Genomic DNA, 55177 nt, shown 5'->3' with positions numbered 1-55177 from the left:
CCCGTGCGCTGCCGCGCGAGGTCTCCGAAGCGGTGGAGGACGTCGACGCCGCCGACGAGGGGCTGACATGGCGTCTGGGCGAGGCGGTGCGCGCCGTCGCCAAGTCCAGCCAGATCGGTGGCGAGGACAACGCCGAGATCGTCATCGCCGAAAACGGCTTTGGCATGGACAAGTCCGAACGCGCCGCATTTGATGCGATCCTGCAGGCGCTGACGATTGCAAAACCGCCGCGCGACCCTAAGTAGGGCAGAACCGATACGCTCGTGGACAGGCGAACGAGGGGGGTGCGTGCAACAGGGGCTGTAAATTCTGCCCTTTCCGGTTGCGAATCAGCCGCGTACAGCGTTGATTCGTTGCAACCGAATCACCCGCCCATCCGATTCGCCAGACACGCCGTCGCCCGCTGACACGAGGAGCCCCGAGACATGGCCGCCAAAGACAACGACGACCGCAAGGACGATAGCGACAGCGACATCAGCCTCGACATGAGCCAGGCCGCCGTCAAGAAGATGATCGCCGACGCGCGCGAGCGGGGCTACATCACCTATGACCAGCTGAACGCCGTCCTGCCCCCCGAACAGGTCTCCTCCGACCAGATCGAGGATGTGATGTCGATGCTCTCCGAGATGGGCATCCAAGTCACCGAAGAAGAAGAATCCGAGGAAAGCGAAGAGCCCGCCGGCAATACCGAGGTCGCCACGATCCAGGGTGGCCGCGACGTGGCGCTGGGCGGGGCAGAGGCTGAAAAGCTCGACCGCACCGACGACCCCGTCCGCATGTACCTGCGCGAGATGGGCAGCGTCGAACTGCTGTCCCGCGAAGGCGAAATCGCCATCGCCAAGCGGATCGAGGCCGGTCGCAACACGATGATCCTCGGGCTCTGCGAAAGCCCGCTGACCTTCCAGGCGATCACGATCTGGCGCGACGAACTTCTGTCCGAAGACATTCTGCTGCGCGACGTCATCGACCTTGAAACCACCTTCGGCAACCAGCTGGGCGACGACGACAGCGAAGAACCCGTCGTCACCGCCGGCGGCGACACCGGGTCCAAGGACGACGACGATAAGTCCGAACTCGACGCCGACGGCAACCCCATCGCCAAGGACGACGAGGAAGACGACGACGAGCAGGCCAACATGAGCCTCGCGGCCATGGAAGCCGCCCTGAAGCCGCGCGTGCTGGAAACCCTCGAAATCATCGCCAGCGACTTCGGCAAACTGTCGGAAATGCAGGACGCCCGCATGTCCGCCACCCTGAACGAGGACAGCAGCTTCTCGACCGGAGAGGAGGAGACCTACCAGTCCCTGCGCTCCGAGATCGTGGAACGCGTGAACTCGCTGCACCTGCACAACAACCGCATCGAAGCGCTGATCGACCAGCTTTACGGCATCAACCGCCGGATCATGCAGATCGACAGCGCGATGGTCAAACTCGCCGACCAGGCCCGCATCAACCGCCGCGAATTTATCGACGCCTACCGCGGTCGTGAACTCGACCCGAACTGGCTGGAAGACATCGCCGAAAAGGCCGGTCGCGGCTGGCAGGCGCTGATCGAACGCTCCACCGACAAGATCGAAGAACTGCGCGGCGACATGGCGCAGGTCGGCCAATATGTCGGCGTCGATATCACCGAATTCCGCCGCATCGTGTCACAGGTCCAGAAGGGCGAAAAAGAAGCCCGCCAGGCCAAGAAGGAAATGGTCGAGGCGAACCTCCGCCTCGTCATCTCCATCGCCAAAAAGTACACGAACCGCGGGCTGCAATTCCTTGATCTTATTCAGGAAGGCAACATCGGCCTAATGAAGGCCGTGGACAAGTTCGAATACCGCCGCGGCTACAAGTTCTCGACCTACGCGACATGGTGGATCCGTCAGGCGATCACGCGTTCGATCGCCGATCAGGCCCGCACGATCCGCATCCCGGTCCACATGATCGAGACGATCAACAAGCTGGTCCGCACGGGCCGCCAGATGCTGCACGAAATCGGCCGCGAACCGACACCAGAGGAACTGGCCGAAAAGCTCCAGATGCCGCTCGAAAAGGTTCGCAAGGTGATGAAGATCGCCAAGGAACCGATCTCGCTGGAAACGCCGATCGGCGACGAGGAAGACAGCCAGCTTGGCGACTTCATCGAAGACAAGAACGCAATCCTGCCGCTGGATTCCGCCATCCAGGAAAACCTGAAGGAAACCACGACCCGCGTTCTGGCCTCCCTCACACCGCGCGAGGAGCGCGTGCTGCGCATGCGCTTCGGCATCGGCATGAACACCGACCACACGCTGGAAGAGGTCGGCCAGCAGTTCAGCGTCACCCGCGAACGCATCCGCCAGATCGAGGCGAAGGCCCTGCGCAAGCTCAAGCACCCCAGCCGTTCGCGCAAGCTGCGCAGCTTCCTGGACCAGTAGGCGGGTGGCGTGGCTGTCGAAACTCTTCGGATCGAAACCTGCCGCTGACGCGCCCGCACAAGAGGGATTGTCAGAGGACTACAACGGCTTCACCATCACGCCCAACCCGATGCGCGAAGGTAGCACCTACCGCGTCGCCGCACGCATCACGGCCGATGTCGACGGCGTGGCCAAGGTCCACCAGCTGATCCGCGCCGACACGATGCAGGACCTCGACGACGCGCGCAAAGCCTCGCTGAACAAGGCTCGCCAGATGATCGACGAACAGGGCAAAGCCCTTTTCGACAGCTAGACCCGATCAGGCGTATCGCCCGAAAGGCCCGCCGCAGCGGGCCTTTCGCCGATTCAACCGGCGCCGGAAACCACCGTCACCCGGTCAGGCCAGATGCGTCTTGAAATGCGCCAGCGTCCGCTCCCACGACAGCTCTGCCGCCGCTGCGTCATAGCGTGGCGTGCTGTCGTTGTGGAACCCGTGGTTCACGTCCGGATAGATGAACGCCTCATAACTGGTCCCCGCAGCCTCCAGCGCCGCTTCATACGCGGGCCAGCCTTCGTTCACCCGCTCGTCCAGCCCGGCGTAATGGATCAGCAGCGCCGCCGCGATCTTGGGCACATCCGCCGCATCCGGCTGCCGGCCGTAGTAGGGGACAGCGGCCTTCAACTCCGGATAGGCCACCGCCGCCGCATTGGCGACACCGCCGCCATAGCAGAACCCGGTGATCCCGACGTTGCCCGTCGATCCCTCATGCGCCATCATGAACTCGACGGCCGCAAAGAAGTCGTTCATCAGCTTCTCCGGATCGACGCTGGCCTGCAGATCGCGCCCCTCCGCATCGTTGCCCGGATACCCGCCCACGGATGTCAGCCCGTCGGGGGCCAGCGCCATGAACCCCGCCTTGGCCAGCCGGCGCGCCACATCCTCGATGTAGGGGTTCAGTCCCCGGTTCTCGTGGACGACCACCACGGCAGGCAGAGGCCCCTCGACCCCCGCAGGCCGCACCAGATAGCCGCGCACCTCGCCATGCCCGTTGGGTGACGGATAGGTGATGTATTCCGGCGTAATGGCCTCGTCATTGAATGACACCTGCTCGGCCAGCGCATAATTTGGCGCCATCAGCCCCAGAATCCCCGCCGCCGTCATGCCGCCCACGGCGAACTTTGCGGCACCGTCCAGAAACTCGCGTTTCGTGATCATCCCGTGGGCATAGAAATCATAAAGCTCCAGCAGCTTGGGGTCGAAATCCTTGGCCGTCAGTCGCGTCATCGCGCAATCCTTCCTGTCAGGGCCGGAGATCATGCCCCGACACCCGGCAGCCTAACGCACCGTTCCCCTCTGCCAAGCGCCCATCCCACACCTCACGAACTGCTGATCGACGCGCGGCGCCCCCCCCCCTCTCTGTTTCAGAAATATCCCCGCCGGAGGCACCTGATTTTCACCGAAAATCAGGTCACCCCCCGCTGGCATCACCCGCGCGGCATCAGGAACACTTCGCGCACGTCGTTCAGCTCCGACGCATTCAGTGCCAGCATCACCGCATCGGCTACATCGTCGGGCTGCAGCTTGTCGGGCTTGCGTTCGTCAAAGAACCCGGTGTTCACCATCCCCGGTGCAACCACCGTGCAGCGCCCGCCCCACTCCTTCATCTCCTCGGCCAGATTGCCGGCATAGCCGTGCACGAACCACTTGGTGGCCCCATAGACGGACCCCGCAATATGCCGCCGCCCGGCGGCGGACCCGGTCATCACCATGTGACCCTTGTTCGGTTTCAGATAGGGCAGTGCGGCCTTCACCGTCTTCAGCATCCCCATGACGTTCAGGTCGACCATCCCCTGCCAGTCGTCGACCTCGCCCTTCTCGGCGCCGCCTTTGGACGTGCCGCGCCCGGCATTGGCAAAGGCCGCGTTCACCGTCCCGAATGTCTCGCTCAGCGTCTTCAGCGCCGCCGCCTGGTCGTCAAAGCTGGTCGCATCCCCCGGCAGCGCCAGCGCCCGGTCGCCCAGATCCGCCACCAGATCGCGCAGCTTGTCCTCCGACCGGGCGAACAGCCCGACGTTCCAGCCCGCGGCCACCGCCTTGCGCGCTGTCGCCGCGCCAATGCCGCTGGATGCGCCGGTGATGAAGAGTGTCTTGTCGGCCATGATGGTCTCCTTATGCTGTCTGTTGACACCCCAACGCGGCCCGCCAACCCGAGGTTCACCGATGCAGACGACTTTCACGATTCCGACGCGGGGGCAGGGCCTTTACGACTTCACCGATCAGGTCGCTGCCTGGGCCACCGGCACCGGCCTGCTCACGCTCTTCATCCGCCATACCTCCGCCAGCCTGCTGATTCAGGAAAACGCCGATCCAGAGGTGCAGAGCGACCTGCTGCACTACCTCGCCCGCCTCGTGCCGCCCGCGACCGACCCGGCCATGTCATACCTGACCCACACCTACGAAGGGCCCGACGACATGCCGGCCCACATCAAGGCCGCCCTGCTGCCGGTGTCCCTCTCGATCCCCGTGACCGCCGGTCATCTGGCGCTTGGCACATGGCAGGGGATCTACCTCTTCGAACATCGCAACGCCCCGCACAGTCGTCAGGTCGCGGCCCATCTGGGGTGACGTGCTACAAAAGACTCACTCACGACCCTCCAGATGCGGGGGGTGCGCGCAGCCCCTACCCAAAGGCTGGGGCGCCGCCTATAGTCGCTGTGGATAACTTGGGGGCCAACCCCAAGACGCGGACGAAAAGACAAGGACAGGCCCCATGCGTTGCCCCTTTTGCGGAAATGTCGATACTCAGGTCAAGGACTCCCGCCCGGCAGAGGATCACGTCGCGATCCGCAGGCGCCGCTTCTGCCCGGCCTGCGGCGGCCGCTTCACCACCTATGAACGCGTGCAATTGCGCGACCTCGTCGTGATCAAATCGAACGGCCGGCGCGAGGATTTCGACCGCGACAAGCTGGAACGCTCGATCCGCATCGCGCTCCAGAAACGCCCTGTCGAACCCGAACGCATGGACCAGATGATTTCCGGCATCGTGCGCCGGTTGGAGAGTATGGGAGAGACCGACATCCCCTCCGGCACCATCGGAGAGATCGTGATGGAAAGCCTCGCGCGGATTGACACGGTGGCCTATGTGCGTTTTGCATCGGTCTACAAGAACTTTCAGGCTGCCGATGATTTCGAGAAATTCATGAACGATCTGCGCCCGAACACCAAATCGGACCAATGACCGCCGCCGACACGCGGTTCATGACGCTGGCGCTGGCCTTGGGCCGGCGCGGCATGGGACAGGTCTGGCCGAACCCCGCCGTGGGCTGCGTCATCGTGCAGGGCGCCGTCATCGTCGGCCGCGGCACCACCCAGCGCTACGGCAGGCCCCATGCGGAACGTGTGGCCCTCGATCAGGCGGGCGATGCGGCCCGCGGCGCCACGGTCTATGTCACGCTTGAACCCTGCGCCCACACGGGCAAGACCCCGCCGTGCGCAGACGCGCTGATCGCCGCCGGCGTGGCCCGCGTCGTCGTGGCCACCGGCGACCCCGATCCGCGCACGGCGGGGCAGGGCATCGCCCGCCTGCAGGCGGCGGGCATCACGGTCGAGGTGGGCCTGCTGCGCCGCGCGGCAGAGCAGGATCACGCGGGCTTCCTCAAGCGGATCAATCACCAGCGCCCCTTCGTGACCCTGAAACTCGCCAGCAGCCTCGACGGGCGCATCGCCACCGCCAGCGGCGAAAGCCGCTGGATCACCGGCCCGCTGGCCCGCCGCGCCGTCCACGCCCTGCGCGCCCGCCATGACGCGGTGCTGGTCGGGGCCGGCACCGCCCGTGCCGACGACCCCATGCTCGACGTCCGCGATCTGGGCGAGGTGCGCCAACCCGTCCGCGTCGTGCTGTCGCGCGACCTGCACCTGCCGATCAACGGACGCCTCGCCCAGACCGCGCGGCAACAGCCCGTCTGGCTGTGCCACGGCCCGGACGCCAATACCCGCGACTGGCAACAGGCCGGGGTCGAGACACTTGAATGCGCCCTCTCGCACAATCAGGTCGACCCGCTCTCTGCCCTGCGCGCGCTGGCCGCCCGCGGCATCACCCGCGTGCTTTGCGAAGGCGGCGGCAGTTTGGCCGCCTCCCTGCTGCAGGCCCGTCTGGTCGATGAACTGGTCGTCATCAGCGCCGGCGTCGCCCTCGGCGCCGACGGCCTGCCTTCGCTCGCGGGCCTCGGCGTGCGCGATCTGGCGCAGGCCCCGCGCTTCCGCCTCGACCGCCTCTCACCCGTCGGCGGCGACATCCTGCAGGTCTGGCACCCGGTCTAGCGTCGCCACAGCCACGCCTGCGAGGCAAAAAGTCCCTGCGCCTTGGCCAGCAGCCGGTTGCCCCGCGACGGGGCCGGCACCGTGCCGTCGCGCAGACGCTCCACCACCACCTCGACCGGGCAGGGCAGGCCCGTCAGGGGATCGTGATAGCGCGGATAATCGATCAGCACCGCATGGACGAGGGCCGCGAGGTCGGGGTTGGCGGCCCGGCGCGGCACCGGCATCGCGCGATCCTCGGTCAGACCCCAGCCCGCATAGAACGGCATCCCCAGACAGGTCACGCGCTTGCCGCGCAGCAGCGCCTCGAACCCCAGCGTGCTGGTCATGGTCCAGACCTCGTCCACCAGATCCAGCGCGGTGATCGCGTCCATCCCCGTCAGCACCGCATCGGCAATCGCGGCGGCCTCCGGCACAGCCCCATCGCGTAGACCCGCCTCGACATCCGGATGCGGCTTGTAAAGGATCACCGCCGCCGGGTTCGCCGCCCGCGCCGCGCGCAACAGATCGCCATTGGTCGCGACGTCGCTGGCCCCCAGCCGGATCGAGGCGTCATCGGCCACCTGTCCCGGCACCAGAATCCGCCGCCCCACCGGCAGCCCGCGCAGCGGCTCCGTGGACCCGAGGTTGTATTTCGACAGCCGCCCCCGGCACAGCGCCCCGATCAGCGCCGTCGCCCGCGCGCGCGCGCAGTCGGGCAGGGCGCAAGCGGCCGCGATCATCTCTTCCAGCCGCGACGGCTGGGTCGGGTCGTAGTAGATCCCCAGATCGTCCAGCACCAGCGACAGCGGCGGGATCAGGTCCGCCCCCAACCCGCGAGAGCGCAGGAAGCCGTCCTCGATCCGCACCATTGCGGACCCCGGCGGCGCCTTCGACGCCCAGACCATGTGCCGCCGCCCGTCCGCCGCGGGCGCGGCGCCGTCCTTGGCGAACCGCATCGGCACCTGCGCGCCAAAGACCTGCTGCAACGGCCCGCGTTTCCACAGGCTGATCCGGTGCCCGGTCCATCCCTTATGATCGTCGCGCCACGCCCGCGTCTGCGCCGCCAGCGTCGTCACGGCCTCCTCGATCCCGCACAACCGGTCGCGGTAGGGATCGTACCACACCGGATAGAGCATCATCGCCCCCAGAAACAGCTGCGCCCGCGTCAGCCGCCGCTGGCGCCGGTCCAGCGGCTTGCGGTCATCGCTCAGCCCCCACCCGATGTAGAACGGCTGGCCAAAGACCACCGGCCGGTGCCCCGCGAGGATCGCCTCGAACCCCATCTGGGACGAGACCGTGTAGACCGCGACAGCCCCCGCCAGCAGGGCGTGCGGCGACACCGGGCCGTCGCACAAGCTGATCCGGTCGTCCGCATATTGGTCGGTGAAATAGCCGGGCCGGTGTCCCTCCACCGTCTCGGGGTGGGTCTTGATGACGATCCGCGCGGTGGGGTGATCGGTCTGGGCGTAGAACAGCATCTCGCGGAAGGTATTCGCATCCGCCCCGCTGGCCGTCACCGCCGCATCGCCCCGCGTCTGGTCGATCACCAGCACGTAGCCCGGATCGGGCACCGCCGCGCCCCGATCAAAGGCATTGTATTTCGACAGCCCCAGCCGCGCGATCTCTGCCATGGCGGCCTTCGCGCGGTTCAGGGCGGCCGTATCATCCAGCGGATCGTCGCGCAGGATGCATTCCAGATCGCTGGGCTGGGCAGGATCGTAGTGCATGCCGCGCCTGTCGATCACCAGCCCCAGCGGGGGTTCCCCGTCGCGTCCCGGCAGGACCGACCGCAGAAAGGCATCCTCTACCCGCACCACCGGGCTGGCCCGCCTGCGCGCCACCGCCTCGCCCCGCGGTGCGGTGGGGGAATGGCCCCAGACGCCCACCGTGTCGCCGTCCCCCGGCAGGCCCAGCCGGATGTCCCAGCCCGCCAGCGTCAGGATGCGCCGCACACGGCCCTGCGTGAGGAACCCGCCGTTGTAAACGAAAAGCTGCCGCAGGGTCTCCCCCGCGGCGGCGTCTGGCGCGTAAGGGCGCATGCCGGTTACAGACCGGTCGTGTTCTTGACGCTGTTGACCGTGTTCAGCGACCCGGTGGCAGCGGCAATGGTCTTGCTGAACTGGGCAAAGGGCGCCTCGGTCACATAGACGGTATCGCCGTCGCGGATGGCAAAGTCGCGGGCCATGAACATGCCGTTCGGGCGCGTCAGGTCCAGCACGTAGACCACCCGCTGCGTGCCCGTCAGATCCTGACCGACCAGCTGCTCTGCAATCTCCTCGGGTTCGTTGCGGAACACGAAGACGCCGGTGGGGTCGGCCGTGACCGACGACAGACCGCCGACCTGCGCCAGCGCCTCGATCGCGGAAATCGTGGGCGTCTCGAACTTGACCCGGTTCTGCGTGCCGGTGGCGCCAAGGGCGGTAAAGGTCCGGCTGTCGGCCTTGACCACGATGGCATCGCCGTCGCGCAGGGCGATATCGTTGCGCGCGTTGTTGTACAGATCGTCATAGAAGATCTCGGCCCGCTGGTTGCCGCGCACGACGGTCACGCGTGCTATTTCGGGGTTCAGGGCGATCCCGCCCGCCGCCGCCAGCATCGCGATCAGCGACCGGGTGGGGCGTTCGATCGGATAGACGCCCTGTGCATTCACCGCGCCAGAGACAGAGACCGTCGATCCGTTGCCTGCCAGACGGCGCACCTGCACCTGCGGGTCCGGGGTCTGGTCTGACAGCTTTTCGGTGATGATCCGGCGGATCGCCTCTGGCGTATTGCCCGCGGCCAGCACGCGACCGGCGTAGGGCACGAAGATATAGCCCTGACCGTCGACCTGCACCTCGTTCAGGATCGTGGCGTTCTGGCCCGTCGGCACCAGCAAGCCGTCGTCGACGTTTTCGAAGATCGTCAGGCCCAGCGTGTCGCCGGCGTTGATCGTATCGGGGCCGACCTGGCCCGCATTCAGGAACCCCGCGCTGAACCCCAGTGCGGGGGCCACGGCGGCGATCGCATTCACACGGTCGTCCACGGTCAGGATGTAGGCGTCGCCTTCCCGCAGGACAGAGCCTGAGAAGATCTCGGATTTGTTCGGTCCCACACGGGGCAGGGCGCAAGCGGCCAGAATACCCAGCGTGACAACGAGGGCGGCGCCCCGTGAAAGGCGCAATGTCAGGAATAGCACTGCTCGGTCTCCTCGACCTGTTATTGTTCTGCCTCGGTCGTCTTTTCTTTTTACGCTACGGGAAAGACGCGCGGAAAGATAGTTTGGCAGGCCATGACGCCCGGTGTGTCACAGGACACTGTTGCTTTCGTGCCGCTTTGCCAGAGATTTTGGCCGATGCAAACCGGCAAAACCTGCGTGCCGTCCGGTGCGGACTGACGCGCCGGCATGCTGCGATCAGGTCACGATCCGTAACGGCTGGCGGGGCGGCGTCTTGCCCAGCGCAAGGCTGTCGTAGGGGTCCGCCTCTGCCAGCATCATGTCCACGACCTGCCGCATCAGTTGCCTGCGCCCCTGCGACGAATAGAACCCGCCCGGTACCTGCGATGTTTCCAGCAGGAAACGGCGGTAATCCTTGTAGGCGCGCCCGTCCGGCCGGTCGGAGGAGGTGAAGAAGTCAGGCAGCGCCTGCGCCGACACGAACTCCGGTTTGTTATAGACCGCATCGCCGAAGACCTTCAGCGGGATGCCGCGCCACAGCACCTGATGCGCGGCGGTGGAATTGACGGTGACGGCGGTGCGCGCGTGATCCAGAAGCCGCGCCAGCTTGCCGCCGCGCACGTAATGCACCCGGCCGCTGACACCGGCCTTGGCCGCCAGCCGCTTGATGATCTGTTTCGTCGGGCTGCGGTCGTTGTCCAAGGGGTGCGCCTTGAACACCAGATGATGGTGCCGCGGCGTGGCGCTGGCAAAGCCGTCCATCACGACGGTCAGAAACTCCTCCATCCGGGTGAAGGGCGAATGTTTCTGGAAACTGGCGTCGTGTTCCAGTTGCAGCAGGACGAGGTGATAGGGAAAGCCGCCGTGGCGGATGCGCAGCGTGGCGATCCGCCGGTCCAGCGCGATCCAGGGCATCAGCAGCAGCCGTTTGGTGTAAAGCCAGGTCTCGACCGCGACGGGCAACTCGCGGTGCCGCTGGAAATTGCGGTACTGGCCGTTCCGGAACATCACGAACCAGTGGTAAAGTGCGCCGTAAAAGACGTGGTGCCGCATGTCGCCCCAGTGGGCGGGCGGCGTCGGCATTTCCAGATCCGACATCGCCAGGGCCGCGCGCATGTCCGCCACACTCATGTCCATCAGCCGCGAATGTCCGTTGGTGCCGCCCCGTTCGTAGGTGACCCAGTAGGGCCGCATGTAGCCTTCCTCGAAGACATGAATGCGCAGCCCCAGCGCGCGCGCGGCTGCAACCGCCTGCGCGTGGATCGGACGGGTGTCGCCGTAAAGCACGATATCGGTGATCGCGTGTTCCGCCACGATGGCGCGGAACGTGTCGGGCCAGGCGTCCTGCGGCGCGGTAAATGGGATATAGCCCGGCGCGCCGAACCAGAACGCCCGGTCGCCCGCGTTGAAGCCCACGCGCCAGACCTCGGCGCCCGCAGCCCGCAGCATCCGCGCCAGACGGTGCAGGAACGGCCCATGAGGGCCCTGCAGGAACAGAAAGCGGCGGGGGGCGGGATCGGTCACGGGGTCAATCTTTATCTCGGTCTGTATCGCGGTGTGGCGTCATCACGGCTCGGACGTCACGTTAACCATTTGTCGGGGCGAAATTAAGGCGTCTTCGGTGGCGGCGCGCAACCGGCCCCGCTTGTCTGCGGCGGTATGAGGGTTTACCTCGAAACAAACCATGAAGGAGCGTCTATGTTTACCGGAATCGTCACCGACGTTGGGCATGTGCTGCAAGTGGACCAGCGCGGCGACCTGCGCGCCCGCATCGCCACGGCCTATGACCCGGACGGCATCGACATCGGGGCCAGCATCGCGTGCGAAGGTGTCTGCCTGACAGTCGTCGCCCTTGGCCGCGATCCGCAGCCATGGTTCGACGTCGACATCAGCGCCGAGACGGTGAACGCCACCAGCCTTGGCCGGCACCGCTGGACGCCGGGCAAGCGGCTGAACCTCGAACGCGCGCTGAAGGTCGGGGACGAACTGGGCGGGCACATCGTCTCGGGTCACGTCGACGGCGTGGCAGAGGTCATCGCCATGCACGACGAAGGCGACAGCACCCGCTTCACCTTTCGCGCGCCAGAGGCTTTCGCCAAGTTCATCGCCCCCAAGGGGTCCGTCGCCCTCAACGGGACCTCGCTCACGGTGAACGCCGTGGACGGTCGCGACTTTGGCGTGAACATCATCCCGCATACCAAGGCGGTCACGACCTGGAACGAGACCCGCGTCGGCGACGCGATCAACCTCGAGGTCGACACCATGGCCCGCTACGTCGCCCGCCTGCGGGAGTATGACTGATGCCCGGGATCGGCCATAATTCCGGCCAAGTGGATGAGCCGGGCCACGCCTTCCGCACCTTCGCCTGGGCCAAGGCGCGCCGCGACCTGATGCCGACCCTGCCGATCGAGGTGGTGCGCCTGCGGGTGAAACGCGCGCAGGCGCTCGGGCTGCCCTACAAGACCTATGCGGGCATCCGCGCCAGCACCGGCCACGACCTGATCGGTTTCCTGTTTTCGTCCAACGCGTTGCGGGTACTGCGTGACGGCGACGACATTCCGGAAGACCGCGCGCTGCGGCTGGCCGCGGTGCAGGCGGACCGCGTGGGCGTGGCGCAACCGCGCGTCACACCCGCGATCCTGACCCGTCTGGCCGCGATCGACGCGGCCTTTGCCGCACCGCCCGTCACCCTGTCGTGGGCCGCCACCCGCGATCACCTGAAGGCCGCGATCCGCGCCCGTGGCGCCGCCGCCGACCGCTATGTGATCGTGGGCGAAACGGCGCTGGAATGCGACTGGGTCGCCGCCGCCGGGGCGGCCGGCTGGGTGCCTGGCGCGCGGTATTTCGACGCGGGCGCCTGAGCCGGGGCGGCGATCTTTTCAATCGCTCCCGTCTGGGCTATCTGCCGGGGCAACACGAACAAGGAATCCGCGATGACCTCTTCATTCGAAACCCCCGGTCCGGTCGAGATCGACTGGTCCGACGCGATCGCCCCGATCGAGGACATCATCGAGGATGCGCGCAACGGCCGCATGTTCATCCTTGTCGACCACGAAGACCGCGAGAACGAAGGCGACCTCGTGATCCCCGCCCAGATGGCGACGCCGGACGCGATCAACTTCATGGCGACCCACGGCCGCGGGTTGATATGCCTGACCCTGCCGGGCGCCCGCATCGACGCACTGGGCCTGCAGTTGATGAGCACCAACAACGCCTCTCGCCACGAGACGGCGTTCACGATTTCCATCGAGGCGCGTGAGGGTGTGACCACCGGCATCAGCGCCCACGACCGCGCCCGCACCGTGTCCGTCGCCATCGACGCCACCAAGGGGGCGGCCGACATCGCGACCCCCGGTCATGTCTTTCCGCTCCGCGCCAAGGACGGCGGCGTGCTGGTCCGCGCGGGCCATACCGAGGCCGCGACCGACATCAGCCGTCTGGCCGGGCTGAACCCGTCCGGCGTGATCTGCGAGATCATGAAGGACGACGGCCAAATGGCCCGCCTGCCGGACCTGGTCGCCTTTGCGCAGCTGCACAACCTCAAGATCGGGACGATTAGCGACCTGATCGCCTACCGCCGCCGCCACGACAACCTCGTGCGCGAACAGTCCAGCCAGACCATCACCAGCGAATTCGGCGGCGACTGGGACATGCGGATCTTCTCGGACGAAACACAAGGGGCCGAGCATATCGCGCTGATCAAGGGCGACGTGACGACAGAGACGCCGGTGCTGGTGCGGATGCACGCGCTGGACCCGATGCTGGACGTCGTGGGCGCAGGCCCGCGCGGGCGGCGTAACGAATTCAGCGACGCGATGGAGCTGATTGCGACGGAAGGGCGCGGCGTGCTGGTGCTGCTGCGCGATCTGCACATGAAGATGGTGCCCGACGACGAGGTCTCACCCCAGACCCTGCGGCAATACGGGCTGGGCGCGCAGATCCTGTCGAGCCTCGGCCTGCACAAGATCGAACTGCTGACAAATTCGCCGAAGCCCAAGGTCGTGGGGCTGGATGCCTACGGTCTGGAAATCACCGGCACCCGCAAGATCTCGGAGATCGGATGATGGCCGGACCCACACATTACAGCCTGCCGCTGCCCAGCTTCGATGCACCCGTGAAACTGCTGGCCGTCGCCTCGCCCTATTACAAGGACATCTTCGACCAGCAGATCGCGGGGGCACGCGCCATCTGTGATCAGGCGGGTGTCGAGTTGGAGATTGCCGAGGTGCCCGGCGCGCTGGAAATCCCGACCGCCATCGGCATTGCCGCGCGGATGAGCAACTTCGACGGCTACGTGGCCCTGGGCTGCGTCATCCGGGGCGAGACGACGCATTACGACACCGTCTGCAACGATTCCTCGCGCGGGCTGACGCTGCTTGGGTTGCAGGGGCTGTGCATCGGCAACGGCATCCTGACAGTTGAAAACTACGAACAGGCCGCCGTGCGCGCGCAGGCGGACGGGCAGAACAAGGGCGGCGGCGCTGCAGCCGCAGCCCTGCACCTGATCGCGCTGTCGCGCACCTGGGGTCGGTCGGGCAAGCCCGTGGGTTTCACCAGCCAAACGCTGGCCAAGGGCGGTGACACCGTATGACCGTATCGAACAACCAGCGCCGCAAGATGCGTGCCGCGGCCCGGCTCTATGCCGTGCAGGCCCTGTTTCAGATGGAGGCCATCGGCCAGACCGTCGACGCCGTCATGCAGGAGTTCGAGGATCACCGCTTTGGCGAGATCTTTGACGACATCGAGATGCAGGAAGGCGATGTGGACACGTTCCGCGGTCTGATGGAGCGCGCCGTGGACGAACAGGCCCGGATCGACCAGATGACCGACCGAGCATTGGTGGCGAAATGGCCGCTGGGCCGGATCGACCCTACGCTGCGGGCCCTGTTCCGGGCTGCCGGGGCCGAGCTGATCATGGGCGACACGCCGCCCCGCGTGGTGATCACAGAGTTCGTCGACGTGGCGGGGGCGTTCTTTCCCGACGGGAAAGAGCCGCGTTTCGTGAACGCAGTGCTGGATCATATGGCGCATGAGGCTTTGCCCGGCGGATTTTGATTGGGGGTGGGGCGGGCCCCGCCCGCCCACCCCTTTTCGGGGCGCTGCCCCGGACCCCGAAGTATTTGAGCCCAGAAGAAGGTGGAAACACACGGCTGAACGTGCTGATGCTGATCGCGTAGTCATCAGGAGGTCATCATGACCCATACGCCCGATCCCCTTCCCGCCGGTATCATGGACGCGGTGCGCGCGCATCGCGGGCGGTTTCGTACCATCGGCATCGTGATGATCGTCGTCGGCGTTCTGGCGATCCTGTTTCCGCTGATCTTTTCCGTCGTGGCCAAGGTGACGCTGGGGTGGGTGTTCCTGCTGACCGGCGCGGTCCTGTTGTGGCATGCGGTGCAGTCGCGGGGTTGGCGGTCGGGCCTGCTGGCAGGATTCATTGCGGTGCTGCAACTGGCACTTGGCGTCTACCTTGCATTCTTTGCCCTGACCGGGCTGGTCGGGCTGACGCTGCTACTGGGCGTCGTGTTCCTGATGCAGGGTGTGGCGGAAGGCGTGATCGCGGTGCAGCACCGGCCCGAACGCGGCTGGGGCTGGCTGGCGGTCAATGGCGTGGTGACGCTGGGCCTCGGTCTGCTGCTGGTCGCAGGGCTGCCGGGCACTGCGCTTTGGGCCATTGGCGTGATGCTGGGGGTGAACTTCATCTCGACCGGCGTGGCCTTTGTCGCCCTCGCCCGCAGTGCGGGCTGAGGTGGCGGGAACCGCTGCAAACGTGCGAGGGCTTATTCCCGAGGACCTGTATGTACAGGTGGGCACCGGTTAATCGAACCAGAGTCCGGACAGAGCCAGCGCCCTCGGATTTGCTTAAGGCCACTGGAATGTAGCCCCCATACGCACGGGAAGAGCAGAAACCCGCCACCGCTCAAGTTAGGCGCAAGGACGCGTTTCGACAAGGGGTGTCGCCCGGAAATCGCGCGGTGGGCTTGACCCGTGTTTCCGGTTTGTTCATATCTGGGACATGCCTGACGATTTCAATCCTGTCGCCCTGATGCCCGGCCAGTTGCTGGCCCGCGGTGTCGCGCGGCATTTGCGCAGCCATGACTTCGTGACGGTCGTGGAACTGGTGCCTGCGCCCGGCCTGCGTGTCGACGTGATGGCGCTGGGGCCGAAGGGCGAGGTCTGGATCGTGGAGTGCAAGTCCAGTCGCGCGGATTACCAGTCGGACGCGAAGTGGCAGGGCTATCTGGCGTGGTGCGATCGGTTCTTCTGGGCGGTGGGGCCGGACTTTCCGACCGAACTGCTGCCGGAGGGGTCGGGGCTGATGATCGCCGACAGCTACGACGCTGAAATCCTGGCGATGGGGCCGGAAACGAAGCTTGCGCCGGCGCGGCGAAAGGTCATGATCCAGAAATTCGCCCGCCATGCGGCGGTGCGCGCGCAGGCCGCACGGGACCCGGGGTTCGTGCTGCCGTTCGGAGGGTGAGATGCTGACAGTTGGACTACGTGCCGAGGCGCGGATGATCGTGACCGCGCCGATGCTGGTGCCGGGGGCAAAGGGCGTCTTTGGCGACTTCTCGGCGATGCCACCCGTGCTGGCGACGATGTATCTGGTGGGGTTTCTGGAAGAGACGGCGATCAAGTGCATCCTGCCGCATCAGGCGCCGGGGCAACATTCGCTGGGGACCGACATCAACGTGACCCACGTGGCGCCGACGCCAGAAGGCATGGAGATCCGGGCCGAGGCGGAACTGATCGAGGTGGCGGGGCGCAGTCTGCGGTTCCGCGTCACCGCCTGGGATGCCCAGGGGCTGATCGGCGAGGGGACGCACCGGCGCGCCACCATCGACGTGGCGCGCTTCAATGAAAAGGTCGCGGCGAAGGCCGCGACCGCCTGACACTCAGCGCGGTTTGACGGCGCGGGCGGCGGCGGCGGCGGCGCGGATTTCCTCGGCGATTTCCTCGGCTTCCTCGGGATCGAAATCCATCGGGATCTCCATCGTGCCGGAGGTGATGAACAGGCGCACCATGCCCAGTTCCGTGGGGCCGATCTGCATGTTCGCTTCGAGGTCGCGTTCGTCGTTGATACCCATCGGGGACTCCTGTTTTTTTAGCTTTTACGCGGGGCGTTCAGGTCTTGCAATCAGGGATGGGGTTCGCTAAATCCGCCCCAGTGCCGCGTTAGCTCAGTTGGTTAGAGCGCTTGATTGTGGATCAAGAGGTCCCTGGTTCGAGACCAGGACGTGGTACCATACCTTTCCCGTGAATACTGTGTGCGACCTGCGGTCTGAAATTACATTTCAGAAACCGAATGTTTCGCATGCGAGACGTATTATGTAAAATTTATCAGGTTGTTAACGAAAGTGGATGACATCTGAACCTGCCGTGCGATGCGATGGCGGTCGGCCTGCGGTGCAGGCCGATGCCTTTGGCAAAAGTATTTTTGACCAGAAGAAGGCAGTGGCGCCGCGCCATGCAAAACGGGGGCCAGCAGGATGTGCGGGCCCCCGTTGCGGGTCTTGTGGGTGGCGGCAGGGGTCAGTCGCTGACCATCTGCGGCTTCTTGATGCGGCCGCGCAGCAGGATGGGTGCGAAGAAGCCGACGATGGCGCAGATCCACAGCACGATCGCGATGGGGGTCGAGAACAGGAACATCGCGTCGCCGTCGGACAGGACCATGGCGCGGCGCAGGTTGTCCTCCATCGCGTTGCCCAGCAGGATGCCCATGATGATCGGCACCGTGGGGATGTCGAGCTTGCGCAGCACGTAGCCCAGCGCGCCGAAGCCCACCATCATCAGCAGATCGAAGTAGCTGCCCGTCAGCGAGTAGATGCCCACGAAGGAGATCATCGTGACGGCGGGCATCAGGATGCCCGGCGGGACCATCAGGATCTTCACGAAGATCTTGACCATGGGCACGTTCATGATGAGCAGCACGACGTTGGCGATCAGCAGGGAGGCGATGAGGCCCCAGACGACCTCTGGCCGGTCGGCAAAGAGCTGCGGGCCGGGGGTGATGTTGAGCGTCATCAGCACGGCGAGCAGGACGGCGGTGGTGCCCGACCCGGGCACGCCCAGCGTCAGCATCGGGATCAGTGCGCCACCGGCGGCGGCGTTGTTGCCCGCCTCTGGTCCTGCGACGCCCTTGGGGACGCCCGTGCCGAAGCCGCCCTTTTCACCGGCGATGGCCTTTTCGGACATGTAGGCCATGAACGACCCCAGCGAGGCACCCGCACCGGGCAGGATGCCCGCGATGAAACCCACACCGGAGGAGCGGATCATGCACCACATGCTGTCCTTGAGGTCGCGCCATGGCACGGCGGTCTTTTTCAGCACGACGCCGATGGCGGATGATTTGCCGTGGGATTCGATGAAGGAGAAGACCTCGGTGATGGCGAAGAGGCCGACGATGGCGACGAGGAAATCGACCCCGTCCATCAGGTGCATGTTGTTGCCGGTAAAGCGCGGCATGCCGGAGGTATTGTCCAGACCGATCATCGCGATGCCCAGACCGATGCAGGAGGCGAGGGCCGCCTTGGCCTGATTGTTCGACGCGATGCCGCCCAGCGTCGAGAAGGCCAGCAGGTAGAGCGCGAAGTATTCGGCGGGACCGAAGAGGTAGGCCACGCGCGCCAAGAGCGGTGCCACCAGCATCAGGCCGATGGTGGCCAGCAGCGAGCCCACGAAGGAGGCGACGCCGGAGATCACCAGCGCGTCGCTGGCGCGGCCCTGCTTGGCCATCGGGTAGCCGTCGAGGGTGGTCATCAGGGCAGGCTCGTCACCCGGAATGTTCAGCAGGATCGAGCTGATCCGGCCGCCGTACATCGCGCCGTAGTAGACGGATGTCAGCAGCACGAGGGCGGCGGTGGCATCAAGCCCCATGGTGAAGGTGATCGGGATCAGGATCGCCACGCCGTTCGACGGGCCGAGGCCCGGCAGCGCACCGATGATCGTGCCGAGGAAACACCCGCAGACCGCGAGGAACAGGGTGAAGGGGGTCAGCGCCACGGAGAACCCGAGCGCGAGGTTGTGAAGCAGTTCCATGTCAGAACCAGCCTTTCGGGACGCCGGCGAGGCTGAGGCCCAGCGCGTAGCGGAACATGATGAAAAGACCGATCGACAACCCGAGGCCGGTGAGGACGGCTTTTGCAGGCTTGGGGTCGATCTGGTAGCTGAGGATCGCGGACACGATCGCCGTGGGGATCAGAAAGCCCAGCGGTTTCAGCGCGTAGGCATAAGCGATCAGCACGATCAGCGAGATCAGGATCGCACCGATGCGCGACAGGACCGGCCATTCCGGCTCTGCATCCGGGCGGAAGACCATGACGAGGCCGCAGAGCGCCGCGATGCCGCCGATCAGGATGGGAAAGGTTTTCGACCCCACGGGGTCGGTCAGGAAACTGGTTTGGATCTGGAGGGCGCTGGCGATGAACGCCAGCGCCACAAGGACCGCCACCAGACCGAAGATGCGGTCGGAGGGGCGGGTCATCTTACTGGATCACGCCGATTTCGCGGCTGAGTTCCTGCGTCTGGGCGACGTCCTGATCGACCCAGGCCTGGAAGTCGTCACCGACCAGCGTGAAGGGGGCCAGACCGTTATCGGCCATGGCTTTCTGCCACTCGTCGCTTTCGGCCACGGCCTGCAGCTTGGTGGCCCATTCCTGGAACCGCTCGTCACTGATACCCGCAGGCACATACATGCCGCGCCAGTTTACGGCGCGCACGTCGATGCCCTGTTCCTTGGCGGTGGGGATATCCTCGAAGCCCGCGATCCGCTCGTCGGACAGCACGGCCAGCACGCGGATGTCGCCGGTGGGGATGAAGCCCACGACTTCGCTCATGTCGCCGGTCATCGACTGCACGAAGCCGCCGATCAGCTGGGTGATCGCGTCGCCGCCGTTGTTGACGGAGATGTATTTCACCTTGGCGATATCCTCGAAGCCTGCGGCCTTGAGGACCTGCAGCGGCTTGAGGTGGTCGAAGCCACCGGCGGCGGAGCCACCGGCAAAGGCGACGGAGCCCGGATCGGCCTTGATCGCGTCGACGAGGTCACCCAGCGTCTGGTAGGGGCTGTCGGCGGCCACGACGATGACGCCCGGATCGGCACCAATGGCGCCCACGAAGCGGACCTGGTCGGCGGTCGCACCGCCGTAGGCGTTCTGCGCCAGACGGGTGACGGTGGCCGAGGAGGCGGCGACCATCAGGTCGGGATCGTCATTACGCTCGTTCACCACGGTCGCATAGGCGAGGCCACCGCCGGCACCGGCGAGGTTTGTGACCTGAACGGGGGTGTCGACCTCTTTGATGTCGTACATGATCTTGCCGACCTGACGGCAGGTGAAGTCCCAGCCGCCGCCGGGATCGGACGGTGCGATGCATTCGACCGCGAAGGCGGATGTGGCCGTGACGGCCAGAATGGCGGCGCTGGAGAGCGCACGCAGAAGTGTCAGCGACATGGTAGTCCTCCCATTATGTCGTCTCATGGGGCGCAGCCTCCCGCCGCGCACCCTTGCGGGGTCTGTTGTTTGGCCCCAAGCTGACGCGAACCTGTCACGGGCCCATGAAAAGAGATTCTTTTGCGCTTTCTGCTGGTCGAGGATACGCCCGATCTGGGTCAGGCGGTGCTGGACCGGCTGACGCTGGACGGGCACGGCGTGGACTGGGCGCGCACGCTGGGGGCGGCGCGGGATCATCTGGCAGTGTCCACCTATGACCTGATCCTGCTGGACATCATGCTGCCGGACGGCGACGGGCGGGACTTTCTGGCCGAACACAGGCGGGCGCGGGCGGATACGCCGGTCATCGTGATGACCGCGCGGGCGGCGGTCAGCGACCGGGTGGCGCTGCTGGATACCGGGGCGGATGATTATGTCACCAAGCCCTTCGACTTTGCAGAGCTGGAGGCGCGGGTGCGGGCGGTGTTGCGCCGGCGAGGCGGCGCGGCGCAGACGCTGGTGACATTCGCGGACCTGACGTTCGACCCGTTGGGGGCTGTGGTCATGGTGGACGGTGACGCGCGGGATCTGCGCAATCGCGAGCTGCGGTTGCTGGAGATTTTGATCGCGGCGCCGGAGCGCATCTTTTCAAAGGGGCATCTGCACGACCGGCTGCTGTCGGCGTCAGAAGCGGTCAGCGACAATGCGATCGAGGTCTATGTCGGGCGGTTGCGCAAGAAGCTGGCGGGCAGCCGGGCGCGGATCGAGACGGTGCGCGGCGTGGGCTACCGCCTGACAGCCCTATGACCGCGCCGCGCCGGGCCGCGTCGATCCGCAGGCGGCTGTTGATCCAAGGTGTGGGAATCGCGGCACTGCTGGCGCTGGTGCTGTATCTGGCGGTGCGGGGTGTTGCGGGGTCGGCGATCCAGACGGTGCAGGATTCGGTGCTGGGGACCGCGACGGTCATCATCGCAGAGGAGTTGCGCGGCGGCACCGGGGCGGTCAGCGTCGACATCCCCTATGCCGCGTTTTCGATGCTGGGGGCGGTGGGCGAGGATCGCGTGTTCTACCGTATCGTCGTGGGCGGCGAGACGGTGACGGGCTATCCGGACCTGCCGCTGCCGGACGAGGCGCCGGGTCTGACGCCTGCGTTCTATGACGCGACCTATGACGATACGATCCTGCGGATCGGGGCGGTGGGGCGGTCGGTGCTGGTGGACGGGCAGCGGGTCGGCGTGACCGTGCTGCTGGGGCAGACGCGGACGGCGCAGGCGGCGATCACGGCGCAGATGGCGAACCGGGCGGCGGCGCTGGGGCTGGGGGTCTTTGCACTTGCGGCGGTGCTGGCGCTGGTGTCGGCCCGGGCGGCGCTGAAGCCGGTGAACCTGCTGGCCGGGGCCGTGGAGCGGCGGGGGCCGCAGGACCTGCGGCCGGTCACGCGTGCGGTGCCGCGTGAACTGGTGCCTTTGGTGGCGGCGCTGAACGGGCTGATCGCGCGGCTGGGCACCGCGCTGGACCGGACCGAAACCTTCATCACCGAGGCAGCACACCACGTCCGCACGCCGCTGGCGACGGTGCGGATGCAGACCGAGATCGCCTTGCGGCAGGCAGATGACGACGCGACCCGCGCCAGCCTGCGGCAGGTGATCCGGGCGGTGGATTCGGCCGCACGCTCTGCCGGGCAGATGCTGGATCATGCCAGCGTCATCCACCGCAGCGACCGGGGTGCGCCGGCACCGCTGGACGTCTGCGCCGTGCTGCGCGATCTGGCGCATCAGGTGCGGCCGGTGGCGGATATGCGCGACATGGATGTGGTGCTGGATTTGCCGGACGCACCCGTGACCTTGGCGGTGGACCGGCTGCTGCTGGAAAGTGCCTTGCGCAACCTGCTCGACAATGCGCTGAAATACGGCCACGCGGAGACGGAGATTACCGTGACGCTGACGCAAGAGGACGGCACCGCGCTGATCGCCGTCTGTGACCGGGGGCGCGGTCTGGGGGACGGCGGGGCGGGCGCGCTGACGGCGCGCTTTGCGCGGGGGGCGAATGTGGCGGATGTCGTGGGGTCGGGGCTGGGCCTGACCATCGTGCGCGACGCGGCCCGCGCCTGCGGCGGCTCATTCGAGATTGCGGAACGGACGGGAGGCGGCACATGCGCCACGTTGCACTTGCCCTTGGGCTGATCCTTTTGGCCCGCGCGGCCTGCGCCTTTGAGGTGGAGGAAGAGGTGACATTCGGCGTAGGCGCGCGGCAGGTGTCGATCCTGTCGACGACGGATGCGCAGGTGATCGCACCGGTGATCGCGGGCCTGCTGGCGGCCGCGCCGGACCTGACGGTCAGGTATACGGTCGCCAACAGTCAGGCGGTCTTTGCCGCGATCCATGACGAGGGGGCTGCCTTCGATCTGGTGATCTCTTCTGCCATGGACCTGCAGATGAAGCTGGCGAACGATGGCGATGCGCTGGCCTTTGACGGGGGCGGCGCCCTGCCGGTCTGGGCGCGGTGGCGCGACCGGCTGTTCGCCGTGGCGCAAGAGCCGGTGGTGATGATCGCGCGGGCCAGCGATTTCGCGGGGCTGGCCCTGCCGCGCAGCCGCGCCGATCTGGTCGAGATCCTGCGCGACAACCCCGACCGGTTCCGGGGGCGGATCGGCACCTATGATCCCGTAACCTCTGGCGCGGGGTATCTGTTTGCCACGCAGGACGCGCGGCAGTCGGACACCAGCTGGCGGCTGGCCGAGGTGGTGGGGGGGCTGGACCCGAAGCTGTATGACACCAGCGGGGCGATGATTGCCGATGTGCACAGCGGGCGGCTGGCGCTGGCCTATAATGTGCTGGGGTCCTATGCCACGGCTGCGGCGGACCCCGGCGTGGTGGTGATCGAGCCTGAGGATTTCACCCATGTCCTGCTGCGCACGGCGCTGATTCCCGCGACCAGTGCGGCGCCCGATCTGGGGGCGCTGGTGTTGGAGTTTCTGCTGTCGGGGCCGGGGCAGGCACTGCTGGCGCAGGCCGGCTTGCCTGCGATTTCCGATGCGACCATCGCGGATGCGCCGCAGTTGCGCCCGATCCGGCTGGACCCCGGCCTGCTGGTCTATGTCGACCCCTTGATGCGGCAGCGATTCCTGACCGAATGGACGGCGGCTGTCGTGCAGCCGTGACAAGCAGCACAGGGCGCGCTAGGACGCGGCCTTCGAAGGAGAATGCCCATGCCCGTCACCACCGTCACCTTTGCCGTCCAACCCGACCCGCCCGCACGGCTGGACAAGGTGCTGGCCCGCGACGTGCCGGACGATGCGGTCCTGTCGCGGTCCCGGCTGGGCCGGCTGATCGCGGACGGTGCCGTGACGATCGACGGTGCTGTCGTGACCGATCCGCGCGCCCGCGTGACCGAGGGGGCGGCGGTCGTGATCACGGTGGAAGAGGCGCAGGACAGCCACATCGTCGCACAGGACATCGCGCTGGATATCGTGTTCGAGGATGCGGACCTGATCGTGCTGAACAAGCCCGCTGGCATGGTCGTGCATCCGGCCCCCGGCAGCCCCGACGGCACGCTGGTCAACGCGCTGATCCACCATTGCGGCGACGATCTGAGCGGTGTGGGCGGCATGAAACGGCCCGGCATCGTGCACCGGATCGACAAGGAAACCTCTGGCCTGCTGGTGGTGGCGAAGTCCGACGCGGCGCATCAGGGCTTGGCCGCGCAATTCGCCGCGCACACGGTGCAGCGGCGCTACCTCGCGGTCTGTTTCGGGGTGCCGGATGCGAATGACCCGCGTCTGCGCGGGGTGAAGGGCACGAGTTTCGAGCCCGGAAACATCCTGAAGATCCAGACGATGCTGGGTCGCCACCGCACCGACCGGCAAAAGCAGGCGGTGTCGTTCCAGAGCGGGCGGCATGCGGTGACGCGGGTGCGGATCGTGGAGCCTTTGGGCACGCCTGCGGTGGCGGCGCTGGTGGAATGCTGGCTGGAAACCGGGCGCACGCACCAGATCCGCGTGCATCTGGCGCATTGCGGGCACGGGCTGATCGGTGATCCGGTCTATGGCGGGCGGCAGAAGCTGGCAGTGAAGGCCGTGGGCGAGGACGGGGTTGCCGCCGCGCGCGGCTTTGCCCGGCAGGCGCTGCATGCGGCGACGCTGGGATTCGTGCATCCGGTCAGCGGCGAGACATTGGAGTTCGCGGCGCCGCTGCCGGAAGATATGGAGCAGCTATTGCGCGATCTGCGGCATCAAGGCTGAATTTGCCCGATTGATGTGCGGCCTCGCACAGACTTTACTGATGTGTGACGGAACGCAGCGGTTCATACGTTGTTAACCTATCGCAATGAGGATGATTGAAAACCACACCTCGTCGACCCATATGAATGTTAAGCCCGTGAACATCGGGCAGAGGGGAACCTGACATGAGTGACTACAAGAATCTTCCGGCACCGTCGCCTGAACAGGGGCTGAACCGCTACATGCAGGAGATCCGCAAGTTTCCGATGCTGGAGCCGGAAACGGAATACATGCTGGCCAAGCGCTGGACCGAGAATGAGGATACCGACGCGGCCCACCAGCTGGTCACGTCGCACCTGCGTCTGGCCGCCAAGATCGCCATGGGTTATCGCGGTTACGGCCTGCCGCAGGCCGAGGTGATTTCCGAGGCCAACGTGGGTCTGATGCAGGCGGTCAAGAAATTCGACCCCGAGAAGGGGTTCCGTCTGGCGACCTATGCCATGTGGTGGATCCGCGCTGCGATTCAGGAATACGTCCTGCGGTCGTGGTCGATGGTGAAGCTTGGCACGACGTCGGCGCAGAAAAAGCTGTTCTTCAACCTGCGCAAGGCCAAGAACCGGATCGGAGCCTTGGAAGAGGGCGATCTGCGCCCCGAGAACGTGCAGCGGATCGCGACCGATCTGGGTGTGACCGAGGCCGAGGTCGTGTCGATGAACCGGCGTCTGTCCGGTGGCGATGCATCGCTGAACGCGACCGTCGGGTCCGAGGGCGAAGGCACGATGCAATGGCAGGACTGGCTGGAGGACGAGGACGCCGACCAGGCGGGCGACTACGAGGAGCGGGACGAGCTGGAAAACCGCCGCGCCATGCTGGCCGAGGCGATGGACGTGCTGAACGACCGCGAGAAGGACATCCTGATGCAGCGCCGTCTGAACGACGAGACGATCACGCTGGAAGATCTGTCGTCGCAATACGATGTGAGCCGCGAGCGGATCCGCCAGATCGAGGTGCGGGCGTTCGAGAAGCTGCAGAAGCGGATGCGGGAACTGGCGTCCGAGAAGGGGATGCTTGAGAGCGTCTGAGCGTTTCGCTAGGGTTGATCTGCATAGCTCCTGCCGGATGCCTCCGGCGGGAGTATTTTTTGAAAAAAGCGAGGATGGCGGCGGCGGCGGGATGCCTGCGGCGGGCGTTTTCTTTGCGAGATGAAGGGGATCGCGATGCGTTGGGGAATTCTGGGGGCGGCCAATTTCGCGCGGACGCAGATGGGGCCGGCGATCCATGCGGCGCGGGGTGCGGAACTGGTGGCGCTGGCCACGTCCGATCCTGCGAAGGCCGAGGGATTTGCGGATTTTGCGCCGGGGTTGCGGGTGCATGGCGATTACGCGGCACTGCTGGCCGATCCGGGGGTCGATGCGGTCTATATTCCGCTGCCCAATCACCTGCATGTCGACTGGTCGGTGAAGGCGCTGGAGGCGGGCAAGCATGTGCTTTGCGAGAAGCCGATTGCCCTGAAGGCTGACGACATCGACCGGGTGATCGCGGCGCGGGATGCGAGCGGCAAGATGGTGGCGGAAGCCTTCATGATCGTGCATCACCCGCAGTTCGTGCGCGCGCGCGAGCTGGTGCAGGGCGGGGCGATCGGGCGGTTGCGGCACGTCGAGGTGGTCTTTACCTACAACAACCCCGATGCGGCCAATATCCGCAACAGGCCCGAGACGGGCGGTGGCGGGTTGCCGGATATCGGCGTCTATGCCTTCGGTGCGGCGCGCTTCGTCACCGGAGCGGAGCCGGTGGCGATCACCCATGCGCGGGTGGATTTCGAGGGGGGGGTCGATGTCTTTGCCCAGGTGGCGGCGGATTTCGGCGATTTCACCTATGGTGCGGTCGTGTCCACTCGGATGCAGCCGGCGCAGTCCATCGTCTTTCACGGTGACACCGGCCTGCTGCGGCTGACCTGTCCGTTCAATGCCAACCTGTTCGATCTGGCGGAACTGGTGCTGGAGACGGAGGCGGGCAAGCGGACCCATGAACGCTGGCCCGCGGCGAATCATTACGTGTTGCAGGTCGAGGCCTTTGTCGCCGCAGCAGAGGGAGCGGATTACGCCTGTCCGCTGGAGTTCAGCCGCGGCACGCAGGCGATGATCGACATGGTCTTTGACGCCGCAGGGAACCGCTGAGGCGGGCGGGGGTTGGCCTGACGCGTATCAAGCGGGGTCGGTCATGACGAAGACATTTGCAGTTCTGGGGGCGGCGGGCGGTGTCGGCCGGTCCCTCGTCGATCAGGCGCTGGCGCGGGGGCACCGTGTGCGCGCGGTCGAGCTGGACTGGCCCGAGGCTGACGGGCGCGACGGGTTGGAGTTGTGCCGCGCGGATGTGCTGAAGGACGATCTGTCGGATTGTTTCAGCGGTGTGGATGCGGTGCTGTCCTGTCTGGGGGTCGGCAATGCGGCGAAGACGCTGCTGGATCCGCCGCCGCTATATACCCGCGGGACGACGAATATTCTGCGGGGGATGCATCAGGCGGGGGTGGACCGGTTGATCGTGATCTCTGCCAGTTTCGTCGAGGCCAAGAATCGCGGGCCGTTGTATTTCCGGTTGCCGGTGATGGCGGCGCTGCACAACGTGCTGGACCAGATGGCCGAGATGGAAGCGCAGCTGCAGGCCAGCGCCGTGGACTGGACGGCGGTGCGGCCGGGCTGGCTGATGGAGGGGGCGGTGACGGGCGACTATACCGTGACCCCCAATGTGATCCCCGAGGATCTGATCCGGACACGCATGGCCGATGTGGCGCATTTCATGCTGGATCTGGCGGAAAACGGCGGATGGTCGCGGCAGACGCCTGCGCTGGCGCGCAAGGAGGCGCCAGAGGCGTCGTCGCTGACGACGGTCGTCAAGGACATGATCGGCTGAATGCTGGCGCCTTAAGGGGCCAATTTCATGTGCAGGATGTGCTGCGGGCCCGCATCGCCCCCGAGATAGTGTGCACCGTTGTCGATGAAGCCGCCGTTGAGGTAGCTTTTGCGCGCGCCGGGATTGCGCAGGTTCACGGTCAGGTAAAGGTCAGTGGCCGCCGGATAATGCTGCGCCATATAGGCGGGCAGGGCGCGGACCATGGCGCTGCCGATGCCGCGCCCCTGATGGCGGTGGTCGACGATCACGCTGCGCAGGCCAAGGTCGCCGGGGGCAGCGAAGTCGTGGATGCTGGCGTAGTCCCGGTCGATGCGGAAGAAGCCGACCAATGCGCCGTCTGCGTGGATCACATGGATGTCCATGCAGGCGTCGGGCTGCGTGACGAATTGCACCGGTTGGCCGGAGAAGACCACCTGGTCCGGGGCAACCGTCAGCGCGCAGACGGCGTCGCGCTGGTCCGGGGTGTAGGGGGCGAGGGTGACGACGTTCATGCGTCGTCTTCCATCGCCTCCAGCTCGTCGATGAAGCCTTCGATCATCCCGAGGCCCTTGTCCCAGAAGGCGGGGTCTGCGGCGTCGAGGCCGAAGGGGGCCAGCAGTTCCGTGTGATGCTTGGACCCGCCCGCCTTGAGCATGTCGAAGTACTTGGTTTTGAAGTCCGGGTCGCCTTCGGCGTAGACCGCGTAGAGGGCGTTCACTAGGCCGTCGCCGAAGGCGTAGGCGTAGACGTAGAAGGGCGAGTGGACGAAGTGGGGGACGTAGGTCCAGAAGGTTTCGTAGCCGTCCTGAAACTCGAACACAGGGCCGAGGCTTTCGGCCTGCACGGACATCCAGAGGGCGTTGATGTCGTCGGGCGTCAGCTCGCCCTGCGCGCGGGCGGCGTGCAGTTTGCATTCGAAGTCATAGAAAGCGATCTGGCGGACGACCGTGTTGATCATGTCCTCGACCTTGCCGGCGAGCAGGACCTTGCGCTCCTGCTTCGTCTTGGCGCCGTCCAGCAGTTTGCGGAAGGTCAGCATCTCGCCGAAGACGGAGGCGGTTTCGGCTAGCGTGAGGGGCGTGGAGGAGAGGAGTTCGCCCTGGCCTGCGGCGAGGCGCTGGTGGACGCCGTGGCCCAGTTCGTGGGCCAGCGTCATCACATCGCGCGGTTTGCCGAGGTAGTTCAGCATGACGTAAGGATGCACGGTGCTGACGGTGGGGTGGGCGAAGGCACCGGGGGCCTTGCCGGGTTTCACGCCCGCGTCGATCCAGCCGTCGGTGAAGAAGGGTTTCGCGAGGTCCGCCATTTCGGGGGCAAAATCGGCGTAGGCGTCCAGCACCATGTCGCGCGCCTCGTCCCAGCCCACGATGCGGTCACTGTCCATCGGCAGGGGCGCGTTGCGGTCCCAGGTCTGCATCTTGTCGAGGCCAAGCCACTTGGCCTTGAGCGCGTAGTAGCGGTGCGACAGGCGGGGGTAGGCCGCGACGACGGCGTTGCGCAGGGCCTCGACAACCTCCGGCTCCACATGGTTGGACAGGTGGCGGCCGTATTGCGGGGTCGGCATCTTGCGCCAGCGGTCTTCGATTTCCTTTTCCTTCGCCAGCGTGTTGTGGACGCGGGCGAAGAGTTTGACGTTGTCCTTGAAGACGGTGGCGAGGGCCTTGCTGGCGGCCTCGCGCTTGGTGCGGTCGCGGTCGGTCAGCAGGTTGAGGGTGGATTCGAGGTTCAGGGCCGCACCGTCCACGTCGAACATCAGGCCGGCCATGGTTTCGTCGAAAAGGCGGTTCCAGGCGGCGGCACCGACGGTGGATTGGTCGTGCAGGAACTTTTCCATCTCGTCCGACAACTGGTGCGGCTTCATCGCGCGCATCCGATCAAAAATCGGCTTGTATCGGCGCAGGTCGGCGTTCTGGGCCAAAAGGTTCTCCAGATGCGCATCGTCGAGGCGGTTGAATTCCAGACCGTAGAAGACCAGCGGCGTGGTGTAGGTCGTCATGCGGTCCTGCGCGTCGGCCATGAACTTGCCACGCTCGTCATCCGTGGTGATCTGGTAGTAGCGCAGACCGGCGTAGGACATGACGCGGCCGGCGATGATGTCGATATTCTCGTAACGCTTGACCGCGTCGAGCAGGCCTGCGGCATCGAGGTCCGCCAGCTTGCCTTCGTAGTCGGCGGCGAAGTCGGCGCAGGCGGCTTCCAGCCAGTCCATGTCGCGCTTGATCTCGGCGCTGTCGGGGCTGGGGTAGAGGTCGGTCAGGTCCCATTCGGGCAGGTCGCCAAGGTTCCGGCCGCCAGCGTCTGTCTGGGCGTCGAAGGCGGGGGCATGGGTCATGGGTCTGGTCCTGTCTGAATGGTTTGATGTCACATAGGGGCTGGGGGCGCCCCCCTCAACCCTTTGACGCGGCGTCGAAGACGGCTTGCACGGCGTCCCTGTCGCCGTCACGCAGCGCGGCGGGATCGCCCGGCGCGTTGGTGGTCAGGCACAGGTCGGCGCGGACGGGGTAGTGGTCGGATCCTATGGCGGGCAGGATCTGGAAGTCGCGCAGGCCGGGGCCACCCTGCCACAGGATCTGGTCGAGCGGCCATTTCATCCAGGCGCTTTTGGCGTCGAAGCTGACGATCGGGCCGCGGCCTTGGCGGGGGTCGAGGACCTGACCCATGCGCATGGCAAGGCGGGCGGTGTCGTTCCAGGGTGTGGCGTTGTAGTCGCCGGCCATGATGCTGACAGCCTCGCTGTCGGCCGCGAACTGGGCGGCGGTCAGCACGGTGGCGTCGCGCATCTCTGACGACTGGCCGCGCTGGGGCGGGCGGGGATGGACGCCGATGAACTGCACCGTCTCGCGCGGGTGGGCGACGTCGCCGACGAAAAGGGGCGTGTCGCTGCCGAAGGGAAATTCGAACCGGGCGTTTTCCAGCGGGTAGCGGGAAAAGACGTGCATCCCGAAGAAGGTCGCGTTGTCGGGGATGTTCTGCATGACGTAGTCGTAATCGTCGCGCAGCGGGGTCAGGTCGCGGTCCCAGCGTTCGTCCGTCTCCATCACCAGGAGGATGTCGGGATCGTTGGCGCGGACCATGTCGATGACCTGTTGCGCGTCCTGATTGCCGCGCTGAACATTGGTGGATAGCACCTGCAGCACGCCGTCGTCGGCGCAGCGGGGTGTCTGGGCCACCATCTTGGCCGCCAGCGGCTGGTAGGGCCAGAGGGTGCGGACCTGTTCGCCAAGCGCCACGAGCGCCAGCAGCGTCACCACGATACCGCGCCAGCCGGCGATCACCATATAAAGCAGCACGCCTACCGCCAGCGCGGCTGCAATCTGCATGCGGGGGAAGTCGAGGAAGCGGATCCACCATGTATCGGTATTGAGCATCGCGATGCCGGTCGCCGCGACAAGCAGCAGCAGCGCGAGGGCGATGGGGCGGGCGATCCAGCGGCGCATGGGGTCTTCCTTCTTATCCGTAGGCGGGCAGCATCTCCTTGAGGTCCGCCAGCGTGTTCGCCTCGTTCAGTGGTTTGTCGTGCCGCCAGCGCAGCATCCGGGGAAACCGCAGGGCGACGCCCGACTTGTGGCGCGGGCTGGCCTGTATCCCCTCAAACCCCAATTCAAAGACATGTTCCGGGGTGACTTGGCGTACGGGGCCGAACTTTTGCAAGGTATTCTTGCGGACCCAAGCGGTGATCTGCCGGAATTCGGCGTCCGTCAGGCCGGAATAGGCCTTGGTGAACGGGACCAGAGCGTCGCCATCCCAAACGGCAAAGGTGTAGTCGGTGAAGAGGTTCGCCCGCCGGCCGGAGCCTTGCTGCGCATAGATCATCACCGCGTCGATGGTCAGGGGGTCGACCTTCCATTTCCACCAGTCGCCCTTCTTGCGGCCCGCAAGGTAGGGGGAATCGAGGCGTTTCAGCATCAGGCCTTCGGCGGATTTTTCGCGGCTGGTGTCGCGGGCGGCGGCGAGGGTGTCCCAGTCGCTGGCCGCGACCGTGGGGGACAGGCGCAGGGGGGCGGTGGATGGGGCTTTGGCGATGATATTGGCAAGACGCGCGCGCCTGTCGGCGAAGGGCAGGGCGCGGATGTCCTCGCCTGCGTCCTCCAGCAGGTCGTAGGCCATGAGGATGACAGGGGCCTCGGTCAGCAGCTTTTTCGGCACGGTCTTGCGGCCGATGCGGGATTGCAGGGCGTTGAAGGTGAGGGGGGCCTCGTCGCGAAAGGCCAGCACCTCGCCGTCGATCACGGTGCCGTCGGGCAGGAAGTCGCGCAGTTGGGCAAGCTCGGGGAAACGGTCGGTCATCAGGTCCTCGCCCCGGGACCAGAGGTGATGTTCGCCCATTCGCAGGATGAACTGGCCGCGGATGCCGTCCCATTTCCATTCCGCCGACCAGTCGGTGGCGGGGCCGAGGGCGGCAAGGTCTTCGAGGCCGTAAGCGAGGTAGAAGGGGTAGGGGCGTGAGAGGTCCGTGCTGGGGTCGGTGGTTTCGATCAACCGTTCCCACGTTGTGGTGTCCGGCGTCCAGTCGCCCATCAGGCGGTGCGTGAGGTTGGCCTCGTCGCCTTCTGTCGCGATGGACAGGGCGCGGGTCATCAGCTTGCGGCTGACGCCGACGCGGAAGGAGCCGGTGAGCAGTTTGGTGAAGAGATAGCGCTGCGGCCCCGGCAGCGCGTCCCAGGCGGCGAGGATGCCGGCCTTGCGCGCCTCGTCGTCGAGGGCGGAGAGGCGCTTGATTTCCCCAATCCAGAAGGTGAGCGACCGGGCGTCCGTGCCGGTGGCGTCGGGTAGGATCAGGCTGATCGTTTCCGCCAGATCGCCGACGATGCCGTAGGATTCCTCGAACAGCCAAAGGGGAATGCCGCCACGTTCGGCGGCCCATTCGCGCAGGCGGGTGGCGGTGATGGTGCGTTTCGGGCGACGGCCCGAGAAGAGGGCGACGGTCCAGAGCTTGTCGTCGTCGGGGGCGGTGCGAAAGTACTCGGCCAGGGCCGCGACCTTCACCGTTGTCTTGGTCGATTCGTCGATGCGGGCGTAGAGGGCGGCGAAATCCTTCATGCCTCGGCACCGCTTGTGCCAGGCTTGTCGGTATCGTCCGCCTCGTCCACGGATTCGCCGCTGTATTCGGTGCTGACGATATGGGCGTCGTAGCCTTCGTCCGCCAGCCAGCGCTGGAAGGCGGAGGTGTAGCCGTGGGTGGCGAAGATTTTCGTGGCACCGGTTTCGCGGATCGCCGTGTTCAGACCGTCCCAATCCGCGTGGTCGCTGACGACGAAGCCGCGGTCGGCGGCCCGGCGGCGTCTGACCCCGCGCAGGGCCATCCAGCCCGAGGCGAAGGCGGTCGAGGCGGGGCCAAAGCGGCGCGCCCATGTGGTCCCCAGCGCGCTGGGCGTGGCCACGACCAAGGCGCCGGGGTGATCGGCGGCTTTGGTGTCCGGCGTCACGCGGATCGTGTCGGGGAGTTTGACGCCTTGCGCGCGGAGGACCGCGTTCGTGTTCTCGACCGCACCATGGGTCAGGATCGGGCCGATGGCGGGGTCCACGCAGGTCAGCAGGCGCTGGGCCTTGCCAAGCGCGTAGGCCCCGATGATCGAGGTGAGGCCTGCGGCGGCGTTGGCGGCCCACCACGCGTTGATCTGGGCGGTCAGCGCGTCCTCTGTCAGCCATTTGAAGACCGGCAGGCCGAAGGTGCATTCGGTGATGAAGGCGTGGCAGCGGACGGGTTCGAAGGGTTCGGACAGGCCGTCGGCCACTGTCTTGTAATCGCCGGAGGCGACCCAGACTTCGCCCGCGACCTCGACCCGGATCTGGGCGGAGCCGGGGACGTGGCCGGCAGGGTGAAACGAGACAGTGGCGTCATTGATGCGGCGCGCTTCGCCGTAGCTGATCGTGTCGAGCGCGATGTCGCCCAGACGGTGGCGCATGACGGGGGCGGCGGCCGTCGTCGCGAGGTAGCGCTTCATCCCCCAGCGCGAATGGTCCGCGTGGCCGTGCGTGATCAGCGCGCGGTCCACGGGACGCCACGGGTCGATGTAGAAATCGCCGGCGGGGCAGTAGATGCCGCGGTCGGTAAAGGTGAGGACGTCAGCCATGAGGGGGGAATTAGGCCGGGCTGCGGGCTTGGCCAGTGTACCGGGCTGGGACCGCCGCAGCCTTTGGCTGGCGTGTGGCGGGTCGGGTGAACGGGGGCCTGATGGGAGGCGGCAGGGGGGTGGAGGGTGCGGGAGCCTCCGGCGGGAGTATTTGGAAAAAAGCGAGGTGGGAAGAAGGAGGGGCGGCGCGGACGCGTGGGTGCCCGGGGTGGGTGAGGATGGGGGGCGGTTGCTGGTGGGTCCGCCGTCAGGGGTGGGCGTCGAAGAGGGCGGCGGCGGTGTCGAAGAAGCGGGTGCGGATGGCGGGGGATTCCATCATGGTTTCGTGCTTGCCGCCCTCGACGATTTCCAGCGTGCCGGTGGGCCAGCGGGCCATGCGGTCGCGGATGCGGGCGGGGTCGACGATCACTTCGGCGGTGCCGAGGAAGGTCGTCGTGGGCACGCGGGGTGAGGCGAGGCGCGCCATGCGCCGCATCTCGACCAGCGATTCGTTGAGCCAGCGCAGGGAGGGGCCACCGAGGCCGAGGTCCGGGTAGGCGGTGATCTGGCGGCGCATGTAGTCGAACATCTCGGCGTCGGAGGTCAGGGTGTTTTCCTCGACCGCGATGCGGGTGAGGTAGTTTTCCGCCTCTTGCCCCGGGGCCATGCGGGTATCCATGCCGATGCGGCGGGCCATGGCGGAGATGCCCCAGGCGAAGGGACGCAGGGCCGCGGCCATCTGGATGCCCCACATCGGGGCCGAGAAGACGGCGGCGCGGACGGGCAGCCCTTCGAGCAGGGCGCGCAGACCGATGGCGCCGCCCATGGAATGGGCGATGAGGTAGAAGGGTTTCGGCAGGCCGAGGTCGCGGGCGTGGGTCAGCATCGCTGCCACGTCCTTTTGAAAGTCGCCGAAGGCTGCGACATGGCCCGTGGCGCGGTTCGGTGTGGCGCGGTCGGCCAGACCCTGACCGCGCCAGTCCACGGTGACGGTCGCATAGCCGCGTGTGCGCAAAGCGCTGGCGGCGCGGCCGTATTTTTCGATGTATTCGGTGCGGCCGGGGAACAGCAGCACGGTGCCGCGGTCGGCGTCAGAGACCCAGTGGCCGACGCGGATCTGGGCATGATCCGTGGTCTTGATCCAGTGTGCCGCCCCTGCATCGGGGCCATCGGCGACGTCCGCGTGCAGGGGGGCGTAACGCATCAGGCCAGCACGCCTGCCAGTTGCATCGCCTTGCCCATGTCGCCGTCGATGGTCAGCTTGCCGGTCATGAAGGCGGCGGTGGGGTTCTCGTCACCGTTCAGGATGCCCTCGAAGGTGTCGCGGGACGCGGTGAGGGTGACCTCTGCCTCTTCGTCGCCGGCGCGGGCGCCGTTCTGGTCGATCATGATGGCGCCTTCATCCTCCACCACGAACTTGGCGATGCCGTCGAAACCGCCGTCCATTTTTTCGTTCAGCTTGGTGACGGCCTGTGTAATGACTTCGCTCATGGTGATGTCTCCTTTGTCGAGGTTGTGAGGGCGCGCCACTGGTATCGGACGCGGGTTACGCTACATTGTCGGTATGACCAAGCGAAGATCAGTCATCAATCCTTTCGTGGCGGCATTTGTGCTGGCGCTGGCCTGTGGCAGCGGCGTGCAGGCGCAGACGGCAGAGCTGGACGCGTTGTTCGACCGGCTGGCCGAGGCCGGTCCCGACGAGACGTCACAAATCCAGGGCCAGATCGCGGCCCAGTGGTCGCGCAGCGGATCGCCTGCGATGGACCTGCTGCTGCGCCGGGGTGCCGACGCGATGGAGGCGGGCGAGACCGCGCTGGCCATCCAGCATCTGAGCGCGCTGATCGACCATGCGCCGGATTTCGCCGAAGGCTATAACGAGCGCGCCACCGCCTATTATACGGCCGGTCAGGTCGGCCCTGCGCTGGCCGATATCCAGACCACCCTGCGGCTGAACCCGCGCCATTTCGGTGCGATGAGCGGGCTGGCCGTGATCCTTGAAGAACTGGATCGCCCCGAAGACGCCCTTGAGGTCTACGCCCGAATCCTTGAGATTGCCCCCCATGCGGAAGGCGTCACCGACGCCATGGACCGCCTGTCAGTCAAACTGGACGGTCTGGCCCTCTGAAGCCTTGACCGACCCTGCGGGGACGAACATGCAGCCCTCTCGCGTTACGGCCGTTCTGGGGCCGACGAACACCGGCAAGACGCATTATGCGATCGAGCGGATGCTGGGGCATCGCACGGGAGTTATCGGCCTGCCGCTGCGGCTGCTGGCGCGCGAGGTCTATGACCGAATCGTCAAGGCGCGGGGGCCGGGGGTCGTCGCACTGGTGACGGGCGAAGAGCGGATCGTGCCGCCGCGCACCGCCTATTGGGTCTGCACGGTCGAGGCGATGCCCGAGGGGCTGGGCTGCGATTTTCTGGCGGTGGACGAGATCCAGCTGTGTGGCGATCCCGAACGCGGCCATGTGTTCACCGACCGGCTGCTGCATGCGCGCGGGTTGCACGAGACGCTGTTCATGGGGTCGGACACCATGCGGCAGGCGATCGTGGCGATGATCCCGCAAGTGACGATCCAGCGGCGCGACCGGTTTTCGGAGCTGAGTTATGCCGGATCGAAGAAGTTGAGTCGGATGCCGGCGCGGTCGGCCATCGTCGGATTCTCGGTCGAGAACTGCTATGCCATCGCGGAACTGATCCGGCGCCAGAAGGGCGGTGCCGCCGTCGTGATGGGCGCGCTGTCGCCCCGCACGCGGAATGCGCAGGTCGAGATGTATCAGAATGGCGATGTGGATTATCTGGTGGCGACCGATGCCATCGGGATGGGGCTGAACCTGGACATCAAGCATGTGGCCTTTTCGGCCACGACCAAGTTCGATGGTCACCGGATGCGCGAGTTGCGGCCCGACGAGCTGGCGCAGATCGCGGGCCGGGCCGGGCGGCATCTGGCGGCGGGCAGCTTTGGCGTGACTGGCGAGGCGGAGGAGCTGGACGAGGGCGTCGTCAACCAGATCGTCAACCACCAGTTCGTGCCGGTGAAAAAGCTGCAATGGCGCAATTCCGACCTGCAGTTCGGGTCGATCAAGCGTCTGTTGCAGACGCTGGAGGCGCGCACCGACAACGACTGGCTGACCCGCGTACGCGAGAGCGACGACCTTGCCGCGTTACGGAGTCTCGGCAATGACGAGATCGTGGCGGCGCGCGCCAGTGATGGCCCCAGCGTGCGGCTGCTGTGGGATGTCTGCCGGGTGCCAGACTTTCGCGGGATCAGTAAAGGGGAACACGCAAGCCTTCTCATGCGTATATTCACCGACCTGCACCAGATCGGCCATATCGACGAAAACTGGTTTGCACTGCAGGTCGCGCGGATCGATCGGGACGACGGCGACATCGATACGCTGTCAAAGCGGTTGGCGTATATCCGCACATGGACCTATGTGGCACAGCGCAAGGGCTGGCTGCGGGACGAAAACCATTGGCGTGACCAGACCCGCGCTGTAGAAGACCGCCTATCGGATGCGCTGCACGGCGCATTGGCGCAAAGATTTGTGGACCGGCGGACATCCGTATTGCTCCGGCGGCTCAAACAGAAGGAGAGCCTCTTGGCTGACGTGAACGACAAGGGCGAAGTGACGGTCGAGGGCGAATTCATCGGCCGTCTTGAGGGATTCCGCTTTCGCATGGACAAGGCGGGCAGCCCGGACGAGGCCAAGACGCTGCGGCAGGCGAGCGCGCAGGCGCTGGTGCCACATTTCCACCTGCGGGCGGACCGGTTCTATAACGCGCCGGACACCGAGATGGATTTCACCGAGCAGGGCGGCCTGATGTGGGGCGATCAGGCGGTCGGCAAGCTGACCGCTGGTGACGATCCCATGAAGCCGAAGGTTGTGGCCTTTGTCGATGACGAGGCCGGTCCTGATGTCATCGCCAAGGTGCAGCGCCGTCTGCAGCATTTCATCGACCGCAAGGTCGCCACGGCATTCGAGCCGCTGCTGGCGCTGAAGAACGACGAGACGCTGACGGGCACGGCCAAGGGCTTTGCCTACCGGATGGCCGAACACTTTGGCATCATCCCGCGTGGCGAGGTGGCCGAAGAGGTCAAGGCGCTGGATCAGGAGGCGCGCGGCGCCTTGCGTAAACATGGTATAAGGTTCGGCCAGTTCACGATCTTTCTGCCGCTGTTGCTGAAACCCGCACCCACCCGTCTGCGTCTGGTCCTGTGGGCTTTGCAACAGGGTCTGCAGGAGTTTCCCGAAAGCCCGCCGCCCGGTCTGGTGACGGTGCCCGCGGCGCAGGACGCCGCACCGGGATATTACGCAATGGCGGGATACCGTGCAGCCGGGGCGCGGGCGATCCGCATCGACATGCTCGAAAGGCTGGCTGACATGCTGCGCGATCAGAACAGCAAGACCGGATTTGAAGCGGTGCCCGACATGCTGTCGATCACCGGGACCACGCTGGACCAGTTTGCCGATCTGATGGGCGGTCTGGGTTATGCGGCCGAAAAGGGCGAGCGTCCCAAGGTCAAGGCGGCGCGTCCGCCGATTCCCGACCGGCCTGCCGATGCCCCCGGCGACATGCCCGGCGAAGGTGTGCCGACGGACCCCGGCGAGGCGCCCGGTCCCGATCTGCCGAACCCGATGCCGGACGAGCCTACGACGGTACCCGGCGATGCGCCGACGGACCTGCCGGGGATGCCGCCGGCGATGCCCGCGCAACTGGATGCCATCGGTGATTCGACGACTGGAATCGTCGAGGAGGGGACGGATACGACTGAGGCGCCTGCGCCTGAGATGGAGACCTTCTATACCTTCACCTGGGGCAAGCGGCCCGCCCGTCAGGGTGGCCGTCCGCAGGGCGCGCGCCGGTCCGACGACGCACCGCGCAAGGCCGAAGGCGGCCAGCCGCGGCGTGGGAAATCCGATGGAAAGCCCGGTGGTAAGCCCGGCGGCAAGCCGCAGGGACGGCGCGGGCCGAAGCCCGACGACAAGCCACAAAGCTTTGCGGCCAAACCCGCCCGGACCGAGAAGAAGATCGATCCCGACAATCCCTTTGCCGCAGCCCTTCAGGGTTTCAAACCTAGTTGAGCGAGGCGCGTCCGACGATCCGGCTGGACAAGTGGCTGTGGCAGGCGCGATTCTTCAAATCGCGCAGCTTGGCCGCCGAGATCGTGAGTGGCGGCAAGGTGCGGGTGGACGGCACACCGGTGTCCAAGCCCGCCCGCGCTGTGGGCGCGGGCAACGTGCTGACCTTTGCGCAGGAACGTCAGGTGCGCGTCGTGCGGATCGTGGACTGCGGCACCCGCCGCGGTCCGGCGACCGAGGCGCAGGGCCTTTACGAGGACCTGTCGCCGCCTGTGGTGCAAGAGCCGGCAAATCCGCGCTATGACGGGGGTGGACGGCCCACCGGCAAGGATCGCCGCGACATGAACGCAGCACGGGGCCGGGACGATCCATTCGCGCTTGAATGATCCTGCCGCCTGTCCTAGCAAGTCGTGCATACAAGCCTCGGAAGATCGCCCATGACCTATATCGTCAACGACAACTGCATCGCCTGCAAATACACCGACTGCGTCGAAGTCTGCCCGGTGGACTGCTTCTACGAAGGCGAGAACATGCTGGTGATCCATCCTGACGAATGTATCGACTGCGGCGTCTGCGAACCCGAATGCCCCGCCGACGCGATCCGCCCGGACACCGAGCCGGACATGGAGAAGTGGGTCGAGTTCAATCGCAAGTATTCGGAAAAATGGCCGGTCATCATCACCAAGAAGGACCCGCTGCCGAATGCCGAGGAGATGGACGGCAAGACCGGCAAGATGGACCTGTTCAGCGAAGCCGCCGGCGAAGGTGGCTGATTCGCGCCGTCGCGCACGGCAAGTCCTTGATTTTCGATCATTTTGACCTCTGAAATGTCACGCTTTCGCGAGGGTGATTTTTGTGGTATGGTCTGCGCAATGCCGCAAATGACCTGACCCCGTTTACTGCGTCCGACACCCTGACGATGACATCAGTCGCCGCCGGGGTCTTTTGCCGTCCGGGTCACAGAAAGGATTGCCATGAGCAAGTCGAAGAAGAAAGATTTCCAGCCCAACGATTTCGTCGTCTATCCGGCGCACGGCGTGGGCAAGATCGTGTCCGTCGAAACCCAAGAAGTCGCGGGATTCGAGCTGGAGCTGTTCGTGATCGCCTTCGAGAAGGACAAGATGACCCTGCGTGTGCCCACGCACAAGGCGACCGAAGTCGGCATGCGTGCCCTGTCGACGCCCGACGTCGTCAGCCACGCCATGAAGACCCTGCGCGGCAAGGCCAAGGTCAAGAAGGCCATGTGGTCGCGCCGTGCGCAAGAATATGAGCAAAAGATCAACTCAGGTGATCTAATTGCTATTGCAGAAGTCGTACGCGATCTGCATCGTGCGGATGATCAGCGCGAGCAGAGCTATTCGGAGCGTCAGCTTTACGAGGCGGCACTGGAGCGTCTGACCCGCGAGATCGCCGCCGTGGCCGGCAACGACGAGAAGGCCGCTGCGGAAGAGATCGGATCGGTTCTGGTGGGTCGCGCGGCGTAAGCCCGACCTGCCAGGGAGGAGGAGAGGCCGCACTTGGGAGGGTGCGGCCTTTCTTTTTGGCGCAAGCGAATTTTTTGCGAAAAAACAGCCTTCGCGGTCAGGTGAGCGCCCGCCAGCCGATGTCGCGGCGACAAAACCCCTCTGGCCAGTCCACAGCGTCCACCATGGCGTAGGCGCGGGCGTGCGCCTCGGCCAGTGTGGCGCCGCGGGCGGTCAGGCCGAGGACGCGGCCACCGGTGGCGATGATATGGCCATCGGCGTCCTCGGCCGTGCCGGCGTGGAAGGCCATGTTGAAGCTATCCTCCGGCAGGTCAGACAGGCCGCGGATCACGGTCCCCTTTGTATAGGCGCCGGGATAGCCCTGCGCCGCCATCACCACGGTCAGCGCGTGATCGTCGGCCCAGTGGACGCGCTGGTCGGCCAGGCGCCCTTCGGCGCAGGCGTGCAGCAGATCAAGGATCTGACCCCCCAGACGCATCATCAGACCCTGACATTCGGGATCGCCGAATCGGACGTTGAATTCCACAAGGCGCGGCTGGCCGTCCTTGATCATCAGGCCGACGAAAAGGACGCCGGTAAACGGCGTGCCGCGGGCGGCCATGGCGGCCATGGTCGGTTTCACGATCCGGTCGAGGGCGGCCTGTGTCACCGCCTCGGTCATCACGGGCGCGGGCGTATAGGCGCCCATGCCGCCGGTGTTGGGGCCGGTGTCGCCGTCGCCCACGCGCTTGTGGTCCTGTGCGGTGCCGATCGGCAGCACGGTCGTCCCGTCGCAGAGCACGAAGAAGGAGGCTTCCTCGCCATCCATGAATTCCTCGACCACGACCTCGGCCCCGGCGTCGCCGAACTGGCCACCCATCATGTCGTCGATGGCGGCGAGGGCTTCATCAAGCGTCATTGCGACGACGACGCCCTTGCCGGCGGCGAGGCCGTCGGCCTTGATGACGATGGGCGCGCCTTGGGTGCGGACATAGTCGCGGGCATCGTCGGGGTGGGTGAAATGGGCATAGGCGGCGGTGGGGGCGTCGCAGGCGTCGCAGATCGCCTTGGTGAAGGATTTCGACGATTCGAGCCGCGCCGCCGCGGCGGAGGGGCCGAAGACCGACAACCCTGCCGCACGGCAGGCGTCGGCAACACCGGCGGCGAGCGGTGCCTCTGGCCCGATCACCACGAAGTCGATGGCGTTCTGGGCGGCGAAGTCCACCACGGCGGCGCCGTCCATGATGTCGATCTCGGCGCATTCGGCCAGATCCGCGATGCCGGCGTTCCCCGGCGCCACGATCAGGCGGTCGCACTTCGGGTTCTGCTTGATCGCCCAGGCCAGGCTGTGTTCGCGGCCGCCGCTGCCCAGGATCAGGATATTCATCGGGGTCTCTCCGCTTGGCCTTGGTTGGGTTGCGTTCTAAGGTCAGCGCAGACGCATCACAAGGGCAGCCAGATGGACCTTTTCGAACACGCCGAACCTGCGAGCAACGCGCCGGAATTCACCGTCAGTGAAATCGCGGGCGCCGTGAAGAAGGCGATCGAGGGCGAGTTCGGGCATGTGCGGATCAGGGGCGAGGTCGGGCGCGTGACGCGGCCACGGTCCGGGCACCTTTATCTGGATCTGAAGGACGACCGCGCGGTCCTGTCGGGAATCATCTGGAAGGGGCGCGCGGACGCGCTGGCGCAATTGCCCGAGGAGGGGATGGAGGTTATCGCCACCGGGCGGCTGACGACCTTCCCCGGGCAGTCGAAATACCAGATCATCATCGACGACATCGCGCCTGCCGGTGCCGGTGCGCTGATGGCGATGTTGGAAAAGCGCAAAGCCAAGCTGCAGGGCGAGGGGCTGTTCGACACGGCCCACAAGCAGCCGCTGCCGTTCCTGCCAGAGATCATCGGCGTCGTGACCTCGCCCACCGGGGCGGTGATCCGCGACATCCTGCACCGGTTGCGCGACCGGTTTCCGCGCAAGGTGCTGGTCTGGCCTGTCGCCGTGCAGGGGGCGAATTGCGCCAAGGAGGTCGCTGCGGCGATCCGGGGGTTCAACATGATGACGCCCGGCGGCGCGCTGCCGCGGCCCGATCTGCTGATCGTGGCGCGGGGCGGCGGGTCGCTGGAGGATCTTTGGGGCTTCAACGAGGAAATCGTGGCGCGTGCGACGTTCGAGAGCCGGATTCCCCTGATCTCTGCCGTGGGGCACGAGACGGATACGACGCTGATCGACTTCGTCAGCGACCGGCGGGCCCCGACGCCGACGGCGGCGGCCGAGATGGCGGTGCCGGTGCGGATGGACCTGTTCGCTGCGCTGGACAATCAGGGTGCGCGGATCAGCCGGGCAGTGACGCAAGGGTTGGGGCTGCGCCAGCAGCGGGTGCGCGATCTGGCGCGCGCGTTGCCGCAGCCGGAGGCGCTGTTGCAGGGACCGGCGCAGCGGCTGGATTATCTGGGCGAGCGGTTGCCTGCGGCGTTACGCTCCGCTGCAGCGGCGAAGCGGGTGAAGCTGGCGAATGCGGCGCTGCGGCCGGGTGTGCTGCAGCGCGGTGTGGCTGAACAACGGCGCCGGCTGGATGCGCTGGCGGCAAGGCTGGACCCGGCTCTGGTGCGGCGCGTCGGCGATGCCGGTCAGCGGTTGTCGGGCCTGCGTCTGTCGCCGCCGGACCTTTCGCGCCCGCGCGAGCGGCTGGAAGCCCGCGTTCAGCGCCTGATCGACCGGGCGACGCGGGCCCAGGACGCACGCCGCGCCCGGCTGCTGGCGCTGGACCGCCTGCGGGAAACGCTGGGTTACCGCGAGACCCTTCGGCGCGGTTACGCGGTCGTGCGCGCCGATGGCGCGGTGGCGACGCAGACGGCGGATGTGCAGGGGGCGAGCGTGGTCGAGATCGAGTTCGCAGACGGGCGGGTGCAGGTCTAGGACAGCAGGTCAGGACCCGCGCAGACGAGGGGGGTCTGCGCCTCGGTCGCCTCGAACAGGACGGTGCCTTCGGTCGATTGCGCGCGCAAGCCGCGGTCGGTGCGATCGACCGTCCAGCACTTCGGGACCGGGTCGGTCAGGTAGACGAAGCAGATCAGCCCGTCGCGGTCGTACCAGACGCCGGTCTGGCAGACGCCGGGTTCCGACGACCATGTGACGGCGCGGTCGGGGCCGTAGGCTTCGACCCCGAAGGGGGTGCCGTCGGGCTGGGTGAAGGTCAGGGTCTTGCCGCTGACATAGGCGTCGAAATCCGCCGCCGTCATCGGGTCGGCCAATGTCGGTCCGGCGATCAGGCACAGGGCGAGCGCGCGGATCATGCGGATTGCCAGCGGCGCACCCGGCGGTCCATGACGCGGCGCCACAGCGGCGGGAACAGTGCCAGCGCCGCCATGGCGGGCAGGGACCGGGGCAGGGTCGGGCCGTCGTCCTCCAGCCGCAGGGTGGGAAAGGCGCGGGCCGGATGGGCGTGGTGATCGGCGTGGCGCGGCGCGTTCAGCATCATCGCCGCGGTGAACCACTGCGGCGCGTTCCAGCTGTGCCGGGGGCCGACGGGTTCCGGCTTGCCACCTTCGGTCACGCGACGGGTCAGGCCGTAGTGCTGCACGTAGTCCGACAGCAGCAGCTGCACCTGCGCGTAAGCGACAAGGCAGAGGTAGCCCAGCAGCCCGCGCCAGCCGCCCAGCAGCATCGCCAGCGCCAGCATCAGCGCACCCCCCGCCAGATAGACGACGTAAGGGTTGTGCCAGTGCGCGCGGCCCACGCGGTCGAGGCGCGCGGACTCGGCGGCATAGCCAAGGCGGAAGGCGCCGATCCAGGCGCGCGGGGCATAGGCCCAGAAGCCCTGTCCCTGCGGCGCGGTGGCCGGATCCTCTGGCGTGGCGACAAGCCGGTGGTGGATCAGCACGTGGGCCGAGGTGTGGTGCCCGTAAAGCAGCGAGATATAGACCCATTTGCCTAAGCGGTGCAGCGGGCGCGGGCCGCGGTGGATCAGTTCATGCGCGGTGGCATTGCCGACCTGCCCGAACCACAGGCCGGCGGCGATGGTCAGCCCGGCCTTGGCCCAGAGGCCCAGATTGTTGGCCCCCAGCTCGTGCACGATCAGCGCCAGTGTCGCGAAATGTCCAAACGCCAGCAGCACGCAAAGCCCGTCGGCGGCGGGGAATTCCCGGTTCGCGTCGTCGGCGGGCGGCAGCGTCACGGCGACAAGCTGGTCCAGAAGATAGGTCAGCAGCGTCATGCCGACCAGTGCCACCACGACCCAGGGACCACCCAACAGGGCCCCGGCGGCGATCAGACCCAACGGCAACAGCGTGGCAAGAGGGAACAGGATGACGGCAAACATGGCGACCCGGAATGAGATTCGCCTCTGCTATAACATCATCCGACGGCGGTGCCGCGAACGTCTTTGGGGTCAAGACTATTCGCCACAGGTACATTAGGACTTTTGGATGACGCTGACACCGGTTGGGGGCTATGTTAGGCACAGCGCGATGTGCATGCGGGGGAACGGTCATGGCTTTGGACGAAAAAGACGGCATCTGGAAATCGGGCCGTGGCAAGGGGCGCCACACGCCGAAAGGCCGCCAGCTGGACGATGCCGCATGGGACGAGGTGCGCGCCCTACTGGGGGACGCACCGCTCGCCCGCGACATGCTGATCGAATACCTGCACCTGATTCAGGACCGGTTTAACTGCCTGTCTGCCGCGCACCTGCGTGCGCTGGCCGAGGAGATGCGGCTGTCACAGGCCGAGGTCTACGAGGTCGCGACCTTCTACGCGCATTTCGACGTGGTGAAGGAAGGCGAGGCGCCACCGCCCGCCCTGACGATCCGCATCTGCGAGTCGCTGTCCTGCGAGATGGCGGGCGCGCAGGCGTTGAAGCAGGCCTTGATCGACGGGCTGGATGCGAATGAGGTCCGCGTCGTCCGCGCGCCCTGCATGGGGCGCTGCGACACGGCCCCGGTGCTGCATCTGGGCCACCACTCCGTCGATCACGCGACGCTGGAGAAGGTGAAGGCGGCGATCGTGGCCGAACATACCCATGCGGAGGTGCCGGACTACGAAGGGCTGGCGGCCTATCGCGCGGCTGGCGGTTATGACGTGCTGACCGACCTGCGCGCAAATGGGGACTGGGCGGAGGTGCAGGACCGCGTCGCGGTCTCTGGCCTGCGCGGTCTGGGCGGGGCGGGGTTTCCGTCCGGCAAGAAGTGGGGCTTCGTGCGGTCCGAACCCGGTCCGCGCCTGATGGCCGTGAACGGCGATGAGGGCGAGCCGGGCACGTTCAAGGACCGCTGGTATCTGGAACGCACGCCGCATCTGTTCCTCGAAGGCATGCTAATCGCGGCCTGGGCGGTCGAGGCGGAGCGTGTGTATCTGTATATGCGCGACGAATATCCCGCCATCCTCAGTATCTTGCGCGACGAACTTCATGCATTGGAAGAAGCGGGGATCATCCCCGCGGGCTATGTCGATCTGCGGCGCGGGGCCGGTGCCTATATCTGCGGCGAGGAATCCGCGATGATCGAAAGCATCGAGGGCAAGCGCGGGATTCCCCGCCACCGTCCGCCCTATGTGGCGCAGAAGGGCATCTTTGGCCGCCCGACGCTGGTGCATAACGTGGAAACCCTGATCTGGATTGCCAAGGTGCTGCGCGAGGGGCCGCAGATTCTGGCGGACGTCGCCCATAACGGGCGCAATGGATTGCGGAACTATTCGGTCTCGGGCCGGGTCGCCGCACCCGGCGTCTACCTGTTGCCCGCCGGGTCCACGATCCGCGACGTGATCGCGGCGGCGGGCGGCATGGCAGAGGGGCATGTCTTCAAGGCCTACCAGCCGGGCGGGCCGTCGTCGGGCCTGTTGCCCGCCAGCATCGACGACGTGCCGCTGGATTTCGACACGCTTCAGAAATACGGCACCTTCATCGGGTCGGCGGCGGTCGTGGTGCTGTCGGACCGGGACTCGGCCCGGGGTGCGGCGCTGAACATGCTGGAATTCTTTGCCGATGAATCCTGTGGGCAATGCACGCCCTGCCGGGTTGGGTGCGAGAAGGCGGTCAAGCTGATGCAGGCGGACACATGGGATGCCGAGTTGCTGACGGACCTGTGCGAGGTCATGGTCGATGCCAGCATCTGCGGTCTGGGTCAGGCCGCGCCGAACCCGATCAAATCGGTGCTGACGCACTTCAAGAACGAAGTGTAACGCCTTGATCTAGTTGCGATAGACAGCGCAGGTGCAGCCCTGCCTGCGGATCGTGTTGCACAAGCCGTTCGCCTCTCGGGACGACTGGGCGCCGATGCGGGCCATGTAGTAGCCCTTGCGCCCCGACACCCGGTTGCGGGTGAAGATCAGGTCAAGCTGCTTGCCGGCGAGCGTGCTGCTGCAGGCCTGCGCGCGGCGGTCGAAGGCCGCGCGGGCCTTCGCCTCTGACGTGCCGAAGGCGAGTTGCACGCCCCAAGGCGCGTAGCTGGGTGCAGGGGGTTTGAACTGGGTAAAGTTGCGGTTGCTTGCCATGTCGCGGCAGGCGGGCTGAAAGGCCATGTCGCCTTGCAGGCGGAAATCGGGTGCGGCGGGCGGGCTGTCGCGCCACGTCTCGGCCGTGAGGCCGGTGATGATCTGGACGTAATCCACGGTTTCCCGCGCGAGGCCCCCGGTGCCGGCGATCAGGCCCGCGACGCGCGCCTCTCCACCATTGTAGGCGACGGCGGCGAGGCCCGGGTTGCCAAAGCGCTGGACGAGGTCACCAAGGTATTGCGCCGAGAATTCAAGGGCTTCTGCGGGGTTGTAGCTGTCGCGCAGGCCCCGCAGGGCGGCCGTGCTGTCGATGAATTGTGCGATGCCGCGGGCGCGGGCGGGCGACAGGGCATTGGGGTCGAACCGGCTTTCCTGCCAGATCAGGCGGGCAAAGAATGCGGGGTCGAGGGCGTTTTCACGGGCGAAGGCATCGATCGCCTGACAGGTGTCATGGACGAAATGGGCGGGCCGGATGCATTGCACCGCGCCAAAGCGACCGGTGCTGCACAGTGCACCCCCTTCGGCGCGGGTCACCCCCGGCAGACACATCAGAACGACAAGACCCAGCACGCGCAACATGACGCAAGCTTAGACGCGGGTCGCGGTGCTGCGTCAACTGCCGGGGGCGTCGCGCCCTTTCCTTTGGTCCGGCTTGGCATTAGCTAGGGTCCAACAGGATCGCAGGACAAACCCATGGCGTTTTTCAAGAAACTGAAGGACCGGATGTTCCGGTCGTCGTCCAAACTGGACGAGGGCCTTGACGCAATCGTCAGCGACGGCGGCAGCGCTGAGGCCGACGCGGCGCCCGAACCGGTCGCCCCTGCGCCGGTACAAGCGCCGCCGACACCGACAAGGGATGCGCCAGAGCCGCCAGTCGTTCCGGCCCCGGTGCCTGCCGCGCGGACCGAGCCGCCAGCTGCCGCGCCTCAGAAACCGGGCATTCTGGGCCGGATGTTCGGGACAGATCAGCCCGAGGTCGTGCGCCGTGTTCTGGACGACGCGATGGTCGAACAGCTGGAGGAGTTGCTGATCGCCGCCGACATGGGCGTCGATACGGCCCTGCGCGTCACCGCCAACATGGCCGAGGGGCGGATCGGCAAGCGGCTTTCGGTGGACGAGATCAAGCAGCTTCTGGCGGACGAGGTGACGCGGATCATGGATCCTGTCGCGCGGCCCATGCCGCTCTATAACCAGAAGCCGCAGGTGGTGCTGGTGGTGGGCGTTAATGGCTCCGGCAAGACGACGACCATCGGCAAGCTGGCGAGCCAGTTCAAGGCGGCGGGCAAGTCCGTGGTAATCGCCGCCGGCGACACGTTTCGGGCGGCGGCGGTGGAACAGTTGCAGGTCTGGGGCGACCGCGCCGGCGTGCCGGTGATGACGGCGGCGCAGGGGTCGGACCCGGCGTCCCTTGCCTTTGATGCCATGACCAAGGCGCAGGCGGACGGCGCGGACCTGCTGATGATCGACACGGCGGGGCGGCTGCAAAACCGCGCCGATCTGATGGAGGAGCTGTCCAAGATCGTCCGCGTGATCCGCAAGAAGGACCCCGACGCGCCGCACAACACCCTGCTGGTGCTGGATGCGACGACCGGCCAGAACGCGCTGCAGCAGGTCAAGGTGTTTCAGGAGCTGGCCGATGTCTCGGGCCTCGTGATGACCAAGCTTGATGGCACCGCCAAGGGCGGCGTGCTGGTGGCGCTTGCTGACAAGTTCGGCCTGCCGATCCATGCCATCGGCGTGGGTGAGCAGATCGACGATTTGCAGCCTTTCGATCCGGAGGATTTCGCCCGCGCGCTGGTAGGGCTGGGCGATTGATCCTTTCATCTGACCGGATAAACTCCGGGAGCTGGCCGCCCAGCCGCGCCCGCTGATGGGCGACTGGCTGGTCGGTATCGCCGGCACGCCGGAGGGCGCGCGGCTGGCGACATTGCTGGCGCTGCTGTCGGCGGTGTCGCATGCGGCCTTTGGCGCGCTGCAGAAGGGGCGGCATGATCCGTGGCTGTCGCGGGGGTCCATCGACGCTTGGCTGATCGTGATCTCGGCGCCGGTGGCGCTGTTCCTCGTGCCGTGGCCCACGGGGCAGATCGCGGTGCTGCTGGCGGGGGCGCTGGTGATCCACTTCGGCTTCAAGGTGACGATGGCGCTGGCCTATGAACGCGCGGCCTACACGGTCGTCTATCCGGTGGTGCGCGGCACCGGGCCGCTGGTCACGGTGCTGGCGGCGAGCGTGATCTTTCACGAACATTTCACGGCTGTGCAATGGCTGGGTGTGCTGTGCCTGTCGGGGGGGATCCTGCTGTTGGCCTGGGTCAACCTGCGTGAAAACAAGATCGATCCGGCGATGATGCAGATCGGGTTGCTGTGGGCCGTGGCGGGGGGCGTCATCGTGGCGGTCTACACGACCTACGACGCCTACGGCATCCGGCAGGCAGCGGACCCGTTCACGTTCCTTGCGTGGTTCTTTGTAATCACCGTCATCGACTTTCCGGTGCTGGCTGTGATCCGTTACCGCGGGATGGACGATCCGCCCGCGCTGGGACCGCTGCTGCTGCGCGGGCTGGCCGGGTCCTTTATCGCGTGGCTGTCGTTTGGCGGCGTCATGTTGGCGACACGGCTGGACAAGGTGGGCGAGGCGGCGGTGCTGCGCGAAACCTCGACCGTGTTCGCGGCGCTGATCGGCTGGTTCTTTCTGGGCGAACATGTGGGCAAGCGGCGGGCGGCGCTGATGGGACTGGTTGCGCTTGGTGCGGTAATCGTTGAAATGGGCGGCTGAGGGGGACCGATATGGCCACGCGCGACATCAATCCGATTCTGAAGCAGGTGCTGGAACTGGGGCCGACGCTGCTGTTCTTCCTGATCTATACCCGCATCAAGGACGAAGCCTATACCCTTGGCGGCACTGAATATACCGGGTTCATCGTGGCGACGCTGGTGTTCATCCCGATCCTGCTGGTGGCGATGGGCATCCTGTGGGCGATGACCGGCCGCTTGAGCCGGATTCAGGTTTTCACCGCGTTCATGGTGATCTTCTTCGGCGGGCTGACCGCGTGGTTCAACGACGAACGCTTCTTCAAGATGAAGACGACGATCATCTACGGCCTGATGGCGGTGACGCTGGGGATCGGGCTGCTGCGCGGCCGGTCCTATCTGGAGTGGATCATGGGTGAGGTCATGCCGATGCGGCATCAGGGCTGGATGATCCTGACCCGCCGGATGACGCTGTTTCTGGCGGCGATGGCGGTCTTCAACGAGGTGCTGTGGCGGACCCAGTCCACGGATCTGTGGGTCAAGATCGAGACCTTCGGCTTTCCGTTGCTGATGATGGTGTTCTTCGTGGCCCAGATGGGGATGTTCAACACCTATCTGATCGAGGATGACGCTGACCCCAAGCCCTAGCGCATTTCGCGCAGACTGGCGGAACTGAAACGCGCGGCGATGCTGCGGCCTACGCCTTGTCGCAGGACATCGACCAGCGCCGGGCGGGCGGGCATCACGAAAGCGACGCCGATGCGATGCGCCGACGCCCAGCGGATCGTGCCGGCGACCTGTTCGTTCAGGACGTGAAGGGTGATCCGGTCGCCGCGCATGACGTTTTTGACCCCCTCCAGACGCGCGCCGCCCTGATTGACATCGATCAGGACGGCGCTTTGCCGTCCTGTCGGTGTGGTGACGACGACGGGCAAAGCGGCCGGGTAACGATGGCGGCGGAACTGCTGGTTCATGCGGACTCTCCTGTGCGCAATTGCGCCCAGCTTTAGTCCGCTGCGGTAAAAAACCCGTTAGGAGCGCTTGGTAAAAAGCGTATTTTGCGCGCCGCGATCCTTGGCGATGTCGCCGCGGAGGTCTGCGTGCAGCGCGCGGCCGCGCTGCACGGCGGGCCGTGCGCCGACGGTGTCCAGCCAGCGGGCGAGGTGCGGCTTGTCGTCCAGTGTCTGCTGCTGGCCTTCCCACAGGGACGCCCAGCCCCAGCACGCCATGTCGGCAATGCTGTAGTCCGGACCTGCGATGTAGTCATGCTGCGCCAGCTGCCGGTCCATGACGCCGTAGAGCCGCGCGACCTCGGTCCGGTAGCGGTCCTTGGCGTAGGGCAGGTCGTTGGGCGGGTCCATCGCGGGAGCATATTTCAGGAAATGATGCGCCTGACCCGCCATCGGACCAAGGCCGCCCATCTGCCACATCAGCCACTGGTCGACGGCGATGCGGTCACGCTCGGTAGCGCCGCCGAACTGCCCGGTCTTGCGCGCCAGATACTGCAGGATCGCACCCGATTCGAAAATCGCGATGGGCGCACCGTCGGGCCCGTCGGGATCGACGATGGCAGGCATCCGGTTGTTGGGAGAGATCGCGAGGAAGTCGGGCTTGAACTGGTCGCCTGCACCGATGTTCACGAGGTGGGTCGTATAGGGCAGGCCGAACTCTTCGAGCGCGATGGAGATTTTCCAGCCGTTGGGTGTGGGCCAGAAGTAGAGGTCGATGGGGGCAGTCATGGCAGGGCTTTCGCGCAGTCGCGGCCCGGTGTCAGCCGCGCCTGCGATGGTAGTTGGCCAGCGCCGTGGCGCAATGGGCAATCTCGGCCCGGTATCGGTGGCAATAAAGGTCGATGGCGATCCGGGGCAGATGCCACAACGGCCCGCGCCAGCCCCCCCGCTGGCAGTTCTGCGCGGTGCGGGCCGAAAAGGTCATGTCGGGCGCACCGCCCGTGGCCCGGTTCAGCAGCAGCGACAGGCGGAACAGCACAAGGACGGTGATCTCTTCGTCCAGCACGTCGGGGGGCAGGGCGATCCGGTCGGCAAGGCGGTCGCGCAGGGGGCGGCGGTCCGGTGTGGTCTGGTAGGTCATGGGCAAACCCGCACAAGATCTTGACAGGCCAAGGCGTAGAGCGATTGCGTAACCGGGCCGTGACACCAGCGCGCGCCTTGACGCCCATTTGCGCCACGCCTATAGCGGCGGCGTGGTGAGTTGATGCCGGATTGCGGACCACGTTAAACATTCCGCTAAAAGGGTTTGAGGGGTCAGCCCCGATGCCCGTGGCGTCGGGGTTTTTCTTTGTCCCGAAAGGACACGCCATGACCGAATGGAACAAGCGCACCAAAGCCGTCCACGCCGGCACCCGCCGCAGCCAGTACAACGAGGTGTCCGAGGCGATCTTCCTGACCCAAGGCTTCGTCTATGACACCGCCGAGGACGCGCAGCAGCGGTTCCTGAAGGCGGGCGACGACGAATTCATCTATGCGCGCTACGGCAACCCCACGACCGCGATGTTCGAGGACCGGATCGCCGCGATCGAGGGGGCAGAGGATGCCTTTGCCACCGCCTCGGGCATGGCGGCGGTCTCCGGCGCGCTGATGTCGGTGCTGAAGGCGGGCGATCACGTCGTCAGCGCGCGGGCGCTGTTCGGGTCGTGCCTGTATGTGCTGGAGGAAGTGCTGACGCGGTTCGGCGTCGAGGTCACCTTCGTCGACGGCACCGATCTGGCCCAGTGGGAGGCGGCGCTGCGTCCCGACACCAAGATCGCGTTTTTCGAGAGCATCTCGAACCCCGCTTTGGAAGTGGCCGACATCAAGGCGATTGCCGATCTGGCCCATGCCAAGGGTGCCATGGTGATGGTCGACAACGTCTTTGCCACGCCGGTCTATTCCCGCGCGTTCGAACTGGGGGCTGACGCGGTGATCTATTCCGCGACCAAGCATATCGACGGGCAGGGGCGCGCGCTGGCGGGCGTGATCCTGGGGTCGAAAGAGTTCATTCGCGGCACGGTCGAGCCTTACATGAAGCATACGGGCGGCTCCATGTCGCCCTTTACCGCGTGGATGCTGGTCAAGGGGCTGGAGCATATGGACCTGCGCGTGCGCGCGCAGACCGCGAGTGCGCTGCACATCGCCAAGGGGCTGGAAGGCCACCCCAAGCTGACCCGCGTGATCTATCCCGCGCTGGAAAGCCACCCGCAGCATGCCGTCTGCATGGAACAGATGGGCTGCGGCGGCACGGTGCTGTCGATCGACACAGGCTCGCAAGAAGCATCGTTCCGGATGCTGAACGCGCTGCAGATCTTCCTGATCTCGAACAACCTTGGCGATGCGAAATCCATCGCCACACCGCCAGCGTCCACCACGCACCAGCGCCTGCCCGCCGACCAGAAGGCGCATCTGGGCATTACGCCTGGCCTGATCCGCCTGTCGGTCGGGCTGGAGGACGCGGACGACCTGTTGCGCGACCTGCTGGCGGCACTGGACGCCGCCTGATGCCGCCCCGCGTCCGCCCTTACGATGTGGCGGACGCAGGCGCGCTGGCGCTGATCTTCTACCGCGCCGTGCGGATCGGTGCCGCGGACCATTACACGCCGGCGCAGCTGGCAGACTGGGCGCCGGCGGTCCGGTCGGGCGAGGTCTTTGCCAAGCGCCTTGACGGGATGGAGACCTGGGTCGCCTGCGTGGACGACGTGCCTGCGGGATTTCTGAGCCTGCAGGACGGCCACCATATCGACCTGCTGTTTGTGGACCCGGATCACATCGGGTGCGGGCTGGCCTTTGCCCTGTATCGCCATCTGCTGGCAGAGATGGCCCACCGGCCCGTCCCGCGCCTGACGGTCGAGGCCAGCGTGCAAAGCCGCGCCTTCTTTCACCGGCAGGGCTGGCAAGAGACGGGTCAGAGGCGACGCGGCGCCGGTGTGGCGGAAATCCTGACCACCCTGATGGCCCTTGATCTGCCGCAAGCCGCCGGTTGATATGGCGGTCCGGGCGGGGCAGGGTGATGCCTTGACACTATGTCACACCCGCAGGGTGCGACAATTCGTTAATCTGTAGCAATAAAATTGGAAACCGGAACCGCGCGCCCCATCTAAGGGCTTCAACACCGCAAAAGGGGTCCGCCGTCATGAACCTTCAGTCCCGCGATATGGATCGCCAGCCCAGCCGGGCCGAGGCGGAAGCCGCACTTAGCCTGCTGCGCCGCTGGGCCGGCGACGCCACCCCCGAAGAGATCGTCACGCTGGATCCCCTGATCGGTCGCCTGTTGCCCGGTCAGGCGGTGTCGAACTATCCCGCACTCGCGCGCGCCTACCCCGAGGATTTCGAGGTCGATGCCGCCTACAAGGCGTCGATGCCCGATCTGCAGAACGGCCCATCGAGCCTTATCAAGGGTGCGCAGCAGCAGATCCAGCACGTCGGGATTTCCAACTTCCGGCTGCCGATTAGGTTCCGCACGCGTGACAACGGCGACCTGACGCTGGAAACCAGCGTGACGGGGACGGTCAGCCTGGAGGCGGAAAAGAAGGGCATCAACATGTCCCGCATCATGCGGACTTTCTACAAGCACGCCGAGGAAACCTTCAGCTTTGACGTGATCGCGCAGGCGCTGGACGCCTATATGACCGACCTCGAAAGTTTCGACGCCCGCATCCAGATGCGGTTCTCGTTCCCGATGAAGGTGCAAAGCCTGCGGTCTGGCCTGACCGGGTACCAGTATTACGATATCGCGCTGGAACTGGTGGAACGGGCCGGGGTGCGCACCAAGATCGTGCACCTCGATTATGTCTATTCCAGCACTTGCCCCTGCTCGCTGGAGCTGTCGGAGCATGCCCGCCAGTTCCGCGGCCAACTGGCCACGCCGCATTCGCAGCGGTCCGTGGCGCGTCTGTCCGTGGTGCTGGAACCGGGGCAGAAGGTCATGTGGTTCGAGGATCTGATCGACATGGCCCGTGCGGCGGTGCCGACGGAAACGCAAGTCATGGTCAAGCGCGAGGACGAGCAGGCCTTTGCTGAATTGAACGCCGCCAACCCGATCTTTGTCGAGGATGCGGCGCGTCTGTTCACAGAGCAGCTGCATCTTGATCCGCGGATCGGCGATTTCCGCGTCGTGGCCAGCCATCAGGAAAGCCTGCACAGCCATGATGCGGTGTCCGTCCTGACCGAAGGGCCGACCTTTGCCACGCCGTCACTGGACCCGCGCCTGTTTGCATCGCTGTTCCACGTCGGCTGACGCGCCCCCTTTGCAGCCTCCGCTTGACAGCGCGGCGGCTGCGGGGCACGCAAGCGCGATGATTGACCTGCGCCCCGTCGGATACGTGATCGGCCTGCTTGTGGCCACGTTGGGGGTCACGATGCTGCCGCCGTTTCTGGTGGATCTGGCGGCGGGCAACGGGCATTGGCCGATCTTCCTGGAATCCGCAATCATCACGATCCTGACCGGCGGTCTGCTGGCGCTGGCCTGCGCCAACGGCGTGGGCACCGGCCTGACAGTGCGGCAAACCTTCCTGCTGACCTCGACCATCTGGGTGACGTTGCCGGTCTTCGGCGCGATCCCCTTCATCATCGGGGCCACGAACTGCAATTTCACCGACGCCTATTTCGAGGCGATGTCGGGCCTGACCACCACGGGTGCGACCGTGCTGGGAGGGTTGGAGGCGCTGCCGGCCGGCATCAAGCTGTGGCGCGGCACGCTGCAATGGCTGGGCGGCATCGGTATCATCGTCGTCGCCATGGTGTTCCTGCCGGAACTGCGGGTCGGGGGCATGCAGATCTTCCGCTCTGAATCCTTCGAGACGATGGGCAAGATCCTGCCCCGCGCGGGGCAGATCGCGTCCAGCATTTCGGTCATCTACGTCGGCCTGACGATCGCCTGCGGGCTGACCTATAATGCGCTGGGGATGCCGGCGTTCGACGCGCTTGTGCATGCGATGACGACCCTGTCGACGGGGGGGATGGCGAACACCGACG

Annotated in this window: 58 protein-coding genes, 1 tRNA gene and 1 riboswitch (2 of these 60 running past the window's edge); of the genes, 36 read left to right on the top strand and 23 right to left on the bottom strand. The window is 66.1% G+C overall.

Translation table 11 applies throughout. The features are described 5' to 3' along the window. The 3 genes from dnaG to GLR48_RS17345 form a co-directional block, all read left to right on the top strand. A protein-coding gene (gene dnaG, locus GLR48_RS17355; protein ID WP_237063250.1) for a DNA primase crosses the window boundary here: on the top strand, positions 1-245 show its final stretch. Its footprint begins 1723 nt before the window's first position; the window shows 245 of its 1968 coding nt (coding positions 1724-1968); the start codon falls outside the window, past its left edge; its stop codon occupies positions 243-245. A gap of 180 nt (positions 246-425) precedes the next feature. Beyond that, entirely contained in the window at positions 426-2405 is a 1980-nt protein-coding gene (gene rpoD, locus GLR48_RS17350; protein ID WP_237063249.1) for an RNA polymerase sigma factor RpoD, read from the top strand. A 4-nt stretch (positions 2406-2409) separates the two neighbouring features. Further along, positions 2410-2697 carry an HlyU family transcriptional regulator gene (locus tag GLR48_RS17345; RefSeq protein WP_237063248.1) on the top strand — a complete coding sequence of 96 codons (288 nt, stop codon included), beginning with the start codon at positions 2410-2412 and terminating at the stop codon, positions 2695-2697. A gap of 84 nt (positions 2698-2781) precedes the next feature. On the opposite strand, the gene yghX is transcribed toward GLR48_RS17345, so the two are convergent. Further along, positions 2782-3669, bottom strand: coding sequence for a YghX family hydrolase (gene yghX / locus GLR48_RS17340; RefSeq protein WP_237063247.1), 888 nt, complete (start codon positions 3667-3669; stop codon positions 2782-2784). A 200-nt stretch (positions 3670-3869) separates the two neighbouring features. After that, positions 3870-4544, bottom strand: a complete 675-nt coding sequence (locus tag GLR48_RS17335; RefSeq protein ID WP_237063246.1) for an SDR family oxidoreductase — start codon at positions 4542-4544, stop codon at positions 3870-3872. 61 nt (positions 4545-4605) lie between these two features. On the opposite strand from GLR48_RS17335, the gene GLR48_RS17330 reads away from it, so the two are divergent. The 3 genes from GLR48_RS17330 (at position 4606) to ribD (ending at position 6705) form a co-directional block, all read left to right on the top strand. After that, positions 4606-5010: a secondary thiamine-phosphate synthase enzyme YjbQ gene (locus GLR48_RS17330; RefSeq protein ID WP_237063245.1), complete on the top strand. Its 405-nt coding sequence runs from the start codon at positions 4606-4608 to the stop codon at positions 5008-5010. A gap of 145 nt (positions 5011-5155) precedes the next feature. After that, entirely contained in the window at positions 5156-5623 is a 468-nt protein-coding gene (gene nrdR, locus GLR48_RS17325; RefSeq protein ID WP_072857469.1) for a transcriptional regulator NrdR, read from the top strand. Next, on the top strand, positions 5620-6705 hold the full coding sequence (ribD, locus tag GLR48_RS17320) for a bifunctional diaminohydroxyphosphoribosylaminopyrimidine deaminase/5-amino-6-(5-phosphoribosylamino)uracil reductase RibD (protein ID WP_237063244.1): 1086 nt from the start codon (positions 5620-5622) through the stop codon (positions 6703-6705). Before nrdR ends, ribD begins: the two co-directional genes overlap by 4 nt. Here the strand turns inward: ribD and GLR48_RS17315 are convergent. The 3 genes from GLR48_RS17315 to GLR48_RS17305 form a co-directional block, all read right to left on the bottom strand. After that, positions 6702-8723 carry a capsular polysaccharide biosynthesis protein gene (locus GLR48_RS17315; protein ID WP_237063243.1) on the bottom strand — a complete coding sequence of 674 codons (2022 nt, stop codon included), beginning with the start codon at positions 8721-8723 and terminating at the stop codon, positions 6702-6704. The genes ribD and GLR48_RS17315 overlap by 4 nt on opposite strands. Before the next feature lie 5 nt (positions 8724-8728). Then, complete coding sequence (locus GLR48_RS17310) at positions 8729-9859, bottom strand: polysaccharide biosynthesis/export family protein (protein WP_237063242.1); 1131 nt, start codon at positions 9857-9859, stop codon at positions 8729-8731. Between the two features lie 216 nt (positions 9860-10075). Continuing rightward, on the bottom strand, positions 10076-11362 hold the full coding sequence (locus tag GLR48_RS17305; protein WP_237063241.1) for a capsule biosynthesis protein: 1287 nt from the start codon (positions 11360-11362) through the stop codon (positions 10076-10078). 174 nt (positions 11363-11536) lie between these two features. Here GLR48_RS17305 and GLR48_RS17300 point away from each other — a divergent pair, with 174 nt between their 5' ends. From GLR48_RS17300 to GLR48_RS17265, 8 genes are all read left to right on the top strand, one after another. Continuing rightward, the gene (locus GLR48_RS17300; protein ID WP_237063239.1) at positions 11537-12139 is read left to right on the top strand and encodes a riboflavin synthase; all 603 of its coding nucleotides are present in this window, start codon (positions 11537-11539) and stop codon (positions 12137-12139) included. Continuing rightward, a complete protein-coding gene (locus GLR48_RS17295) occupies positions 12139-12699 on the top strand; it encodes a hypothetical protein (protein ID WP_237063238.1) in 561 nt (186 codons plus the stop codon). Before GLR48_RS17300 ends, GLR48_RS17295 begins: the two co-directional genes overlap by 1 nt. A 72-nt stretch (positions 12700-12771) precedes the next feature. Further along, the gene (ribB, locus tag GLR48_RS17290) at positions 12772-13902 is read left to right on the top strand and encodes a 3,4-dihydroxy-2-butanone-4-phosphate synthase (RefSeq protein WP_237063236.1); all 1131 of its coding nucleotides are present in this window, start codon (positions 12772-12774) and stop codon (positions 13900-13902) included. Further along, positions 13902-14429 carry a 6,7-dimethyl-8-ribityllumazine synthase gene (locus GLR48_RS17285; RefSeq protein ID WP_442915814.1) on the top strand — a complete coding sequence of 176 codons (528 nt, stop codon included), beginning with the start codon at positions 13902-13904 and terminating at the stop codon, positions 14427-14429. Before ribB ends, GLR48_RS17285 begins: the two co-directional genes overlap by 1 nt. Beyond that, on the top strand, positions 14426-14893 hold the full coding sequence (nusB, locus tag GLR48_RS17280) for a transcription antitermination factor NusB (protein WP_237063232.1): 468 nt from the start codon (positions 14426-14428) through the stop codon (positions 14891-14893). The genes GLR48_RS17285 and nusB overlap by 4 nt, the downstream gene beginning before the upstream one ends. 138 nt (positions 14894-15031) lie before the next feature. After that, a complete protein-coding gene (locus GLR48_RS17275) occupies positions 15032-15586 on the top strand; it encodes an HdeD family acid-resistance protein (protein ID WP_237063231.1) in 555 nt (184 codons plus the stop codon). A 268-nt stretch (positions 15587-15854) separates the two neighbouring features. Continuing rightward, on the top strand, positions 15855-16319 hold the full coding sequence (locus GLR48_RS17270; RefSeq protein ID WP_237063230.1) for an MmcB family DNA repair protein: 465 nt from the start codon (positions 15855-15857) through the stop codon (positions 16317-16319). A 1-nt stretch (position 16320) separates the two neighbouring features. Further along, on the top strand, positions 16321-16731 hold the full coding sequence (locus GLR48_RS17265) for a thioesterase family protein (RefSeq protein ID WP_237063229.1): 411 nt from the start codon (positions 16321-16323) through the stop codon (positions 16729-16731). 3 nt (positions 16732-16734) lie between these two features. Here the strand turns inward: GLR48_RS17265 and GLR48_RS17260 are convergent, their stop codons facing one another. Further along, positions 16735-16926, bottom strand: a complete 192-nt coding sequence (locus tag GLR48_RS17260) for a DUF6324 family protein (protein WP_237063228.1) — start codon at positions 16924-16926, stop codon at positions 16735-16737. An 82-nt stretch (positions 16927-17008) separates the two neighbouring features. Between GLR48_RS17260 and GLR48_RS17255 the strand changes: the two genes are divergently transcribed. Beyond that, positions 17009-17085, top strand: a tRNA-His gene (locus tag GLR48_RS17255). 286 nt (positions 17086-17371) lie between these two features. Here GLR48_RS17255 and GLR48_RS17250 read toward each other — a convergent pair. From GLR48_RS17250 to GLR48_RS17240, 3 genes are read right to left on the bottom strand one after another with little or no spacing between them, the layout of a single operon-like run. Continuing rightward, positions 17372-18877 carry a tripartite tricarboxylate transporter permease gene (locus GLR48_RS17250; protein ID WP_237063227.1) on the bottom strand — a complete coding sequence of 502 codons (1506 nt, stop codon included), beginning with the start codon at positions 18875-18877 and terminating at the stop codon, positions 17372-17374. A 1-nt stretch (position 18878) separates the two neighbouring features. Beyond that, the gene (locus GLR48_RS17245; RefSeq protein ID WP_237063226.1) at positions 18879-19322 is read right to left on the bottom strand and encodes a tripartite tricarboxylate transporter TctB family protein; all 444 of its coding nucleotides are present in this window, start codon (positions 19320-19322) and stop codon (positions 18879-18881) included. 1 nt (position 19323) lies between these two features. Next, positions 19324-20289: a Bug family tripartite tricarboxylate transporter substrate binding protein gene (locus GLR48_RS17240; RefSeq protein ID WP_237063224.1), complete on the bottom strand. Its 966-nt coding sequence runs from the start codon at positions 20287-20289 to the stop codon at positions 19324-19326. A 120-nt stretch (positions 20290-20409) separates the two neighbouring features. Here GLR48_RS17240 and GLR48_RS17235 point away from each other — a divergent pair, with 120 nt between their 5' ends. The 7 genes from GLR48_RS17235 (at position 20410) to GLR48_RS17205 (ending at position 27397) form a co-directional block, all read left to right on the top strand. Further along, positions 20410-21075 carry a response regulator transcription factor gene (locus tag GLR48_RS17235; protein ID WP_237063223.1) on the top strand — a complete coding sequence of 222 codons (666 nt, stop codon included), beginning with the start codon at positions 20410-20412 and terminating at the stop codon, positions 21073-21075. Beyond that, positions 21072-22451, top strand: a complete 1380-nt coding sequence (locus GLR48_RS17230) for a sensor histidine kinase (RefSeq protein ID WP_237063222.1) — start codon at positions 21072-21074, stop codon at positions 22449-22451. The genes GLR48_RS17235 and GLR48_RS17230 overlap by 4 nt, the downstream gene beginning before the upstream one ends. Continuing rightward, positions 22421-23428 (top strand): ABC transporter substrate-binding protein, encoded by a 1008-nt coding sequence (locus GLR48_RS17225; protein ID WP_237063221.1) that lies wholly within the window; start codon positions 22421-22423, stop codon positions 23426-23428. The genes GLR48_RS17230 and GLR48_RS17225 overlap by 31 nt, the downstream gene beginning before the upstream one ends. 48 nt (positions 23429-23476) lie before the next feature. Further along, the gene (locus GLR48_RS17220; protein ID WP_237063220.1) at positions 23477-24508 is read left to right on the top strand and encodes an RluA family pseudouridine synthase; all 1032 of its coding nucleotides are present in this window, start codon (positions 23477-23479) and stop codon (positions 24506-24508) included. Between the two features lie 164 nt (positions 24509-24672). After that, a complete protein-coding gene (rpoH, locus tag GLR48_RS17215) occupies positions 24673-25569 on the top strand; it encodes an RNA polymerase sigma factor RpoH (protein ID WP_237063219.1) in 897 nt (298 codons plus the stop codon). Positions 25570-25704: 135 nt separating this feature from the next. Next, positions 25705-26664 carry a Gfo/Idh/MocA family protein gene (locus tag GLR48_RS17210; protein WP_237063218.1) on the top strand — a complete coding sequence of 320 codons (960 nt, stop codon included), beginning with the start codon at positions 25705-25707 and terminating at the stop codon, positions 26662-26664. 43 nt (positions 26665-26707) lie between these two features. Further along, positions 26708-27397, top strand: a complete 690-nt coding sequence (locus GLR48_RS17205) for an NAD(P)-dependent oxidoreductase (protein ID WP_237063217.1) — start codon at positions 26708-26710, stop codon at positions 27395-27397. A gap of 11 nt (positions 27398-27408) precedes the next feature. Here the strand turns inward: GLR48_RS17205 and GLR48_RS17200 are convergent, their stop codons facing one another. The 7 genes from GLR48_RS17200 to GLR48_RS17170 form a co-directional block, all read right to left on the bottom strand. After that, on the bottom strand, positions 27409-27888 hold the full coding sequence (locus tag GLR48_RS17200) for a GNAT family N-acetyltransferase (RefSeq protein ID WP_237063215.1): 480 nt from the start codon (positions 27886-27888) through the stop codon (positions 27409-27411). Next, a complete protein-coding gene (locus GLR48_RS17195; RefSeq protein ID WP_237063213.1) occupies positions 27885-29708 on the bottom strand; it encodes a M3 family oligoendopeptidase in 1824 nt (607 codons plus the stop codon). Before GLR48_RS17195 ends, GLR48_RS17200 begins: the two co-directional genes overlap by 4 nt. Positions 29709-29763: 55 nt before the next feature. Continuing rightward, positions 29764-30813: an endonuclease/exonuclease/phosphatase family protein gene (locus tag GLR48_RS17190; protein WP_237063211.1), complete on the bottom strand. Its 1050-nt coding sequence runs from the start codon at positions 30811-30813 to the stop codon at positions 29764-29766. Positions 30814-30826: 13 nt separating this feature from the next. Next, a complete protein-coding gene (locus GLR48_RS17185) occupies positions 30827-32416 on the bottom strand; it encodes an ATP-dependent DNA ligase (RefSeq protein WP_237063209.1) in 1590 nt (529 codons plus the stop codon). Next, complete coding sequence (locus GLR48_RS17180) at positions 32413-33450, bottom strand: ligase-associated DNA damage response exonuclease (protein ID WP_237063208.1); 1038 nt, start codon at positions 33448-33450, stop codon at positions 32413-32415. Before GLR48_RS17180 ends, GLR48_RS17185 begins: the two co-directional genes overlap by 4 nt. A 247-nt stretch (positions 33451-33697) precedes the next feature. Further along, a complete protein-coding gene (locus GLR48_RS17175) occupies positions 33698-34633 on the bottom strand; it encodes an alpha/beta fold hydrolase (RefSeq protein WP_237063207.1) in 936 nt (311 codons plus the stop codon). Further along, positions 34633-34920 carry an SCP2 sterol-binding domain-containing protein gene (locus tag GLR48_RS17170; protein ID WP_237063206.1) on the bottom strand — a complete coding sequence of 96 codons (288 nt, stop codon included), beginning with the start codon at positions 34918-34920 and terminating at the stop codon, positions 34633-34635. The genes GLR48_RS17175 and GLR48_RS17170 overlap by 1 nt, the downstream gene beginning before the upstream one ends. 73 nt (positions 34921-34993) lie before the next feature. Here GLR48_RS17170 and GLR48_RS17165 point away from each other — a divergent pair, with 73 nt between their 5' ends. The 5 genes from GLR48_RS17165 to GLR48_RS17145 all read left to right on the top strand — a co-directional run bounded on the left by GLR48_RS17165 (position 34994) and on the right by GLR48_RS17145 (position 39997). Next, the gene (locus GLR48_RS17165) at positions 34994-35554 is read left to right on the top strand and encodes a tetratricopeptide repeat protein (protein ID WP_237063205.1); all 561 of its coding nucleotides are present in this window, start codon (positions 34994-34996) and stop codon (positions 35552-35554) included. A 28-nt stretch (positions 35555-35582) separates the two neighbouring features. Further along, a complete protein-coding gene (locus GLR48_RS17160) occupies positions 35583-38516 on the top strand; it encodes a helicase-related protein (RefSeq protein WP_237063204.1) in 2934 nt (977 codons plus the stop codon). Beyond that, on the top strand, positions 38513-38899 hold the full coding sequence (locus tag GLR48_RS17155; protein ID WP_237063203.1) for an RNA-binding S4 domain-containing protein: 387 nt from the start codon (positions 38513-38515) through the stop codon (positions 38897-38899). Before GLR48_RS17160 ends, GLR48_RS17155 begins: the two co-directional genes overlap by 4 nt. A 51-nt stretch (positions 38900-38950) precedes the next feature. Next, complete coding sequence (gene fdxA, locus GLR48_RS17150) at positions 38951-39286, top strand: ferredoxin FdxA (RefSeq protein ID WP_237063201.1); 336 nt, start codon at positions 38951-38953, stop codon at positions 39284-39286. Between the two features lie 201 nt (positions 39287-39487). Then, the gene (locus GLR48_RS17145; RefSeq protein ID WP_237063199.1) at positions 39488-39997 is read left to right on the top strand and encodes a CarD family transcriptional regulator; all 510 of its coding nucleotides are present in this window, start codon (positions 39488-39490) and stop codon (positions 39995-39997) included. 97 nt (positions 39998-40094) lie between these two features. Here the strand turns inward: GLR48_RS17145 and purD are convergent, their stop codons facing one another. Continuing rightward, on the bottom strand, positions 40095-41363 hold the full coding sequence (gene purD / locus GLR48_RS17140; RefSeq protein ID WP_237063198.1) for a phosphoribosylamine--glycine ligase: 1269 nt from the start codon (positions 41361-41363) through the stop codon (positions 40095-40097). A gap of 72 nt (positions 41364-41435) precedes the next feature. Between purD and xseA the strand changes: the two genes are divergently transcribed. Next, positions 41436-42893 (top strand): exodeoxyribonuclease VII large subunit, encoded by a 1458-nt coding sequence (gene xseA, locus GLR48_RS17135; protein ID WP_237063197.1) that lies wholly within the window; start codon positions 41436-41438, stop codon positions 42891-42893. Here xseA and GLR48_RS17130 read toward each other — a convergent pair. Both GLR48_RS17130 and GLR48_RS17125 read right to left on the bottom strand, forming a co-directional pair. Continuing rightward, positions 42890-43270: a hypothetical protein gene (locus tag GLR48_RS17130; RefSeq protein ID WP_237063196.1), complete on the bottom strand. Its 381-nt coding sequence runs from the start codon at positions 43268-43270 to the stop codon at positions 42890-42892. The genes xseA and GLR48_RS17130 overlap by 4 nt on opposite strands. Beyond that, a complete protein-coding gene (locus tag GLR48_RS17125; RefSeq protein ID WP_237063195.1) occupies positions 43267-44295 on the bottom strand; it encodes an alkane 1-monooxygenase in 1029 nt (342 codons plus the stop codon). Before GLR48_RS17125 ends, GLR48_RS17130 begins: the two co-directional genes overlap by 4 nt. 170 nt (positions 44296-44465) lie before the next feature. Between GLR48_RS17125 and GLR48_RS17120 the strand changes: the two genes are divergently transcribed. Next, positions 44466-46151, top strand: coding sequence for an NAD(P)H-dependent oxidoreductase subunit E (locus GLR48_RS17120; protein WP_237063194.1), 1686 nt, complete (start codon positions 44466-44468; stop codon positions 46149-46151). Between the two features lie 9 nt (positions 46152-46160). On the opposite strand, the gene GLR48_RS17115 is transcribed toward GLR48_RS17120, so the two are convergent. Then, entirely contained in the window at positions 46161-47042 is an 882-nt protein-coding gene (locus GLR48_RS17115; RefSeq protein WP_237063193.1) for a lytic transglycosylase domain-containing protein, read from the bottom strand. Positions 47043-47156: 114 nt separating this feature from the next. Here GLR48_RS17115 and ftsY point away from each other — a divergent pair, with 114 nt between their 5' ends. From ftsY to GLR48_RS17100, 3 genes are read left to right on the top strand one after another with little or no spacing between them, the layout of a single operon-like run. Beyond that, complete coding sequence (gene ftsY / locus GLR48_RS17110) at positions 47157-48278, top strand: signal recognition particle-docking protein FtsY (protein ID WP_237063191.1); 1122 nt, start codon at positions 47157-47159, stop codon at positions 48276-48278. A gap of 55 nt (positions 48279-48333) precedes the next feature. Then, positions 48334-49236 (top strand): DMT family transporter, encoded by a 903-nt coding sequence (locus GLR48_RS17105; RefSeq protein ID WP_237063189.1) that lies wholly within the window; start codon positions 48334-48336, stop codon positions 49234-49236. An 11-nt stretch (positions 49237-49247) separates the two neighbouring features. After that, positions 49248-49859: an inner membrane-spanning protein YciB gene (locus GLR48_RS17100; protein ID WP_237063187.1), complete on the top strand. Its 612-nt coding sequence runs from the start codon at positions 49248-49250 to the stop codon at positions 49857-49859. Here the strand turns inward: GLR48_RS17100 and GLR48_RS17095 are convergent. The 3 genes from GLR48_RS17095 to GLR48_RS17085 are packed head-to-tail and all read right to left on the bottom strand — an operon-like array spanning position 49856 to position 51302. Continuing rightward, complete coding sequence (locus GLR48_RS17095) at positions 49856-50185, bottom strand: PilZ domain-containing protein (protein ID WP_237063185.1); 330 nt, start codon at positions 50183-50185, stop codon at positions 49856-49858. The genes GLR48_RS17100 and GLR48_RS17095 overlap by 4 nt on opposite strands. 57 nt (positions 50186-50242) lie before the next feature. Continuing rightward, positions 50243-50950 (bottom strand): glutathione S-transferase N-terminal domain-containing protein, encoded by a 708-nt coding sequence (locus GLR48_RS17090; RefSeq protein WP_237063183.1) that lies wholly within the window; start codon positions 50948-50950, stop codon positions 50243-50245. A 31-nt stretch (positions 50951-50981) separates the two neighbouring features. Then, positions 50982-51302 carry a hypothetical protein gene (locus GLR48_RS17085; protein WP_237063181.1) on the bottom strand — a complete coding sequence of 107 codons (321 nt, stop codon included), beginning with the start codon at positions 51300-51302 and terminating at the stop codon, positions 50982-50984. A gap of 102 nt (positions 51303-51404) precedes the next feature. Continuing rightward, positions 51405-51482: riboswitch (SAM riboswitch) on the top strand. A 47-nt stretch (positions 51483-51529) separates the two neighbouring features. Between GLR48_RS17085 and metZ the strand changes: the two genes are divergently transcribed. The 4 genes from metZ to GLR48_RS17065 form a co-directional block, all read left to right on the top strand. After that, positions 51530-52705: an O-succinylhomoserine sulfhydrylase gene (metZ, locus tag GLR48_RS17080; RefSeq protein ID WP_237063179.1), complete on the top strand. Its 1176-nt coding sequence runs from the start codon at positions 51530-51532 to the stop codon at positions 52703-52705. Continuing rightward, positions 52705-53187 carry a GNAT family N-acetyltransferase gene (locus tag GLR48_RS17075; RefSeq protein ID WP_237063177.1) on the top strand — a complete coding sequence of 161 codons (483 nt, stop codon included), beginning with the start codon at positions 52705-52707 and terminating at the stop codon, positions 53185-53187. Before metZ ends, GLR48_RS17075 begins: the two co-directional genes overlap by 1 nt. 149 nt (positions 53188-53336) lie before the next feature. Beyond that, on the top strand, positions 53337-54440 hold the full coding sequence (gene folE2, locus GLR48_RS17070) for a GTP cyclohydrolase FolE2 (RefSeq protein ID WP_237063175.1): 1104 nt from the start codon (positions 53337-53339) through the stop codon (positions 54438-54440). Between the two features lie 58 nt (positions 54441-54498). Next, on the top strand, positions 54499-55177 hold the 5' portion of the coding sequence (locus tag GLR48_RS17065; protein WP_237063173.1) for a TrkH family potassium uptake protein. The gene runs 770 nt beyond the window's last position; only the first 679 of its 1449 coding nucleotides appear in the window; it begins with the start codon at positions 54499-54501; its stop codon lies beyond the right edge, outside the window.

The sequence above is a fragment of the Loktanella sp. M215 genome, assembly GCF_021735925.1.
GTDB lineage: Bacteria > Pseudomonadota > Alphaproteobacteria > Rhodobacterales > Rhodobacteraceae > Loktanella.
The sequence above is the reverse complement of the archived record's forward strand: the minus strand, read 5'-3'. Positions and strand labels throughout refer to the sequence as shown.

Coding starts and splice junctions, on each gene's coding strand:
- GLR48_RS17145 (WP_237063199.1), top strand. CDS start 39,488: ATGAGCAAGTCGAAGAAGAAAGATTTCCAGCCCAACGATTTCGTCGTC.
- yghX (WP_237063247.1), bottom strand. CDS start 3,669: ATGACGCGACTGACGGCCAAGGATTTCGACCCCAAGCTGCTGGAGCTT.
- GLR48_RS17075 (WP_237063177.1), top strand. CDS start 52,705: ATGCCGCCCCGCGTCCGCCCTTACGATGTGGCGGACGCAGGCGCGCTG.
- GLR48_RS17120 (WP_237063194.1), top strand. CDS start 44,466: ATGGCTTTGGACGAAAAAGACGGCATCTGGAAATCGGGCCGTGGCAAG.
- GLR48_RS17100 (WP_237063187.1), top strand. CDS start 49,248: ATGGCCACGCGCGACATCAATCCGATTCTGAAGCAGGTGCTGGAACTG.
- GLR48_RS17190 (WP_237063211.1), bottom strand. CDS start 30,813: ATGCGCCGCTGGATCGCCCGCCCCATCGCCCTCGCGCTGCTGCTGCTT.
- GLR48_RS17195 (WP_237063213.1), bottom strand. CDS start 29,708: ATGACCCATGCCCCCGCCTTCGACGCCCAGACAGACGCTGGCGGCCGG.
- ribD (WP_237063244.1), top strand. CDS start 5,620: ATGACCGCCGCCGACACGCGGTTCATGACGCTGGCGCTGGCCTTGGGC.
- rpoH (WP_237063219.1), top strand. CDS start 24,673: ATGAGTGACTACAAGAATCTTCCGGCACCGTCGCCTGAACAGGGGCTG.
- GLR48_RS17160 (WP_237063204.1), top strand. CDS start 35,583: ATGCAGCCCTCTCGCGTTACGGCCGTTCTGGGGCCGACGAACACCGGC.
- ftsY (WP_237063191.1), top strand. CDS start 47,157: ATGGCGTTTTTCAAGAAACTGAAGGACCGGATGTTCCGGTCGTCGTCC.
- GLR48_RS17225 (WP_237063221.1), top strand. CDS start 22,421: ATGCGCCACGTTGCACTTGCCCTTGGGCTGATCCTTTTGGCCCGCGCG.
- GLR48_RS17335 (WP_237063246.1), bottom strand. CDS start 4,544: ATGGCCGACAAGACACTCTTCATCACCGGCGCATCCAGCGGCATTGGC.
- GLR48_RS17300 (WP_237063239.1), top strand. CDS start 11,537: ATGTTTACCGGAATCGTCACCGACGTTGGGCATGTGCTGCAAGTGGAC.
- fdxA (WP_237063201.1), top strand. CDS start 38,951: ATGACCTATATCGTCAACGACAACTGCATCGCCTGCAAATACACCGAC.
- GLR48_RS17170 (WP_237063206.1), bottom strand. CDS start 34,920: ATGAGCGAAGTCATTACACAGGCCGTCACCAAGCTGAACGAAAAAATG.
- nrdR (WP_072857469.1), top strand. CDS start 5,156: ATGCGTTGCCCCTTTTGCGGAAATGTCGATACTCAGGTCAAGGACTCC.
- GLR48_RS17250 (WP_237063227.1), bottom strand. CDS start 18,877: ATGGAACTGCTTCACAACCTCGCGCTCGGGTTCTCCGTGGCGCTGACC.
- GLR48_RS17240 (WP_237063224.1), bottom strand. CDS start 20,289: ATGTCGCTGACACTTCTGCGTGCGCTCTCCAGCGCCGCCATTCTGGCC.
- GLR48_RS17330 (WP_237063245.1), top strand. CDS start 4,606: ATGCAGACGACTTTCACGATTCCGACGCGGGGGCAGGGCCTTTACGAC.
- GLR48_RS17180 (WP_237063208.1), bottom strand. CDS start 33,450: ATGGCTGACGTCCTCACCTTTACCGACCGCGGCATCTACTGCCCCGCC.
- GLR48_RS17115 (WP_237063193.1), bottom strand. CDS start 47,042: ATGTTGCGCGTGCTGGGTCTTGTCGTTCTGATGTGTCTGCCGGGGGTG.
- nusB (WP_237063232.1), top strand. CDS start 14,426: ATGACCGTATCGAACAACCAGCGCCGCAAGATGCGTGCCGCGGCCCGG.
- GLR48_RS17085 (WP_237063181.1), bottom strand. CDS start 51,302: ATGACCTACCAGACCACACCGGACCGCCGCCCCCTGCGCGACCGCCTT.
- GLR48_RS17200 (WP_237063215.1), bottom strand. CDS start 27,888: ATGAACGTCGTCACCCTCGCCCCCTACACCCCGGACCAGCGCGACGCC.
- metZ (WP_237063179.1), top strand. CDS start 51,530: ATGACCGAATGGAACAAGCGCACCAAAGCCGTCCACGCCGGCACCCGC.
- GLR48_RS17315 (WP_237063243.1), bottom strand. CDS start 8,723: ATGCGCCCTTACGCGCCAGACGCCGCCGCGGGGGAGACCCTGCGGCAG.
- GLR48_RS17205 (WP_237063217.1), top strand. CDS start 26,708: ATGACGAAGACATTTGCAGTTCTGGGGGCGGCGGGCGGTGTCGGCCGG.
- GLR48_RS17185 (WP_237063209.1), bottom strand. CDS start 32,416: ATGAAGGATTTCGCCGCCCTCTACGCCCGCATCGACGAATCGACCAAG.
- GLR48_RS17275 (WP_237063231.1), top strand. CDS start 15,032: ATGACCCATACGCCCGATCCCCTTCCCGCCGGTATCATGGACGCGGTG.
- GLR48_RS17095 (WP_237063185.1), bottom strand. CDS start 50,185: ATGAACCAGCAGTTCCGCCGCCATCGTTACCCGGCCGCTTTGCCCGTC.
- GLR48_RS17265 (WP_237063229.1), top strand. CDS start 16,321: ATGCTGACAGTTGGACTACGTGCCGAGGCGCGGATGATCGTGACCGCG.
- GLR48_RS17270 (WP_237063230.1), top strand. CDS start 15,855: ATGCCTGACGATTTCAATCCTGTCGCCCTGATGCCCGGCCAGTTGCTG.
- GLR48_RS17285 (WP_442915814.1), top strand. CDS start 13,902: ATGGCCGGACCCACACATTACAGCCTGCCGCTGCCCAGCTTCGATGCA.
- GLR48_RS17210 (WP_237063218.1), top strand. CDS start 25,705: ATGCGTTGGGGAATTCTGGGGGCGGCCAATTTCGCGCGGACGCAGATG.
- GLR48_RS17105 (WP_237063189.1), top strand. CDS start 48,334: ATGGGCGACTGGCTGGTCGGTATCGCCGGCACGCCGGAGGGCGCGCGG.
- GLR48_RS17090 (WP_237063183.1), bottom strand. CDS start 50,950: ATGACTGCCCCCATCGACCTCTACTTCTGGCCCACACCCAACGGCTGG.
- folE2 (WP_237063175.1), top strand. CDS start 53,337: ATGAACCTTCAGTCCCGCGATATGGATCGCCAGCCCAGCCGGGCCGAG.
- rpoD (WP_237063249.1), top strand. CDS start 426: ATGGCCGCCAAAGACAACGACGACCGCAAGGACGATAGCGACAGCGAC.
- GLR48_RS17245 (WP_237063226.1), bottom strand. CDS start 19,322: ATGACCCGCCCCTCCGACCGCATCTTCGGTCTGGTGGCGGTCCTTGTG.
- ribB (WP_237063236.1), top strand. CDS start 12,772: ATGACCTCTTCATTCGAAACCCCCGGTCCGGTCGAGATCGACTGGTCC.
- GLR48_RS17260 (WP_237063228.1), bottom strand. CDS start 16,926: ATGGGTATCAACGACGAACGCGACCTCGAAGCGAACATGCAGATCGGC.
- xseA (WP_237063197.1), top strand. CDS start 41,436: ATGGACCTTTTCGAACACGCCGAACCTGCGAGCAACGCGCCGGAATTC.
- GLR48_RS17230 (WP_237063222.1), top strand. CDS start 21,072: ATGACCGCGCCGCGCCGGGCCGCGTCGATCCGCAGGCGGCTGTTGATC.
- GLR48_RS17125 (WP_237063195.1), bottom strand. CDS start 44,295: ATGTTTGCCGTCATCCTGTTCCCTCTTGCCACGCTGTTGCCGTTGGGT.
- purD (WP_237063198.1), bottom strand. CDS start 41,363: ATGAATATCCTGATCCTGGGCAGCGGCGGCCGCGAACACAGCCTGGCC.
- GLR48_RS17295 (WP_237063238.1), top strand. CDS start 12,139: ATGCCCGGGATCGGCCATAATTCCGGCCAAGTGGATGAGCCGGGCCAC.
- GLR48_RS17175 (WP_237063207.1), bottom strand. CDS start 34,633: ATGCGTTACGCCCCCCTGCACGCGGACGTCGCCGATGGCCCCGATGCA.
- GLR48_RS17130 (WP_237063196.1), bottom strand. CDS start 43,270: ATGATCCGCGCGCTCGCCCTGTGCCTGATCGCCGGACCGACATTGGCC.
- GLR48_RS17165 (WP_237063205.1), top strand. CDS start 34,994: ATGACCAAGCGAAGATCAGTCATCAATCCTTTCGTGGCGGCATTTGTG.
- GLR48_RS17220 (WP_237063220.1), top strand. CDS start 23,477: ATGCCCGTCACCACCGTCACCTTTGCCGTCCAACCCGACCCGCCCGCA.